The 54,524-nt window shown below is 65.8% G+C and carries 56 protein-coding genes and 3 tRNA genes (1 of these 59 running past the window's edge); 34 read left to right on the forward strand and 25 right to left on the reverse strand.

Going from position 1 to position 54,524, the window contains the following annotated elements:
- Positions 1–144 precede the first annotated feature (144 nt).
- A tRNA-Leu gene (locus tag DN412_RS19925) sits at positions 145–231 on the reverse strand.
- A gap of 209 nt (positions 232–440) precedes the next feature.
- On the opposite strand from DN412_RS19925, the gene DN412_RS19930 reads away from it, so the two are divergent.
- From DN412_RS19930 to DN412_RS19940, 3 genes are all read left to right on the forward strand, one after another.
- Complete coding sequence (locus DN412_RS19930) at positions 441–770, forward strand: hypothetical protein (protein WP_115213177.1); 330 nt, start codon at positions 441–443, stop codon at positions 768–770.
- A 271-nt stretch (positions 771–1,041) separates the two neighbouring features.
- Positions 1,042–1,299 carry a hypothetical protein gene (locus DN412_RS19935; protein ID WP_115213178.1) on the forward strand — a complete coding sequence of 86 codons (258 nt, stop codon included), beginning with the start codon at positions 1,042–1,044 and terminating at the stop codon, positions 1,297–1,299.
- Positions 1,300–1,458: 159 nt separating this feature from the next.
- On the forward strand, positions 1,459–1,866 hold the full coding sequence (locus DN412_RS19940; RefSeq protein ID WP_115213239.1) for a heme-binding protein: 408 nt from the start codon (positions 1,459–1,461) through the stop codon (positions 1,864–1,866).
- Positions 1,867–2,158: 292 nt separating this feature from the next.
- On the opposite strand, the gene DN412_RS19945 is transcribed toward DN412_RS19940, so the two are convergent.
- The 4 genes from DN412_RS19945 to DN412_RS19960 form a co-directional block, all read right to left on the reverse strand.
- Entirely contained in the window at positions 2,159–2,488 is a 330-nt protein-coding gene (locus DN412_RS19945; RefSeq protein ID WP_115213179.1) for a hemin uptake protein HemP, read from the reverse strand.
- Between the two features lie 218 nt (positions 2,489–2,706).
- Complete coding sequence (locus DN412_RS19950; RefSeq protein ID WP_115213180.1) at positions 2,707–3,120, reverse strand: ExbD/TolR family protein; 414 nt, start codon at positions 3,118–3,120, stop codon at positions 2,707–2,709.
- A gap of 21 nt (positions 3,121–3,141) precedes the next feature.
- Positions 3,142–3,870 carry a MotA/TolQ/ExbB proton channel family protein gene (locus DN412_RS19955; RefSeq protein WP_115213181.1) on the reverse strand — a complete coding sequence of 243 codons (729 nt, stop codon included), beginning with the start codon at positions 3,868–3,870 and terminating at the stop codon, positions 3,142–3,144.
- A 71-nt stretch (positions 3,871–3,941) separates the two neighbouring features.
- The gene (locus DN412_RS19960) at positions 3,942–4,601 is read right to left on the reverse strand and encodes an energy transducer TonB (protein ID WP_115213182.1); all 660 of its coding nucleotides are present in this window, start codon (positions 4,599–4,601) and stop codon (positions 3,942–3,944) included.
- A 481-nt stretch (positions 4,602–5,082) separates the two neighbouring features.
- Here DN412_RS19960 and DN412_RS19965 point away from each other — a divergent pair, with 481 nt between their 5' ends.
- Complete coding sequence (locus DN412_RS19965) at positions 5,083–7,383, forward strand: AAA family ATPase (protein WP_115213183.1); 2,301 nt, start codon at positions 5,083–5,085, stop codon at positions 7,381–7,383.
- 13 nt (positions 7,384–7,396) lie between these two features.
- Here the strand turns inward: DN412_RS19965 and murI are convergent, their stop codons facing one another.
- The 3 genes from murI to DN412_RS19980 all read right to left on the reverse strand — a co-directional run bounded on the left by murI (position 7,397) and on the right by DN412_RS19980 (position 11,089).
- On the reverse strand, positions 7,397–8,206 hold the full coding sequence (gene murI, locus DN412_RS19970; RefSeq protein WP_115213240.1) for a glutamate racemase: 810 nt from the start codon (positions 8,204–8,206) through the stop codon (positions 7,397–7,399).
- A 103-nt stretch (positions 8,207–8,309) separates the two neighbouring features.
- On the reverse strand, positions 8,310–9,833 hold the full coding sequence (locus DN412_RS19975) for a fumarate hydratase (protein WP_115213241.1): 1,524 nt from the start codon (positions 9,831–9,833) through the stop codon (positions 8,310–8,312).
- A 296-nt stretch (positions 9,834–10,129) separates the two neighbouring features.
- Entirely contained in the window at positions 10,130–11,089 is a 960-nt protein-coding gene (locus DN412_RS19980; RefSeq protein ID WP_115213184.1) for a DMT family transporter, read from the reverse strand.
- A 286-nt stretch (positions 11,090–11,375) separates the two neighbouring features.
- Between DN412_RS19980 and acs the strand changes: the two genes are divergently transcribed.
- The 4 genes from acs (at position 11,376) to DN412_RS20000 (ending at position 16,514) form a co-directional block, all read left to right on the forward strand.
- Positions 11,376–13,358, forward strand: coding sequence for an acetate--CoA ligase (gene acs, locus DN412_RS19985; RefSeq protein ID WP_115213185.1), 1,983 nt, complete (start codon positions 11,376–11,378; stop codon positions 13,356–13,358).
- 101 nt (positions 13,359–13,459) lie between these two features.
- Positions 13,460–15,511 (forward strand): VC_2705 family sodium/solute symporter, encoded by a 2,052-nt coding sequence (locus tag DN412_RS19990; RefSeq protein WP_115213186.1) that lies wholly within the window; start codon positions 13,460–13,462, stop codon positions 15,509–15,511.
- A gap of 82 nt (positions 15,512–15,593) precedes the next feature.
- A tRNA-Ser gene (locus tag DN412_RS19995) sits at positions 15,594–15,684 on the forward strand.
- 278 nt (positions 15,685–15,962) lie between these two features.
- A complete protein-coding gene (locus DN412_RS20000; protein ID WP_244222715.1) occupies positions 15,963–16,514 on the forward strand; it encodes a BON domain-containing protein in 552 nt (183 codons plus the stop codon).
- A gap of 217 nt (positions 16,515–16,731) precedes the next feature.
- Here DN412_RS20000 and DN412_RS20005 read toward each other — a convergent pair whose 3' ends face one another.
- Positions 16,732–17,106 carry a DUF4124 domain-containing protein gene (locus tag DN412_RS20005; RefSeq protein WP_115213187.1) on the reverse strand — a complete coding sequence of 125 codons (375 nt, stop codon included), beginning with the start codon at positions 17,104–17,106 and terminating at the stop codon, positions 16,732–16,734.
- A 268-nt stretch (positions 17,107–17,374) separates the two neighbouring features.
- Between DN412_RS20005 and DN412_RS20010 the strand changes: the two genes are divergently transcribed.
- The 3 genes from DN412_RS20010 to DN412_RS20020 all read left to right on the forward strand — a co-directional run bounded on the left by DN412_RS20010 (position 17,375) and on the right by DN412_RS20020 (position 19,057).
- Complete coding sequence (locus DN412_RS20010) at positions 17,375–17,692, forward strand: PXPV repeat protein (protein WP_115213188.1); 318 nt, start codon at positions 17,375–17,377, stop codon at positions 17,690–17,692.
- 178 nt (positions 17,693–17,870) lie between these two features.
- Positions 17,871–18,719 (forward strand): D-amino acid aminotransferase, encoded by an 849-nt coding sequence (locus tag DN412_RS20015; protein ID WP_115213189.1) that lies wholly within the window; start codon positions 17,871–17,873, stop codon positions 18,717–18,719.
- A gap of 62 nt (positions 18,720–18,781) precedes the next feature.
- The gene (locus DN412_RS20020) at positions 18,782–19,057 is read left to right on the forward strand and encodes a hypothetical protein (RefSeq protein ID WP_078197061.1); all 276 of its coding nucleotides are present in this window, start codon (positions 18,782–18,784) and stop codon (positions 19,055–19,057) included.
- 57 nt (positions 19,058–19,114) lie between these two features.
- On the opposite strand, the gene dgcN is transcribed toward DN412_RS20020, so the two are convergent.
- Both dgcN and yfiR read right to left on the reverse strand, forming a co-directional pair.
- Positions 19,115–20,380, reverse strand: a complete 1,266-nt coding sequence (dgcN, locus tag DN412_RS20025) for a diguanylate cyclase DgcN/YfiN (RefSeq protein ID WP_115213190.1) — start codon at positions 20,378–20,380, stop codon at positions 19,115–19,117.
- Positions 20,377–20,979, reverse strand: a complete 603-nt coding sequence (gene yfiR / locus DN412_RS20030) for a regulatory sequestration protein YfiR (protein ID WP_115213191.1) — start codon at positions 20,977–20,979, stop codon at positions 20,377–20,379. Before yfiR ends, dgcN begins: the two co-directional genes overlap by 4 nt.
- Before the next feature lie 314 nt (positions 20,980–21,293).
- Between yfiR and DN412_RS20035 the strand changes: the two genes are divergently transcribed.
- The 6 genes from DN412_RS20035 (at position 21,294) to DN412_RS20060 (ending at position 23,756) form a co-directional block, all read left to right on the forward strand.
- Entirely contained in the window at positions 21,294–21,755 is a 462-nt protein-coding gene (locus DN412_RS20035) for a CopD family protein (protein WP_167471108.1), read from the forward strand.
- Positions 21,756–21,814: 59 nt separating this feature from the next.
- Positions 21,815–22,219 carry a lysozyme inhibitor LprI family protein gene (locus tag DN412_RS20040; protein ID WP_115213193.1) on the forward strand — a complete coding sequence of 135 codons (405 nt, stop codon included), beginning with the start codon at positions 21,815–21,817 and terminating at the stop codon, positions 22,217–22,219.
- A 67-nt stretch (positions 22,220–22,286) separates the two neighbouring features.
- Entirely contained in the window at positions 22,287–22,490 is a 204-nt protein-coding gene (locus DN412_RS20045) for a hypothetical protein (RefSeq protein WP_010814357.1), read from the forward strand.
- Positions 22,491–22,623: 133 nt separating this feature from the next.
- Positions 22,624–23,031, forward strand: a complete 408-nt coding sequence (locus DN412_RS20050) for a YXWGXW repeat-containing protein (RefSeq protein WP_115213194.1) — start codon at positions 22,624–22,626, stop codon at positions 23,029–23,031.
- A 114-nt stretch (positions 23,032–23,145) separates the two neighbouring features.
- The gene (locus DN412_RS20055) at positions 23,146–23,370 is read left to right on the forward strand and encodes a hypothetical protein (RefSeq protein ID WP_115213195.1); all 225 of its coding nucleotides are present in this window, start codon (positions 23,146–23,148) and stop codon (positions 23,368–23,370) included.
- A 95-nt stretch (positions 23,371–23,465) separates the two neighbouring features.
- Positions 23,466–23,756, forward strand: coding sequence for a hypothetical protein (locus DN412_RS20060; RefSeq protein WP_167471109.1), 291 nt, complete (start codon positions 23,466–23,468; stop codon positions 23,754–23,756).
- Positions 23,757–23,801: 45 nt separating this feature from the next.
- On the opposite strand, the gene DN412_RS20065 is transcribed toward DN412_RS20060, so the two are convergent.
- The 4 genes from DN412_RS20065 to glpK all read right to left on the reverse strand — a co-directional run bounded on the left by DN412_RS20065 (position 23,802) and on the right by glpK (position 27,904).
- Positions 23,802–24,182 (reverse strand): hypothetical protein, encoded by a 381-nt coding sequence (locus DN412_RS20065; RefSeq protein ID WP_078197053.1) that lies wholly within the window; start codon positions 24,180–24,182, stop codon positions 23,802–23,804.
- Between the two features lie 91 nt (positions 24,183–24,273).
- Complete coding sequence (locus DN412_RS20070; RefSeq protein ID WP_115213196.1) at positions 24,274–24,651, reverse strand: MliC family protein; 378 nt, start codon at positions 24,649–24,651, stop codon at positions 24,274–24,276.
- A 28-nt stretch (positions 24,652–24,679) separates the two neighbouring features.
- Positions 24,680–26,296 (reverse strand): glycerol-3-phosphate dehydrogenase/oxidase, encoded by a 1,617-nt coding sequence (locus DN412_RS20075; protein WP_115213197.1) that lies wholly within the window; start codon positions 26,294–26,296, stop codon positions 24,680–24,682.
- Between the two features lie 36 nt (positions 26,297–26,332).
- The gene (glpK, locus tag DN412_RS20080) at positions 26,333–27,904 is read right to left on the reverse strand and encodes a glycerol kinase GlpK (protein WP_115213243.1); all 1,572 of its coding nucleotides are present in this window, start codon (positions 27,902–27,904) and stop codon (positions 26,333–26,335) included.
- A 56-nt stretch (positions 27,905–27,960) separates the two neighbouring features.
- Here glpK and DN412_RS20085 point away from each other — a divergent pair, with 56 nt between their 5' ends.
- Entirely contained in the window at positions 27,961–28,860 is a 900-nt protein-coding gene (locus DN412_RS20085) for an NUDIX hydrolase (protein WP_115213244.1), read from the forward strand.
- A 90-nt stretch (positions 28,861–28,950) separates the two neighbouring features.
- Positions 28,951–29,817, forward strand: coding sequence for a formyltetrahydrofolate deformylase (gene purU, locus DN412_RS20090; RefSeq protein WP_115213198.1), 867 nt, complete (start codon positions 28,951–28,953; stop codon positions 29,815–29,817).
- A 151-nt stretch (positions 29,818–29,968) separates the two neighbouring features.
- On the opposite strand, the gene DN412_RS20095 is transcribed toward purU, so the two are convergent.
- Positions 29,969–30,739, reverse strand: a complete 771-nt coding sequence (locus DN412_RS20095) for a DeoR/GlpR family DNA-binding transcription regulator (protein WP_115213199.1) — start codon at positions 30,737–30,739, stop codon at positions 29,969–29,971.
- 157 nt (positions 30,740–30,896) lie between these two features.
- Between DN412_RS20095 and DN412_RS20100 the strand changes: the two genes are divergently transcribed.
- From DN412_RS20100 to DN412_RS20125, 6 genes are all read left to right on the forward strand, one after another.
- Positions 30,897–32,033: an ABC transporter ATP-binding protein gene (locus tag DN412_RS20100; protein ID WP_115213200.1), complete on the forward strand. Its 1,137-nt coding sequence runs from the start codon at positions 30,897–30,899 to the stop codon at positions 32,031–32,033.
- A gap of 1 nt (position 32,034) precedes the next feature.
- On the forward strand, positions 32,035–33,141 hold the full coding sequence (locus tag DN412_RS20105) for an ABC transporter ATP-binding protein (RefSeq protein ID WP_115213201.1): 1,107 nt from the start codon (positions 32,035–32,037) through the stop codon (positions 33,139–33,141).
- Entirely contained in the window at positions 33,138–34,022 is an 885-nt protein-coding gene (locus tag DN412_RS20110; protein WP_078197045.1) for a carbohydrate ABC transporter permease, read from the forward strand. Before DN412_RS20105 ends, DN412_RS20110 begins: the two co-directional genes overlap by 4 nt.
- A gap of 1 nt (position 34,023) precedes the next feature.
- The gene (locus tag DN412_RS20115) at positions 34,024–34,881 is read left to right on the forward strand and encodes a carbohydrate ABC transporter permease (protein ID WP_115213245.1); all 858 of its coding nucleotides are present in this window, start codon (positions 34,024–34,026) and stop codon (positions 34,879–34,881) included.
- Positions 34,882–34,925: 44 nt separating this feature from the next.
- Positions 34,926–35,234, forward strand: coding sequence for a DUF2160 domain-containing protein (locus tag DN412_RS20120; RefSeq protein ID WP_115213202.1), 309 nt, complete (start codon positions 34,926–34,928; stop codon positions 35,232–35,234).
- A gap of 115 nt (positions 35,235–35,349) precedes the next feature.
- On the forward strand, positions 35,350–37,077 hold the full coding sequence (locus DN412_RS20125) for an ABC transporter substrate-binding protein (RefSeq protein WP_115213246.1): 1,728 nt from the start codon (positions 35,350–35,352) through the stop codon (positions 37,075–37,077).
- Positions 37,078–37,180: 103 nt separating this feature from the next.
- Here DN412_RS20125 and DN412_RS20130 read toward each other — a convergent pair whose 3' ends face one another.
- Positions 37,181–39,193, reverse strand: coding sequence for a sensor domain-containing diguanylate cyclase (locus tag DN412_RS20130; protein WP_244222711.1), 2,013 nt, complete (start codon positions 39,191–39,193; stop codon positions 37,181–37,183).
- 333 nt (positions 39,194–39,526) lie between these two features.
- Positions 39,527–40,009 (reverse strand): hypothetical protein, encoded by a 483-nt coding sequence (locus tag DN412_RS20135; protein WP_244222712.1) that lies wholly within the window; start codon positions 40,007–40,009, stop codon positions 39,527–39,529.
- Between the two features lie 341 nt (positions 40,010–40,350).
- Between DN412_RS20135 and DN412_RS20140 the strand changes: the two genes are divergently transcribed.
- The 3 genes from DN412_RS20140 (at position 40,351) to DN412_RS20150 (ending at position 42,874) form a co-directional block, all read left to right on the forward strand.
- Positions 40,351–41,364: a zinc-dependent alcohol dehydrogenase family protein gene (locus DN412_RS20140; RefSeq protein WP_115213204.1), complete on the forward strand. Its 1,014-nt coding sequence runs from the start codon at positions 40,351–40,353 to the stop codon at positions 41,362–41,364.
- Between the two features lie 40 nt (positions 41,365–41,404).
- Positions 41,405–41,995 carry a TetR/AcrR family transcriptional regulator gene (locus tag DN412_RS20145; protein WP_244222713.1) on the forward strand — a complete coding sequence of 197 codons (591 nt, stop codon included), beginning with the start codon at positions 41,405–41,407 and terminating at the stop codon, positions 41,993–41,995.
- Positions 41,996–42,061: 66 nt separating this feature from the next.
- On the forward strand, positions 42,062–42,874 hold the full coding sequence (locus DN412_RS20150; RefSeq protein WP_115213205.1) for a YciI family protein: 813 nt from the start codon (positions 42,062–42,064) through the stop codon (positions 42,872–42,874).
- A 91-nt stretch (positions 42,875–42,965) separates the two neighbouring features.
- On the opposite strand, the gene DN412_RS20155 is transcribed toward DN412_RS20150, so the two are convergent.
- Both DN412_RS20155 and DN412_RS20160 read right to left on the reverse strand, forming a co-directional pair.
- Positions 42,966–44,153: an adenylate/guanylate cyclase domain-containing protein gene (locus tag DN412_RS20155; RefSeq protein WP_115213206.1), complete on the reverse strand. Its 1,188-nt coding sequence runs from the start codon at positions 44,151–44,153 to the stop codon at positions 42,966–42,968.
- Between the two features lie 18 nt (positions 44,154–44,171).
- On the reverse strand, positions 44,172–45,239 hold the full coding sequence (locus tag DN412_RS20160) for an ATP-binding response regulator (RefSeq protein ID WP_425267430.1): 1,068 nt from the start codon (positions 45,237–45,239) through the stop codon (positions 44,172–44,174).
- On the opposite strand from DN412_RS20160, the gene DN412_RS20165 reads away from it, so the two are divergent.
- The 4 genes from DN412_RS20165 to DN412_RS43445 all read left to right on the forward strand — a co-directional run bounded on the left by DN412_RS20165 (position 45,238) and on the right by DN412_RS43445 (position 49,055).
- The gene (locus DN412_RS20165) at positions 45,238–46,710 is read left to right on the forward strand and encodes an NAD(P)(+) transhydrogenase (Re/Si-specific) subunit beta (protein WP_115213207.1); all 1,473 of its coding nucleotides are present in this window, start codon (positions 45,238–45,240) and stop codon (positions 46,708–46,710) included. The two genes, DN412_RS20160 and DN412_RS20165, sit on opposite strands and share 2 nt — an antisense overlap.
- Positions 46,711–46,830: 120 nt before the next feature.
- Positions 46,831–47,862, forward strand: coding sequence for a phosphotransferase family protein (locus DN412_RS20170; protein WP_115213208.1), 1,032 nt, complete (start codon positions 46,831–46,833; stop codon positions 47,860–47,862).
- A gap of 76 nt (positions 47,863–47,938) precedes the next feature.
- Positions 47,939–48,703 carry an SDR family oxidoreductase gene (locus DN412_RS20175; RefSeq protein ID WP_115213209.1) on the forward strand — a complete coding sequence of 255 codons (765 nt, stop codon included), beginning with the start codon at positions 47,939–47,941 and terminating at the stop codon, positions 48,701–48,703.
- A gap of 196 nt (positions 48,704–48,899) precedes the next feature.
- Positions 48,900–49,055 (forward strand): hypothetical protein, encoded by a 156-nt coding sequence (locus tag DN412_RS43445; RefSeq protein ID WP_161564017.1) that lies wholly within the window; start codon positions 48,900–48,902, stop codon positions 49,053–49,055.
- A gap of 111 nt (positions 49,056–49,166) precedes the next feature.
- On the opposite strand, the gene DN412_RS20180 is transcribed toward DN412_RS43445, so the two are convergent.
- The 5 genes from DN412_RS20180 to DN412_RS20200 all read right to left on the reverse strand — a co-directional run bounded on the left by DN412_RS20180 (position 49,167) and on the right by DN412_RS20200 (position 51,961).
- Positions 49,167–49,535 carry a hypothetical protein gene (locus DN412_RS20180; RefSeq protein ID WP_115213210.1) on the reverse strand — a complete coding sequence of 123 codons (369 nt, stop codon included), beginning with the start codon at positions 49,533–49,535 and terminating at the stop codon, positions 49,167–49,169.
- Between the two features lie 154 nt (positions 49,536–49,689).
- Positions 49,690–49,764: transfer RNA gene (locus tag DN412_RS20185), tRNA-Val, on the reverse strand.
- Between the two features lie 88 nt (positions 49,765–49,852).
- Positions 49,853–50,593, reverse strand: coding sequence for a DNA polymerase III subunit epsilon (gene dnaQ, locus DN412_RS20190; protein WP_208647624.1), 741 nt, complete (start codon positions 50,591–50,593; stop codon positions 49,853–49,855).
- Positions 50,594–50,651: 58 nt separating this feature from the next.
- Positions 50,652–51,089 carry a ribonuclease HI gene (gene rnhA, locus DN412_RS20195; RefSeq protein ID WP_115213211.1) on the reverse strand — a complete coding sequence of 146 codons (438 nt, stop codon included), beginning with the start codon at positions 51,087–51,089 and terminating at the stop codon, positions 50,652–50,654.
- Positions 51,090–51,160: 71 nt separating this feature from the next.
- Positions 51,161–51,961 carry a methyltransferase domain-containing protein gene (locus tag DN412_RS20200; protein ID WP_078197013.1) on the reverse strand — a complete coding sequence of 267 codons (801 nt, stop codon included), beginning with the start codon at positions 51,959–51,961 and terminating at the stop codon, positions 51,161–51,163.
- Positions 51,962–51,973: 12 nt separating this feature from the next.
- Between DN412_RS20200 and gloB the strand changes: the two genes are divergently transcribed.
- Together gloB and DN412_RS20210 are read left to right on the forward strand one after the other, a co-directional pair.
- The gene (gene gloB, locus DN412_RS20205; RefSeq protein ID WP_115213212.1) at positions 51,974–52,774 is read left to right on the forward strand and encodes a hydroxyacylglutathione hydrolase; all 801 of its coding nucleotides are present in this window, start codon (positions 51,974–51,976) and stop codon (positions 52,772–52,774) included.
- A 141-nt stretch (positions 52,775–52,915) separates the two neighbouring features.
- Positions 52,916–54,524, forward strand: the 5' portion of a protein-coding gene (locus DN412_RS20210) for a transglycosylase SLT domain-containing protein (protein ID WP_115213213.1). 77 nt of this gene lie beyond the right edge of the window; only the first 1,609 of its 1,686 coding nucleotides appear in the window; its start codon is at positions 52,916–52,918; its stop codon lies beyond the right edge, outside the window.

Consider the following 54,524-nt stretch of genomic DNA (forward strand, 5'->3'; position numbering starts at 1 on the left):
GCGCAGCATCGCCGCGCTACGGCGCCGCGCGACTGCCCTCGGCTTCCAGATCCATCCCGTGGGGACAGCTTCATGATAATGGCACCCTCACGGTAGCCGTCTTCAATTCGTTTCTCTGGAGGCTGAAGGGGCGGACATGCGCCCTGGTGCGGCCGACGGGACTCGAACCCGTAAGCCTGGAAAGGCGGCAGATTTTAAGTCTGCTGAGTCTACCAATTTCTCCACGGCCGCACGGCAAGCCCGGTATTGTGGTGGCTTCGCATCCCGGATGCAAGCGCGCAGCGGGAGAGGGTGCCGGCAAGTGGCGCAATCCGGGGCCGCACTGCGTAGAAGTGACGGCATTGTTACGGCTGGTAACAATGTCGTGTGCGCGGTTGCACCTGGAAATTTCCGAACCTCTACAATACCAATTAAGAGAAATCTCACATTGAGAGGCGGATATGAAACGTTGGTGGCTCGCAGCATTCGGTATCGCGGCCGGGTTGGCGTCTGGGGCAGCAATGGCCCATGTAAGCGTCGGCGTGGCGGTCGGCGTGCCGGGCGTGGTGATTGGCGCGCCGGCCTACTATCCGCCCGCTCCGGTCTACTATGGCCCGCCGCCCGTGGTCGTTGCCCCGGCGCCGGTCTACTATGCCCCGCGTCCGGTCTATTACGGTCCGGGCTACTATGGCCCGCCGCGCTATTACGGTGGCTACCGTGGCGGCTACTATGGCCCGCCGGGATACCGTCATGGCCATGGTCATGGTCACGGCCGTTGGCGCGACGACTGATGGCGCGTACCAAGCAAGCTTTTTGAAAGAGAAGGGGCCCTCCAGGGCCCCTTCTCTTTTTCTTGCGGCACTGCGACATGAAGACCACAGGGCAGTTCCAGCAAATTTACGTCTTTCTGATCGCCGTCAAAATATTTGAACGGACTGCTCAAAGGATCACCTCTATCGATATAAGGGTTTTCCCCTAAACTAGGCCCATGACATCGTGATGACGCCTGCTTCGTGGCCTCCGCGGTGCCTGGACCAACCAAGAAGCAAGGGGAATCCCATCATGAAGATCAAGCAAGCCGTTGTTGCCGCCGCCGCGCTGGCGGTGCTGGGCACTGTGTCCAACGCCTCGTTCGCCGCAGTCGGCAAGGTCGACCCGTATCTGGACGGCGCCAAGATCGGCGCAGTCGATCCGTACACCGACGGTGCCAGGGTGGGCAAGCCGGATCCGTTCACCGATGGCGCCCGCGTCAGCAAGGCCGACCCGTACACCGACGGCGCCAAGCTGGGCAAGCCCGATCCGTTCACCGACGGCGCCTGATCCCGGAACCGTGCCCGCATGACAAATGGCCCGCCTCGCGCGGGCCATTTTGCTGTGGGGCGCACCCCGGCACAGGTCGCGGCGGTGCGCCTGCCTGACGATGGCGGGGGTGCGGCGCTATACTTCGGCCTCAACCAAATGAATGACCAGGAGAGTGGCATGCAGCAAAAGACGGTTCTGACGGCAGACGACGTGAAGAAGGTCATGGCCGCAGCGGAAACCGAGGCGAAGAACCATCACTGGGCCGTGTCCATCGTCGTGGTCGACGACGGCGGCCATATGCTGGCCATGCAGCGCCTCGACGGTGCCGCACCGATCTCGGCCTATATCGCCAGTGAGAAGGCCCGTACCTCGGCGCTGGGCCGCCGTGAGTCGAAGATCTATGAAGACATGATCAACAACGGCCGCCAATCGTTCATGACGGCGCCCCTGCTGCAAGGCATGCTGGAGGGCGGCGTGCCCATCGTCTGCAATGAGCAGGTGGTTGGTGCCGTGGGCGTGTCGGGCGTGAAGTCGACCGAAGACGCGCAGATCGCGCGTGCCGGCATCGCCGCGCTGGGCCTGTAAGGCCATTGGCCTACCAATGCGCCGGCGCTTGGGCTGACCATCGCGCCGGCGCATGAAAAAGCCCCGCAGGCATGGCCTGCGGGGCGGCATAAAAGAGGGCATGGCTGGGTGCGGTCGGCCTGGCGTGGGGTCTGAATCCCGCCCGCGAACACTACCTAGCTACTACCCAACACCTCGTTCCGAGGTGGTCCCCACAAAAGTCTTTACTGCCACCTGTGTGGCGCCCGCGCGCGGCGCGGGTCTCGATCGTTTCCCTTTGGCTTCCGCCTCGCGGCAGCGCCGCGGGGCCGCGTCATTTCGTCAGGATCAGCTTGCCGTAGCGCGTCACGCGCAGCGTGTAGACCTCGCCGTTATGCAGGATCGGCAGGGTATTGGCGCCGCGCATGATGGCATCCAGCGCCACCGGCTCGCCGGCCGGCGCCGACGACAGGCTGTCGCGCACCAGCGCCTCCAGGCGGGCGGGCAGCGCCGCCACGGCGGACTTCACGGAAGCGATGGCCGACGGCGCGGCCTTCGCGCCGGCCTCACGGCGCGGTTGCGCGGCCACCTCGACGCGGCGCAGTGACAGCCGGCGGCGGGTGACTTCGCGCGGTTGCGACAGCGGCAGGGTAAGTGTGCTCATCATCTGGCTCCGTTCTGCAATAAGGGAGGGCAATCAGGGGAGGGCGCGCCGCTCGTGGCGCAGTCGATGGAATGATATTAAATGAGAATTGTTATCATTACAATAGCCTTCGACTAAGATTCGGACAACGGCTATGAACTGGCTGGAAGGGCACGCGGAACGACAAAGGGCACCCTGAGTTGCCCTTTGTCGTTCCGCAAGCGCCTGGCGGCGCCCGCTTAGTGCCTGGGTTCGGTGATAAAGCCGATCTTGCCCAGGCCGCCGTGCTGCGCGGCGGCCATGACCTCGGCCACGCGCTCGTAGCGCACCTCGCGGTCGGCGCGCAGGTGCAGCTCAGGCTGCGGCTGCTGCTGCGCGGCCAGCGCGATATTGCTTTCCAGCTTCGCCTGGTCCACCTCCACCTGGTTCCAGAAGACCTTGCCGCTGGCGTCGATCGAGACGTTGATGCTCTGCGGCTTCGGGTCGTTCGGGGTGTTGGTGGCGCGCGGCAGGTCGATCTTCACCGCGTGGTTGATCACGGGGATGGTGATGATGAAGATGATCAGCAGCACCAGCATGACGTCGACCAGCGGCGTCATGTTGATCTCGCTCATCACCTCGTCGTCGTCGCCGTCGAGAGTACCGAATGCCATGATGACTTCCTTGCTAGCGGTTTAGCGCTGTGCCGCGGCCAGGCGCACGGTGCCGTCCTCGGTGCGGGCGCCGCTGGGGCGCACGCGCGCGCCGGTGACGAAGTAGGCGTGCAGGTCGTGGGCAAAGCGGTTGAGCTTCGAGATCACCGACTTGTTGCCGCGGGTGAGGGCGTTATAGCCCAGCACCGCGGGAATTGCCACGGCCAGGCCGAAGGCGGTCATGATCAGCGCCTCGCCCACGGGGCCGGCAACCTTGTCGATGGTCGGCACGCCCGAGGCGCCGATGCCGATCAGCGCGTGGTAGATGCCCCACACGGTGCCGAACAGGCCGACGAACGGTGCGGTCGAGCCCACCGAGGCCAGCACTGCCAGGCCCGACTGCATATGCGCCACCGAGTCATCGATGGAGCTCTTGAGCGAACGGGTCAGCCAGTCGGAGATGTCCATCACGTCGTGCAGTTGCGGCTGGCTGGCGCGATGGTGCTGGGCCGCTTCCTTGCCGGCAACGGCCAGCGTGCGGAACGGGTTGGCATCGCTGGCGCCCAGGGTTTCGAGGGCGTGGTCGAAGTCGTCCGAGTGCCAGAAACGCTTTTCCGCGCCATGCGCCATCTTCTTCAGGCGCACCAGATCCCACGCCTTGGTAAGGATCACGATCCATGAGGAGAGCGACATGATCAGCAGAATGATCGCGGTCGCACGCATGACGAAGTCGCCTTGCGTCCAGAGGTGGGAGAGTCCGAGGTCCTGCATGTGTTGGTTCCTGGTGAGTTCGCTTGGTTTAGGTCAGATCAGTCAGATAGATCAGAGATCGGAAATCGGGGTCAGTTCAGTTCGAAGCCGATCGGCTGCTGCGCCGTGACGGCAACGGCACGGCCGTTGTCCAGGTATGGTTTGCAGCGCATGCCCTGCACGGCTTCCACCGCGGCCTGGTCCAGCCGCGACGATCCGCTCGACGACACCACGGCAGTCTTCACGACCTTGCCGCCCTCGTCGGTGGTCAGGCGCACCACGGCCTTGCCGGTCTCGCCCATGCGGCGCGACTGGGCAGGATACTTCGGTTGCGGCGGCGTGCACTGGATTTCGCCGATGCCGACGGCGCGCGGCGCGGCGGATACTGGTGCCGGGGCGGGTTCAGGGGCCGGTGCCGGGGGTGCGGGCGGCGCGGGCGGGGCCTCGGGCGCATTCGGCGTCGGCGGCAGGCTGGCCACCGGCTGCGGGGTCGGCCTGGGCTGCGGCGGGGTCGGCTTGGGCGTGGTCACCTTCACCTGCTTGGGCGGGGTTTCCTGCTTGGGCTGGGATTTGGGCGGCGCCGGCGGGGCTTCCTGCCTGGGAGGCTCCAGTGGAATGATGCGCGCGATGATCTCGGGCGCGATCACGGCCTCGGTGAGCTTGCGGCCCAGGCCGCTCTGGATCAGGTAGAGCAGGCCGACGTGGAACAGCAGTACGGCGAGCGTAATCTTGAAGAAGCGTTGGTCGAACATGTGTCAACAACAAAAGTCTGCCGGCGGCGGCACCGCAGCGGCTGTGCGCGTCACTTGCGATAGAACAGGATCAGCGAGATGCCGCAACCGACCAGCAGGCTAAGCAGCAATTCCATGATAAACGCTCCTTCAACTCGGTTGCCGTGGGAGCGCCACTCTGGGGCAGCGTGTCAGCTGCTTAGTATAAACGATAATGATTCTTATTTGTTGTGATTTGTGCGTCGCAACTGGAATTTTCCGCCCTGGCACGTTATACCGGCAAGTCCAGACAGTAGTTACGGAGGTCAGACAGTGGTGCGCGCGCATTGGCGCCCTGGCACCTTGCTGCGCTTCGGTGCCCCAGGCCACAGTCGCTGGCGCCCGTTGCGCACGGGCATGCGCGAATGGCATCAAAGCGCGCTAGCATAGGAAGAAACAGCAGACGTGGCGGTGCGCCGGTCGCGGCCCCGCCATCGCGCATAGCGCATTCAGGGACCCGTCCATGGACTTCACACGTTTTGCTGAAGATGACCGATCGACGATTCTGCGCTCCATGCCTGGCACGTCGTCCAGTTCAGCGCTGGACTGGATGTGCGCCCAGTTTGCCCTGCGCGTGGTCTGCGCACTGGGCCCGCGCTTCAACCTGCGCAGCAATATCAACGACGTCCTGACCGTCAGCGCGCAGGAAATGGTGTGGCCGTACGGCGTGGTGCTGCGCGTGCAGCGCTTCCTGGCCGCGCGCTGCGCCGACATGCCTGCGTGGAAGGGCACCGGCCGCCTGAGCCCGGAAGAATTCCTTGACCGCCACGGCCAGTGGAACAGCGCCTTCGACGAAAGCGCGCTGTTCTATTACCTGGACGAGTACGTCAAGCACCACGCCAAGGACATGTTCGCCGTGTTCGATGCCTCGGCCGCTGCCATCGCCCAGCGCCTGGAAGGCGAGCGCGTGCTGCTGGTGCGCAATATCGACATGCTCAGCCATGTACTGGACCTGCCCGAGCACGAGCGCAAGCTGCTGCTGTATGCGGCGCTGGCCAAGTACAAGCGCGACCTGCGCGCGGTGATGGTGGACTGCAAGGTGGCGCACAGCCAGGAGGCATTCCAGATCCTGGCCGGGCTGACCGGCGCCGGTGCGGCCGACGTGGCCGCTTCGCTGCGGCCAGGCTCACGGCTGGAGACCCTGAACCTGATCGAGCAGCCGCTGCCGGAAAACAGCGTGACCGACCTGGGCGACCTGATGCGGCTCTCGGACCGGCTGCTGCACGTGCTGCTTGGCAACTATGCCAACGAGGCCGAGATGATGGCGGTGTTCACGCGCCCGGCCGCGCCGCCCACGCTGACCACTGCCGACTATCCGCATGTCGAGACCGATGCCCGCTACCTTTGCGCGCTGCTGGCCAATGCCACGCGCCAGCATGCCAGCGGCGTCAATGTGCTGATCTACGGCCCGCCCGGCACCGGCAAGACCGAGTTCGCGCGGCTGCTGGCGCGCGAGGCCGGCTGCGAGCTGTATGAGGTGGATTGTTTGGACCGCGACGGCAACAGCCTGTCGGGCAAGGACCGCTACCGCTCGCTGCAGGTGTCGCAGGCCTTCCTGCGCGGGCGCGCCCATACCGCGCTGCTGTTCGACGAGGTAGAAGACGTCTTCCCCGGCAGCGCGCGCGAGCTGATGAGCCTGTTCGGCCAGGAAGATACGCGCGCCTCGGTCAACGGCAAGGCCTGGGTCAACCAGACGCTTGAGCAGAACCCGGTGCCGGTGATCTGGATCTCGAATTCGATCCGGCAGATCGACCCGGCCTACCTGCGCCGCTTCCAGTTCCACCTTGAGCTGAAAATCCCGCCGCCGCTGGTGCGCGAGAACATCATCCGCAAGCACCTGGGCGGCCTGGATGTCAGCGACGCCTTCATCACCGGCCTGGCCGGGCGCAAGACGCTGACGCCGGCACAGGTGCAGTCGGCCGCGCGCTTTGTCGAACTGGCACGGCCCGACGTGGAAGAACCGGTGGAAGCGCTGATCCTGCGCCAGCTGGAACACGCCGACCGCGCCATGGGGCTGCGCCCCGAGGCCGAGGCGCGGCCGGTGGTCACGCACTACCGGCTGGAGAACCTGCACCTGGAAACCCGCTACGAGGTGGTCAAGATGGTCGACGCGCTGCGCGTGCGCCAGCGCGGCACGCTGTGCTTCTATGGTCCGCCCGGCACCGGCAAGACCGCGCTGGCCGAGCATATGGCGGCCGAGCTGGACCTGCCGCTGATGATCCGCCGCGCCTCGGACCTGATGAGCAAGTATGTGGGCGAGACCGAGCAGCAGATCGCCGCCATGTTCGCGCGCGCCGAAGAGGACGGCGCGGTGCTGCTGCTGGACGAGGCCGACAGCTTCATGCAGAGCCGCCAGCAGGCGGTGCGCAACTATGAGATCTCCGAGGTCAACGAGATGCTGCAGGGCATGGAGCGCTTCAACGGCATCTTTATCTGCACCACCAACCTGTTCGACCGCATCGACGAGGCCGCGCTGCGGCGTTTCTCGTTCAAGATCCGCTTCCTGGCGCTCAAGCCCTCGCAGCGCGTGGCAATGTTTGTCGACGAGGCGCTCGACGGCGACGCCGCCGGCCTGACCGACAGCATGCGCCGTGAGCTCGATACGATGGATTGCCTGACGCCGGGCGACTTTGCCACGGTCAAGCGCCAGTGCGTGCTGCTGGGCGAGGCGCTGACGCCCGATGAATTCCTGGCGCAGCTGCGCCAGGAGCATGCGATCAAGCCCGAGGTGCGCGAGCACCGGCCGCTGGGCTTCCTGCAGTAGGGGAAGGCGCCGGTCAGAGCGCCGGCGCCGGCTCGATCACCACCGTTTCCGTATCCGCGTCCACCTGCAGCAGCGAGGCTGCCATCGCGCGCAGGTGCGTGGCGTCCTTGGTGGAGGCAAAGCGGTCGTGCGTCGTGGCATCGGGCGCGGCGGCCAGCTTGTGCTCGGCCAGCTTGCGCGCCAGCTGGCGCGCGATGGCGCTGCCGGTGTCGACCAGCGCAAGCTGGTCGCCAACCATCGCCCGGATGGTGCCGGAGAGAAAAGGGTAGTGGGTGCAGCCCAGCACCAGTGTGTCGGCGCCGGCTTCCAGCATCGGGGTCAGGTAGGCGTCCAGGCGCTGGCGCACGGCCGGGCCATCGGTCTCACCCTGTTCGATCAAGGACACCAGGCCCAGGCCCGCCTCGCACAGGAAGCGGCTTTCGCCTTCCAGCGATGCCAGCAGCCGCGCGAACTTGGCGCTCTTGAGGGTATTGGCGGTGGCCAGCACGCCCACGACCTTGCTGCGGCTGGCGGCGGCGGCGGGCTTCAGGCCCGGCTCGACGCCGATGATCGGCACCGTCAGCCGCTCGCGCAGCGTCTGCACCGCATGCATGGTGGCGGTATTGCAGGCGATCACCAGCGCCTTGCAACCCTGGCCGAGCAGCCATTCGCAGGCCTGCAGCGTGCGCGCCTCGACAAACGCCTCGGGCTTCTCGCCATAGGGCGCGTATTTTGAATCCGCCAGGTACAGCAGCGATTCATGGGGCAGCTGCGCGCGGATCTCGCGCAGCACGGACAGGCCGCCAAGGCCGGAATCGAAGACGCCGATGGGTGCGGGGTTCACGAGGATGCGGGGATGCGAGGGCGACAAGAACAAGGGCAGAAAAAAACCGGGTCGTAGCCCGGTTTTTTCGAGCGCGACGGCAGATTCTACCGTCTTGCCGGCTTTACAGCGCGGCGACCGGGATCTTGCCGATCTTGGCCTGCCATTCGGCGGGGCCGGTCTTGTGCACCGAGGTGCCTTCGCTGTCCACGGCGACGGTCACGGGCATGTCCTTGACGTCGAACTCGTAGATGGCTTCCATGCCCAGGTCTTCGAAGCCGACCACCCTGGCTTCCTTGATCGCCTTGGCCACCAGGTAGGCGGCGCCGCCCACGGCCATCAGGTAGGCCGACTTGTGCTTCTTGATCGCCTCGATCGCCACCGGGCCGCGCTCGGCCTTGCCGATCATCGAGATCAGGCCGGTTTCGGCCAGCATCATCTCGGTGAACTTGTCCATGCGCGTGGCGGTGGTGGGGCCGGCCGGGCCGACCGCCTCGTCGCGCACCGGATCGACCGGGCCGACGTAGTAGATCACGCGGTTCTTGAAGTCCACCGGCAGCCTCTCGCCCTTGGCCAGCATGTCGGCGATGCGCTTGTGCGCGGCGTCGCGGCCGGTCAGCATCTTGCCGTTGAGCAGCAGGGTCTGGCCCGGCTTCCACGAGGCCACTTCTTCCGGCGTCAGCGTGTTCAGGTCGACGCGCTTGGAGGTCTCGGTGTTCGGTGCCCACTCCACCTGCGGCCATTGCGACAGGTCAGGCGCTTCCAGCCTGGCCGGGCCGCTGCCGTCCAGGGTGAAGTGCACGTGGCGGGTGGCGGCGCAGTTGGGGATCATCGCGACCGGCTTGGATGCGGCGTGCGTCGGGCTGGCCATGATCTTGACGTCCAGCACGGTGGCCAGGCCGCCCAGGCCCTGGGCGCCGATGCCCAGCGCGTTGACCTTCTCGTAAAGCTCGACGCGCAGTTCCTCGACCCAGTCCTTCGGGCCGCGGGCGATGATGTCCTGGATGTCGATGGACTCCATCAGCGATTCCTTGGCCATCACCATCGCCTTTTCGGCGGTGCCGCCGATGCCGATGCCCAGCATGCCCGGCGGGCACCAGCCGGCGCCCATGGTCGGCACGGTCTTGAGCACCCAGTCGACGATCGAGTCGGACGGGTTCAGCATGACGAACTTGGACTTGTTCTCCGAGCCGCCGCCCTTGGCCGCGACCTGGATGTCGACGGTATTGCCCGGCACCACTTCGTAGTGGATCACGGCCGGGGTGTTGTCCTTGGTGTTCTTGCGGGCGCCTTCGGGCGGGCTGACGATCGAGGCGCGCAGCACGTTGTCGGGGTGCGTGTAGCCGCGGCGCACACCTTCGTTGATCATGTCGGTCAGGCCCATGGTGGCGCCGTCCCAGCGCACGTCCATCCCCACCTTGACGAAGATCGTGACGATGCCGGTGTCCTGGCAGATCGGGCGCTTGCCCTCGGCGCACATGCGGCTGTTGGTCAGGATCTGCGCAATCGCGTCCTTGGCCGCCGGGCTCTGCTCCAGCTCATAGGCGCGGCCCAGGCTGGTGATGTAGTCCATCGGGTGGTAGTAGCTGATGTACTGCAGGGAGTCGGCGACGCTCTGGATGAGGTCTTCTTGCTTGATGACAGTCATTTTGTGGGGGAGGGCAGCGGTGAAACACAGCCTGAAATCATACACTGAGCCGGGGCGCTCTGCCCGGTTGCATACATCCGTCCACAACCGATAATGTGCAGCAAGCGGTGCCTTGGCCGGGGTGGCCGGCCTGAAAGCAAAAACCGCGGCACATGGCCGCGGTTTTGCAAGGACAAAACGCCTGTATTTCTTGATGTGATTCTGGCTTCCCGTGGGGCCGGCCGGGTGCGACACCATCCGGTCCACCCAGGCCATGGCGATAGCCGACAGCAGGAACGCCAGGTGGATCGCCACACTCATCCAGCCGCGCCGCCGTCCGCACCGGCGGGTTTGCTGCGCCAGGCGGCGCGCGCCAGCCGCCCCGGCCAGCTGGCCAGCACGATCCCGGCCAGCACGCACACCAGCGCTACCCCATGCGGCCAGCCCGGCTGCTCGCCCAGGAAGACGATGCCATAGGTGGCAGCCGCCACTGGCAGCACCGAGGTGAACACCCCTGCCAGCTGCGCCGGCACATGGCGGATGCCCTTCATCCACAGCCAGAACGAGAACACGCTGGCCGACAGCGCGTACCACAGCACCATCAGCCAGGTCTGCGCCGGCACCGCAGCGGCATCGAAGCTCAGCAGCGGGACCAGCCCCAGCGGCAGCATCAGCAGCCCGCCGATCAGGTGCGTATAGGCGCAGATCTCGATCGCGGCCAGCGTCTGCGTGAGCCGGCGCGACAGGATCACGTAGATCGATTCGCACACCACCGCGCCCATGATCATCAGGTTGCCCAGCCATGCCTGGCTGCCATTGCCCGCGCCGTGGGAATCGCCCCGGGCGATGTTGAGCACCGCGATGCCGGTCATCGCCAGCAGCACCGACAGCACCGTGCGCCGCGACAGCCGTTCGCGCAGCAGCAGCCACGACAGGATTGCCACCGTCGCGGGGATGGTGCTGGTGATCACGCCGGCGGCCATGGCGCTGGTCAGCCGCACGCCATTGAGCATCAGCAGCGTAAACAGGAAGGTGCCGAAGAACGCCTGCAGGAACAGGTTCAGCCATTCCCCGCGCGAGACCCGGCGCATGCGCGCGGGCCGGTACCAGGGCGCCAGGCAGACGATGGCAATGACAAAGCGCAGCAGCGCGAACAGCAGCACCGGCACATGCGCGATGATCGATTTGCCGAGCCCCACATTGCTGCCGACCAGCGCCATGGAGGCGATCAGGAAAAGGGCGTAGACGGGTGCGAAAGCAGGCGCATTGGCGGGCACGGGATACTTGCCTTGGTGGTCCGGCGGGCGGGCCGGCGGTCGGCGCGGCAGCCTCTGTGCCGGTCGAAGGCGGCAAGGGAGAGCGCCGCGTTCGGGTATCGGGTCCGCGGCCATTATAGCTGTGCTAGCCTAATGGAGAAGGCTGCACATTCGCGCCGGGCGGCGCGGCTGCCCCGTTGCGCTGCAGCATGCGGGGGAGCTGTGTTCCCCGCCGACCGTCAGGTTTAAGTAAGCCGTCGGGCGTACCTTGGCAGCCAAAGCCAGTTCAAAGTCAGGAGACAAGTCCATGTCCACCATCGAATCGGTGATGCAAGAGCATCGCGTGTTCAACCCGCCCGAGGCCTTCGCCAGTCAGGCCGCGATCCCCAGCATGGAGGCCTACCGCGCCCTGTGCGACGAAGCCGAGCGCGACTACGAAGGCTTCTGGGCCCGCCACGCACGCGAGCTGCTGCACTGGAACAAGCCCTTCACCAAGGTGCTGGACGAGAGCAACGCGCCGTTCTACAAGTGGTTCGAGGACGGCGAGCTCAATGCCTCCTACAACTGCCTGGACCGCAACCTGCAAAACGGCAACGCCGACAAGGTCGCCATCGTGTTCGAGGCCGATGACGGCACCGTGACCCGCGTCACCTACCGCGAACTGCACGGCAAGGTGTGCCGCTTCGCCAACGGCCTGAAGTCGCTCGGCATCAGGAAGGGCGACCGCGTGGTGATCTACATGCCGATGTCGGTCGAAGGCGTGGTCGCGATGCAGGCCTGCGCGCGCCTGGGCGCCACGCACTCGGTGGTGTTCGGCGGGTTCTCGGCCAAGTCGCTGCAGGAGCGGCTGGTGGACGTGGGCGCGGTGGCGCTGATCACCGCCGACGAGCAGATGCGCGGCGGCAAGGCGCTGCCGCTGAAGGCGATTGCCGACGACGCGCTCGCGCTGGGCGGCTGCGAGGCCGTCAGGAACGTGATCGTCTACCGCCGCACCGGTGGCAAGGTCGCCTGGACCGAAGGCCGCGACCGCTGGATGGAAGACGTCAGTGCCAACCAGCCGGACACCTGCGAGGCCGAGCCGGTCAGTGCCGAGCATCCGCTGTTCGTGCTCTACACCTCCGGCTCCACCGGCAAGCCCAAGGGCGTGCAGCACTGCACCGGCGGCTACCTGCTGTGGGCGCTGATGACGATGAAGTGGAGCTTCGACATCAAGCCCGACGACCTGTTCTGGTGTACCGCCGACATCGGCTGGGTCACCGGCCACACCTATATCGCCTACGGCCCGCTGGCCGCCGGCGCCACCCAGGTGGTGTTCGAAGGCGTGCCGACCTACCCGAACGCCGGCCGCTTCTGGGACATGATCGCGCGCCACAAGGTCAGCATCTTCTATACCGCGCCGACGGCGATCCGCTCGCTGATCAAGGCCGCCGAGGCCGACGAGAAGATCCACCCCAGGCAATACGACCTGTCCAGCCTGCGCCTGCTGGGCACCGTGGGCGAGCCGATCAATCCGGAAGCCTGGATGTGGTACTACAAGAACATCGGCAACGAGAACTGCCCGATCGTCGACACCTTCTGGCAGACCGAGACCGGCGGCCACATGATCACGCCGCTGCCGGGCGCCACGCCGCTGGTGCCGGGCTCGTGCACGCTGCCGCTGCCGGGCATCATGGCCGCCATCGTCGACGAGACCGGTCATGACGTGCCCAACGGCAACGGCGGCATCCTGGTGGTCAAGCGCCCGTGGCCGGCCATGATCCGCACCATCTGGGGCGATCCGGAGCGCTTCAAGAAGAGCTATTTCCCCGAAGAGCTCGGCGGCACGCTCTACCTGGCCGGCGACGGTTCGATCCGCGACAAGGACACCGGCTACTTCACCATCATGGGCCGCATCGACGACGTGCTGAACGTCTCGGGCCACCGCATGGGCACGATGGAAATCGAGTCGGCGCTGGTCGCCAACCCGCTGGTGGCCGAAGCCGCCGTGGTGGGCCGTCCCGACGACATGACCGGCGAAGCCATCTGCGCCTTCGTCGTGCTCAAGCGCTCGCGCCCCGATGGCGACGAGGCCGTCAAGATCGCCACCGAGCTGCGCAACTGGGTCGGCAAGGAGATCGGCCCGATCGCCAAGCCCAAGGACATCCGCTTTGGCGACAACCTGCCCAAGACGCGCTCGGGCAAGATCATGCGCCGCCTGCTGCGGTCGCTGGCCAAGGGGGAGGAGATCACGCAGGACACTTCGACGCTGGAGAACCCGGCCATCCTGGAGCAGCTCAAGCAGGCGCAGTGACCCTGTAGCGCAGGCCTGACCGCAACCCTGAACCCGCCGCCGCGTTCCCGCGCGCCGGCGGGTTTGTTACGATAGCTCCCCACCGACCACGGACCGTCCCCATGCCTGAAGCCCAGTCGCGCTTTCGCCGACGGTTGCTGCTGTACTACGGCCTGTTCACGCTGGGGTTGTTCGGCTTCGTCGGCATGATGGGGCTGCTGGAGCAGTCCAATGCCGATGGGCTGTGGCTGGGCTACGTCTTCCTGTTTGTCACCATCGCGATCTATGCCTGCATCGGGCTGATCTGCCGCACCTCGGACCTCAGCGAGTATTACGTCGCGTCGCGGCGCGTGCCGGCCATGTTCAACGGCATGGCGATCGCCGCCGACTGGATGAGCGCGGCGTCCTTTATCGGCCTGGCCGGCATCCTGTTTTCGTCCGGCTACGAAGGGCTGGCCTATGTGATGGGCTGGACGGGCGGCTACTGTCTGGTGGCCTTCCTGCTGGCGCCGTACCTGCGCAAGTACGGCGGCTACACCATCCCGGATTTTCTCGCCGCGCGGTATGGCAACGGCAAGCCTGGCGGAAACCTGCCGGTGCGTGCGATCGCGGTGCTGGCGGCCTCGCTCTGCTCCTTCGTTTACCTGGTCGCGCAGATCCAGGGCGTGGGGCTGGTGGTGACGCGCTTTATCGGCGTGGAGTTTGCCGTCGGGATCTTCTTCGGGCTGGCGGGCATCCTGGTCTGCTCGTTCCTGGGCGGCATGCGCGCGGTCACGTGGACGCAGGTGGCGCAGTACATCATGATGATCGTGGCTTTCCTGGTCACGGTATCGATGATTGCCTGGAAGCATCACCAGGAACCGCTGCCGCAGCTCAGCTACGGCACGCTGCTGTCGCAGCTCGACACGCGCGAAAAGCAGCTGGAGCGCGAGCCCGCCGAGCAGGCCGTGCGCGAGTATTACCGGCAGCAGGCCATCCTGCTGCAGGAGCGCATCGCCCGGCTGCCCGATTCCTTCGCGCAGGAGCGCGACGCGCTCGACGCGCGCCTGCAGGACCTGCGCACGCGCAACGCCCCGCTGCGCGAGATCAAGTCGCTGGAGCGGGAGCGGCTGGAATTCCCGCGCGACGCCGCGGCCGCGCAGCAGCAATGGAACCAGCAGCGCGAAGATGCGCTGGCCCGCAGCCGCAATTCGATGTCGTCCACCGAACCCTATCCCGCGGCATCCGAGCAGGAGCGCAAGACCAAGCGGCTCAATTTCGTCTTGCTGGTGTTCTGCCTGATGGTAGGCACGGCCAGCTTGCCGCACATCCTGACGCGGCTCTACACCACGCCGTCGGTCAAGGAAACGCGCAACTCCGTCGCCTGGGCCGTGTTCTGCATCGCCTTGCTGTACGTGTCAGCGCCCACGCTGGCAGCGCTGGTGAAATACGAGTTCTTCCAGCACCTGGTCGGCACCCCCTACGCTGAATTGCCGCAGTGGGTGGTGCAGTGGCGCAAGGTCGATCCACCGGTGTTCAGCATCCGCGATGTCAATGGCGACGGCATCGTGCAATGGGCAGAGATCCTGCTGCAGCCCGACATGATCGTGCTGGCCGCCCCGGAAATCGCTGGCCTGCCATACGTGATCTCCGGCCTGATCGCCGCCGGCGCCCTGGCCGCGGCGCTGTCCACCGCCGACGGCCTGCTGCTGACCATCGCCAACGCGCTCTCGCACGACGTCTTCTATCACATGGTCGACCGCCAGGCGAGCCACCAGCGCCGCGTCACCACTGCCAAGATCGTGCTGCTGGCCGTCGCGCTTTTCGCCTCTTACGTCACATCGCTGCGCCCGGGCAACATCCTCTTCTTGGTCGGCGCCGCCTTCTCGCTGGCCGCCTCCAGCTTCTTCCCAGTACTGGTCCTCGGCATCTTCTGGCGCCGCACCACCGCCGCCGGCGCCGTCGCCGGCATGGCCGCCGGACTGGGCGTGGCGGTCTACTACATCATCGTCAACTACCCGTTCTTCACCCGCATGACCGGCATCTTCGGCAACCGCTGGTTCGGCGTCGACCCCATCGCCTCCGGCGCCTTCGGTGTGCCGGCGGGCTTCGCCGTGGCCATCCTCGTCAGCCTGCTGACGCCACACAATGCGCCGGTGATCGACCGGCTGGTGAGCTACCTGCGCAAGGGGTAGGGCGGGGGCTGTTGCGTAAGGCGCGATACGGCGACGAAGCACTGGATTCGCCAGACAACTCTGCTATAATCTCGGACTTCCCGGAGAGATGGATGAGTGGTTTAAGTCGCACGCCTGGAAAGCGTGTATAGGTTAATAGCCTATCGGGGGTTCGAATCCCCCTCTCTCCGCCACGTATACAGTAATGCCTTGCGAGTTAGCGGCAGCTAACGGCAGGGTCATAAAGCGCCATGAGGGTCATTCCCCGTGGCGCTTTTTGTTTGCCTGAAGCGCCTCGATAAGCTTTCGCCAAGCACTGCCCGTGAGTGCGCGTGCCATTCTTAGCCCATCATTCCGTCCATCAGCGAATGGCCGGATGGTGACGGAACATCTAGACTTCACCGGGCAAGAAACGAGCTGATCAATGGCCATCACAACGTCGATCTCTTCTCGCCGGCGCCCTGTCTCAAGGATGCAATGGGGCATGCTTTGCGCGCTGCTGCTAACGCCGGGCACCCATGCCGAGGACGACCTGCAGAATCGCGGTCATGACCCGTTTTTCCAGGTCTCATCCGCGATTCCTGACTGCCCCGAGCCCGCCGGCCCACGTGTGAATGAAGCTGAGTGGAAGCGCGACTCGCATCATCGCATCGAGCACGGCAACCACTGCTGGCTGGAAGGGCGCTGCCGCCTGCCGAATGCCTTCGCTTACGATGAGGAGATTGCCGACAGCACGCGCCGCCGGCTGCAATGGCTGACGGCCAGCTTGCCTGCGTGGCGGCAGAGTACCTTGTGGGTGACGGTGTGGCAACGCTGGATACTAATCCAGGGCTGCGTGGCGCCGGGCTTTCCTGTCGCGCCGTTTATGGCTGCGTTGCGCGAGGTTCCTGATGTCGAGCGCGTCGTTGACGAAACCACTGCACATCCGGAGCGGGGGGTGCCTTATGCGTTGTTCCGCAAAGACCTGTCACGGCATGGCAGCACGAAAGCGCAAGCGGGCGAGGGTTCCGTGCAGGGCAAGTGACCAGGCCAGGCATGCGAGCGGTCCTGCGGCGCTGACGCCTGGGGGGCTAAAAGAAAAGCCCTCGGCCAGGGTAGGCGAGGGCTGAAATGGTATGGGGCGAGTCGCGGAACCGCCCCTGATGAATGGTCGTATAGGGATAGCGATCGTGCATCCCTCTAAATAGAAGTGTCGCTGCAATGCGACGGACGAAGCAGCGGCTCTCGTCTCTATTTCCGCTCTATTCGCATCGGTGTTTCGATACCTGAGCGCCGGTCGACCGTACGGCCTCGGCAGCCCGCTGAATCTCGGTCGGGTCCTTCCGCAACATGGCGCGCTCCGACCAGGCCAGGTTGCTTTGATACTGCTGCCGCAGCGAAGGGCAGATGATGCCGCTGGCAAGCCGCTCTGCAGAGCGCTGATCCCCTATGACAATCGGCTGTGCCCGGTACTCAGCGTTCTGCTGGCCGATTGTCTTCCGGGACAGTTCCGTCGTTGCACTCTCAGGGCAGGGCTGGTCCTGGAGCGTCACCCTTCCATTGGTTGCACGGCATTGGTAGATGGTCTGGCCAACGGCATTGGTGGCAATGAACGCCAGAAGCAGAAATCTCAGCATAGGATCCTCCCGCAGGGATTTTCTTGGTTTGGCCAGCTGGCTACTTCCCTGCGTAGGAGGGATGCGCTGTCGTGGTCCAATTTCCTCAGGCAGGTCGGGACAGACAGTACCGGTCGCCAGGATTACAAAGCCTTACAAGACTCTCAAGTGCCGGGGTCAACCGTCACAACCTCCCCCCGTTACACGAGGTAACCAGCTTTAGGTTCTGGTCATACCAATCAGGGCGATAACGCCCTAAGGTATTGGCACCAATCGACGGAACAGCATCATGCAAAAGATCCTGGCAGTTTGTGCAATCGCAGGGGCAGCCCTGCTTGCGTCTGGCGCCGCGCAGGCAAGAGTAGACGTAGGAATTGGCATCGGTATTCCTGGTGTCGTCGTCGCTGCGCCTCCGCCCCCCGTGTACTACGAGCCGGCGCCTGTCTACGTGGCTCCGCGCCCGGTAGTCGTGGCGCCTGGCTACTACGATGACTGGCAAGGACGCGCATGGCGTGAGCAACAGTGGCGTGAGCAGCGATGGCGGGAGCACGAGTGGCGGGAGCGCCATCGCAAGTGGCACCGCGGTCATGATGACGACGATGATTGATGCTGGCGCTATCGGACAATGAAAAGCCCTCGGCCAGGGTTGGCGAGGGCTCGAAGTTGCAGCGGGCGAGTGGTGGACCGGTAGCCTTACTGGCCAGCCTCATGCACAAATTGCATGACCCTGCTCGCGCTCGCGTGAAAGAATCAGGCATCTCTTTCGATTCTGTCGCAGCAGCCCCATGTCCGACCCCATCGTCTACCTCAACGGCACCCTGACCCCTCTCTCCGAAGCCCGCATCCCCGTCCTCGACCGCGGCTTCATCTTCGGCGACGGCATCTACGAAGTCATTCCTTATTACAACGGCAAGCCGTTCCGTGGCGCCCAGCACCTGGCCCGCCTGCACCGCAGCCTGGAAGGCATCGGCATTCCCGATCCGCATAGCGCTGCGCAGTGGCAGGAACGGGTTGGCGAAGTGGTCCAGGCCAACGGCCTGTCGGATCAGCTGGTCTATATCCAGGTGACGCGTGGCGTGGCCAGGCGCATGCATGCGTTTCCGAAGGAAGTCGTGCCGACGGTGCTGATCATGACCAATCCGATGGCGCTGCCGTCGGCGCAGATGCTTGAGCAGGGCGTGGCGTGCGTGACGATGGAGGACCGGCGCTGGCTGAATTGCCAGATCAAGTCGACGTCGCTGCTTGGCAACGTGCTGGCGGCGCAGCATGCGGTGGAGCACGGGGTGACCGAGGCCATCCAGTTCCGGGATGGCTGGCTGACCGAGGCGTCGGCGTCCAATGTGTGGGTGGTGCGCGATGGCCGGGTATTGGCGCCGCCCAAGGACAACCTGATCCTGGAAGGGATCCGCTACGGGTTCATGGAAGAGATCTGCGCCGCGATGGAGATTCCGCTGGAGTCGCGCCGGATTGCGAAGGAAGAGGTGTTTGCGGCCGATGAGGTGCTGCTGTCGTCCGCCAGCAAGGAGTTGCTGCCGGTGGTGAGCGTCGATGGCCGCACGATCGGCAAGGGCGTGCCGGGGCCGGTCTTCGCGCGGCTCTACGCGGCTTACCAGGCTGCCAAGGCGGCCCTTTGAGTCCTCTTTAAGCTCATCCGCGTGCGTGCTAGGATGCCCTGGGAATCAGCCAGGAGACTGTCATGCCCAAGCGCGAGCGCGGTCGGCGTGCCTTGCAGGACGAGGTAAGCCGGCGCATCCAGCAAATCTATGAAATCGGCGAAGACGGCGCCAAGATCCGGGTGCCGGCGCCGGTGCCGCATCCGCGCGATGCCCGCGGGCGCAACTGGGACATGACCGGCTTCGGCAATGTGTATGGTTACGAGGCCAGCGTGCGCGCGGCGGTCGACAAGGTGCGCGACGAGTTCGACCTGAACGATGCCGTGGAGAACCGCGCGCCCAATCCCTTCGGGGACTGAATGGGCGGTCTCGATCGACGGCGCGGCTTTTCGGCCACCGGGCGGGTCTTCGGGTTCTCACTGCGCGACGTCCAGGCGTGGCTCGGCGCTTTGCCAGATGCCGCCGGAGTGCCGCTTGGCACCGTACATGGCCGCGTCGGCGGCGTGCAGCAGTGCCTGGCTGCCTTGCGCGTGGACAGGGAAGACGGCCAGGCCGATGCTGAGCGAGGCCTGCACCGTGTTGCCGTCGGGCAGGTCGATGGGGGCGGCCATGGCCTGCAGGATATGTTCGGCGACATGGATGGCATCGCGCGGCGCGCGCAGCGCCGCGACCAGCACCGCGAACTCGTCGCCGCCGATGCGCGCCACGGTGTCGCTGGCGCGCAGGCTGGCGCGGATGCGCTGGGCCACGGCTACCAGCACCGCGTCGCCGGCCGCATGGCCGTGCCGGTCGTTGATGTGCTTGAAATCGTCGCTGTCCAGGTACAGCACCGCTGCGTGCTCGCCATTGGCTGCGGCGTGGCGCACGGCGTGCTCCAGCGCCTCGACGAAGGCGGCGCGGTTCAGCAGTCCGGTCAGCGCATCGTGGTTAGCGCGATGGGCGAGCGAGCGGTTCTCGTGCTGCAGCTGGTTCTGCCAGGTCTGCAGTTCGTCGAGCAGGCCGTTGAAGTCCTCGCTGAGCGCATTGAGCTCGGCGATGCAGGCCGGCGGCGTGCGCTGCGCGAAGTCGCGCTGGGAACGCACCGCATGTGCCACGCGCATCAGGTTGCGCAATGGCTCGACGATCTGCACCAGCAGCCGGCTGGCCAGGTAGTGGGCGCCGACGGCGGTCAGCAGCAGGCAGCCCAGCAGACCCAGCGCGCCCTGCAGCAGGAAGTGCAGCAGGTTGCGAGGGTCGCCGCAGACGCGCAGCATGCCTACCTGCTGCGTCTGGTGCAGGATCGGTTGCTCGACGGCATCCATGGCGAGCCATTCGCCCAGCGCGTGGCGCAGGCCGGTCAGCGGGGTCTGGCCGGGGCGCTGCCATTCGGCCAGGACGTGGTGGTCGAGGTCGTAGACGGTGGCGCGCGCGATGTCCTCGGACGCCGCGATCGCGGCCAGCGTTTCCGTGGTGGCCGCCTGGTCGCGGAATACGACCGGCGCCTCCAGCGTGTAGGCGATGGAGCGGGCCAGCAGCCGCGCGTTGTGCTCGGCGTAGACGCGCAGCGCCGTCACGCCGATCGCGGTCAGCGACAGCCCGGCGGTGCATACGGCGATCAGCGCGACGCCCAGGTGGATGCGTCGCAGCACGTTGTACAGGGTGGGGCGCGCGCCATTGCCGCGCACCGGCTCGCGCGCGTTCATGACGGCGCTCCCTTGCGTCGGCCCAGTTGCAGCACGCCGGGGTGCACGTGCACGCCGCTGCGGGCAAGGGTATCGAGGTTGACGCGGAACGAGACCTGGTTGTCGCGGATGTTCAGGCAGAACATGCTGCCGACCTCGCACTCGAAGTCTTCCTCGGCGATCACCAGCACCGGTCGGCCGGTCAGCTCGCTCGACAGGCGCTTGCGGCGCGGTTCGTTCATGCTGCCGACGTACAGCGCATCGCACGCCGGATGCAGCATGTCGGCCAGCACGTCGACCTGGCGGGTCTGCACGGTCCGTCCGTTGGTGAGCGTGCCGCCTTCCATCAGCCGTGAGGCATAGCGGCTGGCGTTGTCCACGCACAGCCGCACGGGGTCGCGCTCCACCGGCCAGCGCGCATAGCCCAGCAGGCTGAGCACCACGCGCGCGACCAGGTCGGTGCGCTGCGCAGCGGGTTGCGCGGTCACTACCGGCGGCAGCATGGCTGGCAGCACCGCCAGCGTCACGGCGAGCAGCAGGGCCGTCAGGCCACGGCGCAGCAGCGGGCGTTGCCGGACAGGGGCTGCATTCGAAGGGGGGCTGGCTGGGGCAGGAGCCATGTTCTGGGGTGAATGGGGCGGGGCGGCCGGGTGCGGTGTTGGGGTCTGCCTGGCCGCGGGCATTGTCTGGGTGCGGCTTACTGGCGGTCAAGCGTTCGGAACGGGCGTTGATCGGCCTGAAACGGGCGGCATAAGCAGGAATCCGTGGAGCCCAGCGAGTGGCGCGGCTTGATACGGAATGTTTATCGGTTCCGCATCGATTTCCTGAAGGTCGCAGAAACGGTGTTGCAAGCGTGAAGCGCTTCGCCGTGGCGCACACAACACTTAGAATGGGGCCATCGTCCCCAACACGCGCCTCGCCGCCGCCTGCCGCCATGACCTCCGACCCGCTTTTCCGCTTCCTGCATGTAGCCGGCGTCGCCGTCTGGGTGGGCGGCATGTTTTTCGCCTACCTGTGCCTGCGGCCGGTGGCCGGCAGCGTGCTCGAGCCACCTTCGCGGCTACGTCTGTGGCGGGGCGTATTTGCCCGGTTCTTCCCGTGGGTGTGGGCAGCGGTGATCGCGATCCTGCTGAGCGGCGCGGCGATGATGGCCGCGGTGGGCATGGCTGGTGCCCCACGCAACTGGCATCTGATGCTGGGGATCGGTCTCGTCATGACCCTGATATTCTGCTACGTGTGGTTCGGGCCGTATCGCGTGCTGGACCAGGCCGTGCAGGCCCAGGACTGGCCGGCCGCCGGTGCCGCGCTGAACCGCATCCGGCAGGCCGTGGGGACCAACCTGGTGCTCGGGCTGGTCAATATCGCCGTGGCCACGCTGGGACGCTGGCTGGCCTGAGCGGGGCACACGTCCCGCCATGGCCCCGCACGCATTGTCACTGCCAAGGGAGAGCCGTTATGCGCGTCATCGCATGTCTTGCCGTCCTGGGTCTTGCCGTGGCGGCCGCACCGGCCCGCGCCGCGGAAAACGATGGCCTGAGCGCCGAATACGAGCGTTGCATGGCCAGGGCTGTGTCGACCGCCGACATGCTCAACTGCGCCGCAGCGGAATCGCGGGTCCAGGACTCAGCGCTGAACGGCGCCTACCAGGCCCTGTTGCGGCGGCTGGAGGCGCCCCGCACCGGCCAGCTGCGGGTGGCGCAGCGGGTCTGGCTTGAATTTCGCCAGGCCAATTGCGCCTATGTGGCCAATCCGGCCGGCGGCACGGCCGCGCGCGTGGCCGGGTCGACCTGCATGCTGCAGATGACGGCCGCACGGGTGCGCGAACTGCATGCCTTTGCCTCCGAGGCTGCCGCCCGGTGAGTTGGCGGGGCTTGTGCTAGAGTTCTCAGACACCAGTGCTGCGGCACGTCTCACCAGGAGATGGATCATGGCAAGTGAATCGCGGAACAACCTGAAGGCTTTCGTGCAGACCGCACCCCAGGCGGGGCGCTATGTGTGGGTCATCGCGCTGGTGGATTTCGGCGCGCAGCAGATCCGGCGCGCGATCGTCTCCGACGACACCTTCACCACCTCGGATGCCGCACGGGTTGCCGGCGAGGCCCAGCTCAAGGCGATGGCCGAGGATCACTAGCGCCGCGCGCGCACAAGCGCAAGCGTGTGTTGCGTACCGGCATCTCTATGATCGTCCGATACCCATTCTTACAATTCCCGGGGATCAGGGAGCGCTAGACTGTGGGCATGTTCCTCCACAAGAAAGGACTCCCATGACTGATCGCACGCTCCGCCCGGCCAGGGCCCTCCTGCTGGCGGCCCTGCTGGGTTCGGGCCTGACCTTCAGTGCGGCATCGATGGCACAGGTGTCGGTCAATATTGCCATCGGCGTTCCGCCGCCTGCCCCGGTCTACGAAGTCGTGCCCGCGCCGCGCGCTGGCTATGTCTGGGCACCGGGTTATTGGGACTGGGATGACCACTACCACAAGCACGCGTGGAAGAAGGGCCGCTGGGAACGCGAACGCCCGGGCTATATCTATGAGTCGCCGCGCTGGATCCAGTCGCGCGACGGCTGGGTGCTGGTGCCGGGGCGCTGGGACCAGGGCGGGTACAAGGACAAAGGCCACAAGGACAAGGGCTACCACTGCCCTCCCGGCCACGCCAAGAAGGGCGAGTGCTGATGTGCCCGCCGCCCGGCGCCACGCGGTGACGCCGGGCGGCCCTGCCATGCTACGATCCCCGCCATGACAACCGCGCCCGCGCGGCGCATTGGCAGCGGATACCCGGAGGTAGTGATGGCAAAGCACGTCTTCACGCGCGAGCAGTATCTCGACATCCTCAATGACAGCCTGCGCAAGCATCCCGGCTGGCAGCCCGGCATGGCCTTTGTGTTCCTGCCGCCCGGGGCCGATGCCAGCCAGGCCACGGCAGTGGGCTGCACCGGCCCAATGGACGCCATCCCGGTCTATGCCGAGATCCAGCGGGTGGCTGCCGAACTGATCGAAGTCAGCAACGAATAGGACACCGGATAGCGTAACGGCGCGGGGCGCTAGCCGCCTGACGGCCGGTGGCCGCCGCAGGTGCGTACAATACCGGCCTCTACAGACTTTCGGATATTGCCGTGAAGAAAACGGACCTGGAAAAGAACAAGGGCCTGAAAATCGCCAACAGCCTGAAGCTGGCTGCGGCGGGGCGGGGCGGCATGCCTGGCGGCGCGGCGCGCCCGGACCGGCGCGAGCAGCGCCGGCTGGACCAGGAGCAGGGTCTGGTGCCCTTTGCGTGCAAGCTGGATGGCACGCTGGTGAAGCGCCTGCAGGCGCTTGCCGTCGATCACCCGGGTGGCATGACCGGGCTGCTCAATGAACTGCTGACCGGCGCATTGCCGCCGGAACAAGGCCAGGCCTGAGTGATTCCGCGGCGGCTCCGGCCGCCGCTGGCCTGACGCCCTGGCTCAGTCTTCTTCCTCGTCATCAAGGAATTCGCGGCGCAGCATCCAGTTGGCGATGGCTTCGTCGCAGACGCGCTTGAATTTCTGCTTGTCCGGCATCTTGTCGAACAACTGGAAATTGACCAGCGCCATGCCGGCATCGGTGATGTAGAACATCCGGCTCGGATCGTCTTCATGGACAATGCGGCCATCGATGGCGTCTTCCTCGCTTTCCGCCGGCATGTCCTCTAGCTCGACCACGCGGCAGGTGAAGCGCGGGCTGCGGGTGTGGGTCAGATACTCGAACTCGTCGTGCATGACCTCGCCGCCTTTGCCTGCGATAACGGCGAAGCCCCAGATAAAGCGGGGCATCGGCAGATCGGACAGATCTTCAATCTCGTCCATGGTGTTCTCCCTGATTCAATCCCCGCATTATCGCCCGGAACGCCGCTGTCTCAAATGGTGACGTGGCGTAACGGCGCCATTTGCGTCTCGCTCAGGGCTTTGCGTGGCAGTTGGCCAGTGCCGGCGCAGCGTTTTCGGCCTGCATCAGGTCGCGCAGGGTGCCTTCCTCGCCCTTGGTCCACCATTCGTAGCGGCCACCGACATAGCGCGCGCCCGAGGCCGACACGGTGCTGATCGCCAGCACCGGCTTGCCTTCAAGGCGGAAGACCGCCGCCTGGTTGTCCGGGCTGTTGAAATAGCGCACGGACAGCGTTTTGCCGCCGTCGCACTGGTAGCGCACGGTGCGCACGTCCGGGAACCGAACGCCGTCGATGCCCGGGGCGTGGGCGGCGTTGGCCGCGGTGCAGGCGCCGAGGGTTGCCAGCAGGGCCACGGTGCGGGCGCAGGACAGGAGCGGGCGAGTGGTCATGGGATTGCCTTGGTCGATCGGTAGTGTGTCAGCCGAGCATGTACCCGGCGGCGAGCGTGCGGAAGCTTTCGACTTCGCGCGCCTGCCAGGCTTCGTCCTCGCCGAGTTCTTCGGCCAGGATCGCGGCCACGGCCGGGGCGGCGCCGACGGCCGCCCGGGCGTCCAGGAACAGCGCGCGGTTGCGGCGGGCCAGCACGTCCTCGACCCGGCGGGCAAGTTCATGCCGGGCGGCGAAGCGCACGTGGGCCTCGGTCAGGCCCGATGCCGGCGCCAGCACGCGGTCGTGGCCAGGCAGCGCGCGCAGCATTTCCAGCTCATTGCCGTAGTAGCGGTCCGGTGAGCCGGAATCCGTCGGCGGCAGCTCGGCGGGCAAGCCCACGGCGCCGTGCAGCGGCAACTCCGCGGTCACGCACGGGGCCGCGCGCACCATCTGGCGCTGGATCGCAGTCTCGATCACGTCTTCGGCCATCTTGCGGTAGGTGGTCCACTTGCCGCCGGTGACGGTGATCAGCCCGGCCCTGGACACCAGGATGGTATGTTCGCGCGACAGCGACGCGGTGGAGGCCTCGCCGGTGGCGCGCACCAGCGGCCGCAGGCCGGCCCAGACGCTGGTGACGTCGGCACGGGTCGGGTCTTTGGCCAGGTAGCGCGACGCGGTTTCCAGGATGAAATCGACGTCGTCGGCACCGGCGTCGGGCTCCAGCGGCAGGTCGCGGCGCGGCGTGTCGGTGGTGCCGACGATGGTGTGGCCGTTCCAGGGCACCACGAACAGCACCCGGCCGTCGTCGGTCTTGGGGATCAGGATGGCGCGCTCGCCCGGCAGGAAGCTGCGCGGCAGCGTCAGGTGCACGCCCTGGCTGGGCGCGACCATGGCGCGGGCGTGGCCGTCTTCCATCTGGCGGATTGCATCGACCCACACGCCGGTGGCATTGATCACGCAGTCCGCGCGCAGCCGGAAGCTGGCGTCTCCGAGCGCATCCTGCACCGTCACGCCGCTGATCACGCCGCCTTGCTGGCTTAAGCCCGTCACGCGCATATAGTTGATCGCGGTGCCGCCCACGTCGAACAGCGTGCGCATCAGCGCCACCGCCAGCCGCGCATCGTCGAACTGGCCGTCGAAATACAGGTTGCCGCCGCGCAGCGGACGCCCGCCGACATGCTCCGCCAGGTTGGGCGCCGCGGCCAGCACTTCGCGGTGGTTCAGCCAGCGGCTGCCGGCCAGGTTCAGGTTGCCGGCCAGCATGTCATAGACCTTCAGGCCGATGCCGTAGAAGGGCTGGTCGAACATCTGGTAGGCCGGCACCACGAAGCCCAGCGGCCACACCAGGTGTGGCGCGTTGCGCGCGAGCAGGCCGCGCTCGTGCAGGGCCTCGCGCACCAGGCTGATATTGCCCTGGGCCAGGTAGCGCACGCCGCCATGCACCAGCTTGGTGGCCTTGCTGGAAGTGCCCTTGGCAAAGTCCGCGGCTTCGACCAGCAGCGTGCGGTAGCCGCGCGAGGCGGCATCGACCGCCGTGCCCAGGCCGGTGGCGCCGCCGCCGATGACGATCACGTCCCAGCGCGGCTCGCGCTCAAGCGTGGCGAGCAGGGCGGCGCGCTTAGGTGGCTGGACCGGGGGCTGGATCGGGGTGGGAATTCTTTGCATGACGCTTTTTCGGGTTTGTGCTGATCGGGCCGGCGCTCAGGCGTGGCTGCCGTTGGCTTCGTCCTCGCGCGCCCAGTCGCGCGCCCGGTCGACAGCGCGGTGCCAGCGCGCCAGCCGGTGACCGCGCTCGTCGGCCGACAGGTTTGGCTCGAAGCGCCGCTCCATCTGCCATTGCTGCGCGATCTGAGCCGGATCGCTCCAGTAGCCGGTGGCCAGCCCCGCCAAGTAAGCGGCGCCCAGCGCGGTGGTTTCGGTCACACGCGGGCGTACCACCGGGGTGCCGAGCAGGTCGGCCTGCATCTGCATCAGCAGGTCGCTGCGCGAGGCGCCGCCGTCCACGCGCAGCTCGGCCAGCGAGATGCCGGCGTCCTTCTGCATGGCTTCCAGCACATCGACGCTCTGCAGCGCGATCGACTCCAGCGCCGCGCGCGCGATCTGCGGCCGGCCCGTGCCGCGCGTCATGCCGACCAGCGTGCCGCGCGCAAAGGCATCCCAGTGCGGTGCGCCCAGCCCGGTAAAGGCGGGCACCAGCACCGCGCCGCCGGTGTCGTCGCACTGGCGCGCCAGCGGCTCGACCTCGGGCGCGCTGTTGATGATCTTCAGGCCGTCGCGCAGCCACTGGATGGTGGCGCCGCCCATGAATACGCCGCCCTCCAGGCAGTACTGGGTCTTGCCGCCGAACTGCCAGCCGATCGTGGTCAGCAGCCGGTTGCGCGAGGCGACCGGCTGCGAACCGGTATTCATCAGCAGGAAGCAGCCGGTGCCGTAGGTGTTCTTGGCCATGCCCGGCGACAGGCAGGCCTGGCCGAAGGTTGCGGCCTGCTGGTCGCCGGCAATGCCGGCAATGGGGATCTGCATGCCGAAGAGCCGCGCCGACGTGCGCGCCACCTCGCCGCTGGACGCCACCACCTCGGGCAGCAGCGCGTGCGGGATGTCGAGCAGGGCCAGCAGCGCGTCGTCCCACTCGAAGCTGTGGATATTGAACAGCATCGTGCGCGAGGCATTTGACACATCGGTGACATGGCGCGCGCCGTCGGTCAGCTGCCAGATCAGCCAGCTGTCGATGGTGCCGAAGGCCAGCTCGCCGCGCTGGGCCCGTTCGCGCGCGCCTTCGATATTGTCGAGCATCCAGCGCAGCTTGGTGCCGGAGAAATAGGCGTCCACGACCAAGCCGGTCTTCTCGCGGAACAGCTCGCCGTGGCCGGCGGCCTGCAGCGCCTCGCACATGGGCGCGGTGCGGCGGTCCTGCCAGACCAGCGCGCGGCCGACCGGCTCGCCGGTCTTGCGGTCCCACAGCGCGGTGGTCTCGCGCTGGTTGGTGATGCCGATGGCGCGCACCTGCGAGGCCGAGATGCCGGCATCGGCCAGCACCGCGTGCGCCACCGCCAGCTGCGATTGCCAGATCTCGTAGGGATCGTGCTCGACATGGCCGGGATGTGGGTAATATTGGCGGAACTCGCGCTGCGCGAGCTGCACCACGCTGCCGGCATGGTCGAACAGGATGGCCCGCGAGCTGCTGGTGCCCTGGTCGAGCGCCAGCACATACTGCGGCTCGGTGGGAAGCTGGGACGAGGCAGGGCGTTGGGCCTGCGCGGCTGGCTGGTTCATGCGTTCGATCCTGAAAATGACAAAGCGCGCCGGCAAGGCCGGCGCATGGATTGCTGATGGCTGAAATATCTTCCTTGCCGGCTGCGCAGGCCGCCGACAACCCCGCTGGCACCCCTCTGGCGCAGATCGCCGCCTCGCTGGCGGCGCGCAGCGGCTTCGATGCTGCCGCCAAGTTGCGCCTGATGACGGCCGGCCGGCAGGTCGGCTGGCTGCCGCACAGCCATGCGGCAATCCTGCGTGGCATGGGCGCCGTGCTCGGGCCTGACGACCGGCTGGCCGATGGCACCGCTGCCGTGGAACTGCTGCCCGGGCGCCATGACTTCGCCGCGCGCAGCGCCGCGCTGCAGGCACTGGCCCGCCGGCTGGCCGATGCCGGCCACGTGCGCGGCTGGCGCGATGAACTGTTTGCGGTGACCCACGCGCTGGACGCGCCCGCGGTTGCGGTGGTGGAGCGCGCGGCGGCGCGCTTTCTCGGGCTGCTGACCTTTGCCTCGCACATGAACGGGATTGTCGATGGCAATGTCGATGGCGCGCCCGCCCTGTGGATCTCGCGGCGCAGCCCGGCCAAGGCCGTCGACCCCGGCATGTGGGACAACCTGGTGGCCGGCGGCATGCCGCACGGCAGCGATCCGCTGGCGACGCTGGTGCGCGAGTGCGAGGAAGAGTCCGGCATCCCGGCCGAACTGGCACAGGGCGTACAGCCGCATGGCGTGATCGAGGTGCTGCGCGACCTGCCCGAAGGCGTGCAGTGGGAACAGGTCTATGTCTACGACCTGCTGCTGCCGCCCGGCTTCACGCCGCATAACCAGGACGGCGAGGTCAGCGAGCACCGGCGCGTCGGCGTGCCGGCATTGCTTGCTATCATGTCGGCCGGCGCCATGACGGTCGATGCGACAATGGTGACGCTGGATGCCCTTGGACGGCGTGGCTGGCTCGATGTCGGCCATCGCGTCTGAGTCCCCGCCTGTTTCCATGCTGACCGAGCCGACCTTGCCGACCTGGCTTCCCCGGCCCTGAGCCGCGCCACTCCGACAGAACCACACACCATGAGCAACACCGGTTTCATCCTGACTCTCTCGTGCCCCGACCAGCCGGGCATCGTCCATGCCGTTTCGGGCCTGCTGTTCCAGCACGGCTGCAATATCGTCGATTCCGACCAGTACGGTGACGAGTACGCCGGCCGCTTCTTCATGCGCGTGCATTTCACGCCGGCCGCCGGCGGCCCGGACCTGGACACGCTGAAGGCCGCGTTCGCGCCGGTGGGCGACCAGTTCGGCATGCAGTGGGAGCTGAACGACGCCACGGTCAAGCCGCGCGTGATGATCATGGTGTCCAAGATCGGCCACTGCCTGAACGACCTGCTGTTCCGCGCCAAGGTTGGCGGCCTGCCGGTCGAGATCGCGGCCATCGTCTCGAACCACCGCGACTTCTACCAGCTGGCGGCCTCGTATGACGTGCCGTTCTTCCACCTGCCGCTGATGAACGCCTCGGCCGAGCAGAAGGCCGCGCAGGAAGCGCGCGTCTTCGATGTGGTGCAGGAGCAGAAGATCGACCTGGTGGTGCTGGCGCGCTACATGCAGGTGCTGTCCAACGACCTGTGCCGCAAGCTGGCCGGCCGCGCGATCAATATCCACCATTCGTTCCTGCCCAGCTTCAAGGGCGCCAAGCCGTACTACCAGGCGCATGACCGCGGCGTGAAGCTGATCGGCGCCACCGCGCACTACGTCACCGCCGACCTGGACGAAGGCCCGATCATCGAGCAGGAGATCGAGCGCGTGGACCACAGCATGGACCCGGAGCAACTGACCGCCGTCGGCCGCGACGTGGAATGCGTGGCGCTGGCGCGCGCGGTCAAGTGGCATGCCGAACACCGCATCCTGCTGAACGGCCACAAGACCGTGGTGTTCAAGTAATTCTCTGCCCAACCCTCGGTTTTCTCTCCTCTCCCGCTTGCGGGAGAGGGGCCGGGGGAGAGGGCAGGCCTGTCGCACCAGCGAGGCGCCAGGCGTCATCCCCAGCTCCGCCTCCGCCAGCGCGGCAGCCTCAAGCCGGCCCACGCCGCGCTCAATCCCGCTCCGCCACCACACACTTCACCCCACTGTCGGCCAGGATCTGGTCGAACGGCGCCGCCAGCGGCGCATCGGTAAAGAGTCGGTCGACCTGCGACACATGCGCCAGCTCCACCATCGCCTGGCGGTTGAACTTGCTGGTGTCCGCCGCCAGCCATACCTCGCGTGAATGCTCGATGATGGTCCGCGCCACCTTGACCTCGCGGAAGTCATAGTCGCGCAGCGTGCCGTCGGTCTCGATGCCCGAGATGCCGATCAGTCCGATATCCACCTTGAACTGGCGGATGAACTCCACCGTGGCCTCGCCCACGATGCCACGGTCGCGCGAGCGCAGCACGCCGCCGGCGACAATGACCTCGCAATCGGGGTTGTCGGCCAGGATATTGGCCACGTTCAGGTTATTGGTGATCACGCGCAGGCCGCGGTGGTGCATCAGCTCGCGCGCGATTTCTTCCACGGTGGTGCCGATGTTCAGGATCAGCGAACAGCCTTCGGGCACCGCGGCCGCCACGGCGCGCGCGATGCGCGCCTTGCCCTCGGCATTGAGCACCTGCCGCTGCCGGTAGGCGATGTTCTCGGTGGTGGAACCTTCCACCCGCACCCCGCCATGGAAGCGCGCCAGCATGCCGTTCTCGGCCAGCAGGTTGACGTCGCGGCGTACCGTCTGGAGCGTGACGCCGAACTTGCGCGCAAGTTTGTCGATGGAGGCAAAGCCCTGGGTGCGGACTTCTTCTAGCAGGGCCGTCTGGCGGGGATTCAGAGTCATGCCGGGATTCTAGTTCAAACAGAAACGAAAACAAATGATGCAGTGCACTATTGTTTTATGTTCGTTTTGTTGCTAAAACGAGCGTAAAGCCAAGACTTGTGCGCCTGCATCACAGTGGAAGCTGTGCTGCGGGAAGCATATCGAACATGGAGACCGGATGCAGCTACGTTTGGAAGGCGTCGCACAGCAGGCAGGTTCGCAGGCGTATCTCTATCCGATGACGCTGGCTCCGGTTCCCGGCGCGGTGACCATCCTGCTGGGCGCCACGCAGGCGGGCAAGACGTCGCTGATGCGGGTGATGGCGGGGCTGGACCGGCCCAGTGCCGGCCGCGTGCTGGTCGACGGCCACGACGTGACCGGCATGCCGGTGCGCGAGCGCAATGTGTCGATGGTCTACCAGCAGTTCATCAACTACCCGTCGCTCAGGGTCTTCGACAACATCGCCTCGCCGCTGAAGCTGCGGCGCAAGGCCCCGGCCGCCGAAATTGCCGCGCGCGTGCGCGAGCTGGCGGCGCGGTTGCATATCGACCACCTGCTGGACCGCTATCCGTCGGAACTCTCCGGGGGGCAGCAGCAGCGCGTGGCCCTGGCGCGCGCGCTGGCCAAGGAGGCGCCGCTGATGCTGCTGGACGAGCCCCTGGTCAACCTCGACTACAAGCTGCGCGAGGAACTGCGCGAAGAACTGGCCCAGCTGTTCGCGCACGGCGACGCCACCGTGATCTATGCCACCACCGAGCCCGGCGAAGCGCTGCTGCTGGGCGGGCATACCGCGGTGCTGGATGCGGGCGAGCTGCTGCAGTACGGTCCGACCCCACAGGTCTTCCACTATCCCGATTCGCTGCGCGTGGCGCGCGCGTTCAACGATCCGCCGATGAACCTGGTCGAGGGCAGGCTGCAGGGCGGCCGGGTCACGCTGGCCGGGGAGATCTCGGTGCCGGTGCACGGCGCGGGCGGGCACGACGACCCGGTCACGATGGGCGTGCGCGCGTCGGCACTGCGCCTGGCCGCTGAGCCGGGCGCGGTGGCGGTGGCGGTGCCGGGGCGCGTGGCGCTGGCCGAGCTGTCCGGCTCCGACACCTTTGTCCACGCCGATACGCCGGTGGGTAACCTGGTGGCGCAGTTCGCCGGCGTGCTCGACCTGCAGCTGGGCGAGCCGGTGTCGCTCCACCTGCTGCCCGAGCACATCTACCTGTTCGACGCCGACGGCCGCCGCATCCACGCGCCGCGCCGGCCGGGCGGGCTGGCGTCGGACGTGCCGGGCGGCACGGTCGCGGCTGCAGGGGCAGGGGGCTGAGATGGCGCGCATCGACCTGGACCTGGCGCACTCCTATGTGCCAACTCCGCGTACGGATGAAGACTACGCGCTGCTGCCGCTGCGCTTCACCTTTGAAGACGGTGGCGCCTATGCGCTGCTGGGCCCGTCCGGCTGCGGCAAGACCACGCTGCTGAACTGCATTTCCGGGTTGCTGCGGCCCTCGCACGGCACCATCGCCTTCGATGGCCGCGACGTCACTGCGGCCACGCCGCAGGCGCGTAATATCGCCCAGGTGTTCCAGTTCCCGGTGATCTACGACACCATGACCGTCGGCGAAAACCTGGCTTTCCCGCTGCGCAACCGCGGCGTGCCGCAAGCCCAGGTGCGCGAGCGGGTCGGGCGCGTGGCAGAGCTGCTGGACCTGTTGGCGACGCTCGACCGCCGCGCCAGCGGCCTTGCCGCCGACGCCAAGCAGAAGATCTCGCTGGGGCGCGGGCTGGTGCGCCAGGACGTGTCGGCGATCCTCTTCGACGAGCCGCTGACGGTGATCGACCCACAGCTCAAATGGCAGCTGCGGCGCAAGCTCAAGGAAATCCACCACGAATTCCGCCTGACGCTGATCTACGTGACGCACGACCAGACCGAGGCACTGACCTTTGCCGACCAGGTGGTGGTGATGTCGCGCGGCAAGGCGGTGCAGGTGGGGCCGGCCGATGCGCTGTTCGAGCGGCCCGCGCATACCTTCGTCGGGCACTTCATCGGCTCGCCGGGCATGAACTTCCTGCCCGGCCAGTGGCGCGACGGGGCGATCGAGCTGGCCGGGCGCCGCTACATGCCGGAATTGCCGCCGTCGGTCGAGGCGGCGTTGCGCGAGGCCGGCAGCTTCCGCATCGGCGTGCGGCCCGAATACCTGCGCCTGGCGCCTGAGCGCGATAGGCAAGCGGTGCCGGTGCGGGTGGAGCGCGCGCAGGACATCGGCACTTACTGGTTGCTGACCAGCGGCGTGCAGGAAGCGGGCGCACTGGCCGGCACGCTGCGCGCCCGGCTGGGTGTCGAAGCGGCCGGCCTGCGCGCGGGGGACACGGCGTGGCTGTCGGTGTTCAACCGGCATACCTGCTACTACGTCAACGAGGAACTGGTGTCATGAAGCCCGTCAACCAGAAAGCCTGGCTGCTGGTGTTGCCGGTGGTGGCGTGCGTGGCGTTCTCCGCCATCCTGCCGCTGATGACCATCGTCAACTACTCGGTGCAGGACATCATCTCGCCCGAGCGGCGCGTGTTCGTCGGCACCGAATGGTTCCGCACCGTGCTGCGCGACGGCGAGCTGCACGACGCGCTGCTGCGCCAGCTCGGCTTTTCGCTGGCGGTGCTGCTGGTGGAGATCCCGCTCGGCATCCTGCTGGCCTTGTCGATGCCGGCAAAGGGCTGGAAGGCGTCGGCGGTGCTGGTGACCATCGCGCTGTCGCTGCTGATCCCGTGGAACGTGGTCGGCACCATCTGGCAGATCTTCGGGCGCACCGATATCGGCCTGCTGGGCGCCGCGCTGGCGGCGATGGGCTTCGACTACAACTACACCGGCAGCGCCTTCGATGCCTGGGTCACGGTGCTGGTGATGGATGTCTGGCACTGGACGCCGCTGGTGGCGCTGCTGTGCTACGCCGGACTGCGCGCCATCCCCGACGCTTACTACCAGGCCGCGCAGATCGATGGCGCCTCGCGCCTGGCGGTGTTCCGCTATATCCAGCTGCCCAAGCTGCGCGGCGTGCTGATGATCGCGGTGCTGCTGCGCTTCATGGACAGCTTCATGATCTATACCGAGCCGTTCGTGCTGACCGGCGGCGGTCCCGGCAACGCCACCACGTTCCTGTCGCAGTACCTGACGCAAAAGGCCGTGGGCCAGTTCGACCTGGGCCCGGCGGCGGCGTTCTCCATCGTCTATTTCCTGATCATCCTGCTCATGTGTTTCATCCTCTACAACTGGATGCAGCGCGCGGGCACCGCCGGCAGCGAGGACATGCCCCATGGCTGAGATGGCTTCCGTGATCCCTTCTGTGGTCCCTGCCGTGATCCCTGCGCAGGCCAACCGCGCCACCTGGTGGCGCGCCGGCTTCCTGCTGGTCTACCTGCTGTTTGCCATCGTGCCGATCTACTGGATGGTGAACATGTCGTTCAAGACTAACGAGGAGATCGTCTCCACGCTGTCGCTGTGGCCGGCCGAATTCACGCTGGAGCACTACAAGACCATCTTCACCGATCCGTCGTGGTATTCGGGCTACGTCAACTCGATGATCTACGTGGCGATGAATACGGTGATCTCGATCAGCGTGGCGCTGCCGGCAGCCTATGCCTTTTCGCGCTACCAGTTCATCGGCGACAAGCATGTGTTCTTCTGGCTGCTGACCAACCGCATGACGCCACCGGCGGTGTTCCTGCTGCCGTTCTTCCAGCTCTACAGCACCATAGGGCTGATGGACACGCACCTGGGCGTGGCGCTGGCGCACCTGGTCTTCAACGTGCCGCTTGCGGTGTGGATCCTGGAGGGTTTCATGTCAGGCGTGCCGCGCGAGATCGACGAGACCGCCTATGTGGATGGCTACTCGTTCCCGCGCTTCTTCCTGACCATCTTCCTGCCGCTGATCAAGGCCGGCGTGGGCGTGGCGGCGTTCTTCTGCTTCATGTTCAGCTGGGTCGAGCTGCTGCTGGCGCGCACGCTGACCTCGGTCAACGCCAAGCCCATCGTGGCCACCATGACGCGCACGGTATCGGCCTCGGGCATGGACTGGGGCGTGCTGGCCGCGGCCGGCGTGCTGACCATCGTCCCCGGCGGCATCGTGATCTGGTTCGTGCGGCACTACATCGCGAAGGGCTTCGCGATGGGCCGCGTGTAGTCCCTGCCTTGTCATTCCTGAAGCCAACGCAAGGAGATGGCGCAATGCTGAGCTGGATGGTGTGGACCACACCGGTGGCGGTGTTCTTTGCTTGCATCGTGGTCATGCTGATCGGCATGACGATCCTGGAAGTCCGTTCGCCGTCGGTGCTGCGCAAGGGCTTCCTGCCGATCGCCACCACGCGCGGCGACCGGCTGTTTATCGGGCTGATGTGCGCGGCCTGGGTCAACCTGGCGTGGCTGGGGCTGGGCGAGAAGATGACGGCGTGGCTGTCGCTGCCGGAAGAGCCTTCGGTGTGGATCAGCTTCGTGGTGTCCATGCTGGTGCTGGCGCTGGTCATGCGCAAAGGCTAGCGATACCGGGCAAGCGGACATGAACGGGACTTGCGGCTTATCCCTGCCCCGGGGCCGCCATCCAGACGACAAGCCGGGGAGGGGAACTCTTGAGGAGACACCGATGGAAGTGCACGTGAAGTTGGGGATGTCAGCCCTTGCCTGCGCGGCTGCGCTGGCTTGTGGGTCCGCCTGGGCGGGCGAAGCGGAAGCGAAGAAGTGGATCGACAATGAGTTCCAGCCCTCGTCGCTGGCCAAGGACAAGCAGGCGGCGGAAATGAAATGGTTTATCGATGCCGCGGCCAGGCTCAAGGCCAAGGGTGTCACGCAGATCAGCGTCGTGTCGGAGACCATCACCACGCACGAGTACGAGTCCAAGACCCTGGCCAAAGCGTTCGAGGAGATCACCGGCATCAAGGTCAAGCACGACCTGATCCAGGAAGGCGACGTGGTGGAGAAGCTGCAGACCTCGATGCAGTCGGGCAAGTCGATCTATGACGGCTGGATCTCCGACTCGGACCTGATCGGCACGCACTACCGCTATGGCTCGATCCTGCCGCTGACCGATTACATGAGCGGTGCGGGCAAGGAATGGACCAACCCCGGGCTGGATGTGAAGGACTTTATCGGCACCAAGTTCACCACCGCGCCGGACGGCAAGCTGTACCAGCTGCCCGACCAGCAGTTTGCCAACCTGTACTGGTTCCGCGCCGACTGGTTCGCGCGCAAGGACCTGCAGGACAAGTTCAAGGCCAAGTACGGCTATGACCTGGGCGTGCCGACCAACTGGTCGGCCTACGAGGACATCGCCAATTTCTTCACCAATGACGTGAAGGAGCTCGACGGCAAGAAGGTCTACGGCCATATGGACTACGGCAAGAAGGACCCGTCGCTGGGCTGGCGCTTCACCGACGCCTGGCTGTCGATGGCCGGCACCGCCGACAAGGGCCTGCCCAACGGCATGCCGGTGGACGAGTGGGGCATCCGCGTGGCCGAGGACAAGTGCACCCCGGTGGGCGCCTCGGTGTCGCGCGGCGGCGCCACCAACAGCCCCGCGGCGGTCTACGCGCTGACCAAGTATATCGACTGGATGAAGAAGTACGCGCCGCCGCAGGCCATGGGCATGACGTTCTCCGAGGCCGGTCCGGTCCCCGCGCAGGGCCAGGTGGCCCAGCAGGTCTTCTGGTACACCGCCTTCACCGCGGACATGACCAAGAAGGGCCTGCCGGTGGTCAATACCGACGGCTCGCCCAAGTGGCGCATGGCACCGTCGCCCTACGGCCCGTACTGGAAGCAGGGCATGCAGAATGGCTACCAGGACGTGGGCTCGTGGACCTTCTTCAAGAACACCGATCCCGACAAGCTGGCGGCCGCCTGGCTGTACGCACAGTTCGTGACCTCCAAGACGGTGTCGCTGAAGAAGTCCCTGACCGGGCTGACCTTTATCCGCGACAGCGACATCCACCACGACTACCTGACCAAGAACGCGGCCAAGTACGGCGGGCTGATCGAGTTCTACCGCAGCCCCGCGCGCGTGGCCTGGACGCCGACTGGCACCAACGTGCCTGACTATCCGAAGCTGGCCCAGCTGTGGTGGAAGAACGTGGCCACCGCGGTGACCGGCGAGAAGACGCCGCAAGCCGCCATGGACACGCTGGCCGAGGAAATGGACCAGGTCATGGCGCGGCTGCAGCGCGCCGGCATGAGCAACTGCGCGCCCAAGCTCAACCCGAAGGGCGATCCGGCCAAGTGGCTGTCGAGCGAACACGCGCCGTGGAAGAAGCTGGGCGACGAAAAGCCGAAGGGCGAGACCATTCCCTACGACAAGCTGCTGCAGGCGTGGAAGGAAGGCAAGGTGCGCTGAGGCGCCGAGGCGTTGATGCTGCCGGTGACGGTTGAATGCCGCCGGTTTGCTCCCTCTCCCGCTGCGGGAGAGGGAGCACCCAAGCGGTCGTCCGAGTCCGCTACTAGCTCTCTTGCGTTGTCAGGTCGGTTGCTTCGGGGTTCGGCTCTGCCGTGACCCCCGCCTGCACCGCATAACGCGCCTTCCCATGGCGCTTGGCCTCATACAGCGCCATGTCCGCATGCATGAACAGCTCGCTGATCGTCATGGCATGGCGCGCGTCATGGATGGCCGAGCCGACGCTGGCCGATGCCGCCACCGTGTGGCCGTCGATCACAAAGGGCATCCGCGCGGCCTGCACGATGGTGTTGGCGACCGATGCCATGGCATTGCGATCGGCGACGCCATCCAGGATCACCGCAAATTCGTCGCCGCCGATGCGCGCGACCGCATCGCCCTTGCGCACGCAGGCGCGCAGCCGCTGCGCGAAGGCCACCAGCAGCTGGTCGCCCACCGGATGGCCAAAGTTGTCGTTGACGGCCTTGAAATCGTCCAGGTCCACCAGCAGCAGCGCCAGCGGTCTCCCGCCGGCGCTGGCGCGCGCCATGGATTCGGCCAGGCGCCGGTCGAACCCCTTGCGGTTGAGCAGGCCGGTGAGGTAGTCGGAGATGGTCTGGGCTTCCAGGCTGCGCAGCTTCTCGCGCTCATGCGTGACGTTGCGCCCGAACATGTGCAGGCCGATGACGGTGTCCTGGGTATCGTTCCAGGCCGGCTGGTAGGTCATTTCGATGCATTCGGTGCCGTCCGGGCTTTCGCGCGTAAAGGTCACCGCCCGCCCGGCGCGGGCTTGCTCCAGGTAGGGCTGGCAGGTCAGGTATTCCTGCGTGCCCCACAGCTCGCGCAGCGACAGTCCCACGATCTGCTGCGCCGGCACGCCGTAGCGTTGTGCATAGGCCTGGTTGACGAAGACATAGCGCTGGTGCATGTCGATGAACGAGACGAAGTCCGGCACATGGTTGGCGATGGCCTCGATACGTTTCTCGCTTGCGGCGGCGCGGTCCTTGGCCGCCTTCAGGGCGGCTTCGCGCTCCGACAACTGCGCCACGACCTCGGCGAAGGTCACGGCCAGCTCGCCGATCTCGTCGGCGCGGCCGACGGGCAGGTCCGCCACCGCGGCCGGATTGGTGCCGATCTGGCGCACCGCGCGGTGCAGCCGCTGCAGCGGCTCGAGCAGCCGCCGCATGATCAGCCACATCAGCGCGGCGGCAACCAGCATGGTGAGGGTGCCGACGATGAGGGTCCGGCGGCGCACCGTGACCAGTGGCGCATAGGCTTCGGCGGCGGGCAGGACCGCCACGACTTCCCAGCCGTTGGATTCCAGCAGGTAGCGCGCCACCACCGGCTGCGTCGGTGTCAGGACTTCCAGCAGGGAGGGGGGGCGGTCAGCACCGCAGGCTTCGCCGATGGCGCGTGCGGGGCTTAGCACGCGGGCCACGTCAGAATGCATCGCATAGCGGGGGTTGCTGCCGGCGGAAACCAGGCAGAAGGTGCCGGTGGTTCCCACGCGGCTGTGCGCAAGCTCGCGCAGGAAGTTGCTGTCGGCCAGGTTCAGTACGCCCCCGACCACGCCGCGCAGTTCGCCCCCTGGCCCCAGCATCGGCACTGCCAGCACCACGCCGGGGGCGTTGGTCTGCTTGCCCTGGACCAGGTCCGACACCGCGAACGCCTGGCCGCGCAGGATATCGTGGAAATAGTCGCGGTCATCCAGGCGCAGGCGTACGCCATCCGGCACGGCGGTGCTGAACACCAGCTGCCCGTCGGGCGCGGCCAGGAAGACGGCGTTGAAGGTTTCGGGTATTTCCACCAGGCTCTCTGCGGCCCGGCGCAAGTCGGCCGGCTTCGCCGCAAGCATGGGGGAGAACTGGCGTGCCACCCGGCGCAAGACGGCGGTCCGGCTCTGCAGTTTTTCATCGAGCTCCTCGGCCACCATCTTGACCAGCGTGTCCTGCTGGGTCTGCAGCAGGGTCTTCAGGCCGTCGTAGGCATAGTACTGGGCGTAAAGCGCGCGCAGCACGATGATCAGGGTCACCACACCCGCCGTGGCGAACGCCATCCGATACTTCAAAGAGTGCTGCATGATTGACTTCTTTCTTGTGCGCACTGACCCGTTGTTCCCGTCCCTCGGCACTGGGCGGTCGGTCCCCGATGTCCAGTGGCGTGTTTGGAAGGTTAGCAGATGTCAAGGGGTATTTCGCAACTGTTTGCAACCAAAAGAGTGCGTGGCCAGCAAAATGTGCATTCCTGTCTGCTCAAGCGTCGGACAGGGAGCCGAGGGCTTCACATGGATGGATTTGCCGGTTCCGATCAGGATGCTGGCACGCTGTCGTCGCCGATGCAGGCGGCCGGGGCCCGTAACCCGCGACCGGCCAGGTACGCACGCGCAGCACCGTGTGGTCGCGCGGGCGCAGCGTCAGTTCCAGTGCGGTCGGTACGCCCGCCGCGTGATCTGGGCAATGAAGCGGGCGCTGTCCGCCGCGGCAACACCACCCGCGGCGAATCGCGTGCCACAGCGTATCGCCAGCCGCAGGATATGCAGCGGCACGAACCGGATTGGCTCGTGCATGTCCGCCAGCGCGGCGAGCGTGAAATACAGTGGCTGCCGGGCCAGTGCGATAAAGCGCCCGCGCAGCCGCGCGAGCGTTGCCGCGGGCGCCCCCAGTCCTTCCCCCTCGGCGCCGCTGCGCGTCATGCCGCGCACGCGCGGCTGCCACAGCGTGCCGGCGACCAGCAGCGGCGCACGCGCCGCGCCACCGTCATCCAGGCAGGCATCGAGTGCCACGACCTGGCCCGCGAGGTCATAGGTGGACGCCACCGAGGCAAAGCTGCGGTGGTAGCCGATGATGCAATCCATGTCTTCTTCATAGACCGGCCGCGCATCGCGTGGCACGCGCACGGAGCGCATCTCAAACCAGCCGGCACTGACCGGATTGCGCCCGGTCCAGGGCAGGGCGGATTCTGTGTCATTGGGGGTTGGGAGGCTGGAGGATGGCAAGGCGCGCGCCGATGCGGTTCGGAGCAATCAAGGTACCCGGCGGGCAGTTCGCGGGAAATGAGACGAGCCTTGTCGCCGGCTACGGGAAGGTTTCGACTCTTGGCTTACAAAGCCTCTCGCAATCCAACTTGACAATCGGTAGTTCGATGCATAACCTTGATTGCAGCCGCAATCAAGGTTGGAAGACCTTGCAAGGCTTAGCACCGTACTTGCAAGCGCAACTCAAGCGGAGGAGAAGGCACATGAAGGCTCTGGTCATCGAACACAACGGCGAACCGTCAGCCGTAGTCCACTGGCGTGATTTGCCCGAACCCATGCCTGGGCCAACGGAAGTCCGCGTGAGGATGCTGCTGGCGCCCGTGCACCCGTCCGACTTGCACATCATCCGGGGACGTTTCGCCCCTCAGCGTCAGCCAAAACTGCCCGCTTCGCCCGGATCCGAGGGCGTCGGAATCATCGACGCCGTGGGCAGCGGCGTGCCGCGCGCGCGGGTCGGAGAGCGCGTCGTTTTGCTGGATGTGCCCGGGACCTGGCGAGAGCAAGTCATCAGTCCGGCCGACCGCGCGATCGCGGTACCGGCGGCGGTCTCCGACGAGGATGCCGCACAGGCGCTGATCAACCCGATGACGGCATGGGCAATGACCATGGTGGAGCACCAGCTTGGACGCGGCGACTGGCTTGTCCAGAGCGCGGCCGGCTCGACGGTCGGTCGCTTCGTGTTGCAGATCGCGAAAGCGCAGGGATTCCGCACCATCAACCTGGTACGCCGTGAAGAGCAGGTCGCCGAGATCCGGGAACTCGGCGGCGACATCGTGCTGTGCACCGCGGACGAAAGCTGGCCAGAGCAGCTGAAGAAGGCCACCGGCGGCAATGGCATCGTGAGGGCGATCGACTGCGTTGCCGGCCGCACCGGCGCCACGCTTGCGCGTCAGTTGGCCCAGAACGGACGCCTGCTCGTCTATGGAGCCCTGTCGTCGCACCGCCAGTCCGACCCGGCAGCGTTCGAGATGCCGGTTTTTGCCCCGGCGCTGGTCTACTCAAGTGCCGAGGTGCGTGGCTGGTTCATCTACTCATGGCTCGGACGCCAGGAGGTGAGTGAAGGCGGCCGGATGTTGCGCAGTCTGCTCGATCTTATTGCCGAGGGCCGCTTGAAGCCGCCGGCGGCGCGCCGCTACCACGTTGATGATGCACTCGAAGCCTTCACGGCCGCGGAGCACGCCGGACACGACGCCAAACCGCTGCTGGCGTTCTCATAGGGCTGCGCTTCGCCCCGAGTCCCCGTTTCTGGAGAAGACCATGGTGTATGTAAAACGCGAGCAATCCGATGAAAACCGCGCAGCGCTGCTGGCTACGGCCAGCCGGCTGTTTCGCGAACGGGGCATCGATGGCGTGGGCGTCGCTGAAATCGCGCGTGAAGCCGGGCTGACGCACGGGGCGCTGTACGCACACTTCCGCTCCAAGGACGATCTGGCGACGGAAGCCTTTACGCAGGCCCTGGCGATGAGCCGCGAAGCGTTCCGGGGCGAGGGAACGCGCCGCAAGCGCAGCGTGTCGGGGTATCTCGACTATCTGCTTTCGCCGCTCAACCGCGACGAACCGGGCATGAGTTGCCCAATGACGGCGTCGGCGAGTGAAATCGGGCGGCACGGAAAGGATATCAGTGCGCGCTTTGCCAAAGGGTTTCAGGAGAAGGCGAGCGCGTTCGAGGCCGTCATGGACGAAGCTATTCCCGAGGCTGAACGGCGCCGCCTGGGGCTGGCCATCGTCGCCGCGGAAATCGGAGCAATGGCCGCCGCCCGGGCCGTCGCCAAAAGCGACCCTTCGTTGTCCGATGAAATATTGAAGGCGGTGCGTGCCATGCTGGTGAAAGCATCGACGGGGCAGTAAAGGCAGCAGTCTGCATTGACGAACGCTAAGCAACCATTGACGGTACTCCAAGCTCAAGGAAACATCGTGTCACAAGATCTGTCGCGCCGCCGCTTCCTCGTATCCGCCGCCGCAGGCATCGCAAGCCTCGCGCTTGCCGACATGCCCTCGGCGACGGCAGCATCCCCGCTTCCCACGTTGTCTGAAGTCCTCGCAGGAGATCCAGGCTCAATGACAATCGTGAACTACGCGACGTATGTTACGGACCGGGGCAGGGTGGACGCGTCCCGAGCCGAGCATCAGGTTTACGCGGATGCGCTTCGCGAGCACGACCGGCTAGTGATGGGCGGTCCCCTGCTCGGCGATGACGGACGGGCCCGCGGCGTCCTGCTCGTTTATGAGGTGGCGTCCAAACAGCAAGCCGAGACCCTGGTACGAAGCGATCCATTCGTTCAGCAAGGAGCAATTGCGAACTATCGTCTGGCCGAGTGGAACGTGCTCGACAGGAACATAGCGTTGCTCGCTGCCGAGCTCGTCCCGGAGGATCGGCGTGCTCCGCCCAAGGAGCCTCGTACATCTGGCGCTACGCCCGTCGCATCGGACGCGCATGGCACGCGGCTCTACGTCAGTTACGTGAAATACGTCTCCGACTCGGCGCGTGTCGAGCGGGTGAGGGCGGCCCATCAATCGTATGCAGAGGCGATCAAGGCGAACGGCGGGCTGATCATGGCGGGTCCTTTTGCCGATGACTCGGGCGCATTGTTCATTTATCGGGCGCAGTCGAAAGATGAAGCGATGGCGCTGGTACAAAAGGACCCGTATCACGCTGAGGGTGTGTTCGAATCGTACGCACTTTCGGAGTGGCGGCTGTTCGGTTTGAATGCGGATTTGATCAACTAGAGTCGTTGAAGCGCATGCTACCCGGCACCGCCTGCGTGCGCGGGCAGCTGAAGAAGCTAGGCCGACGCTTGTGGCAATGAAGAAAGGGCCCTCAGACCTCCGCCGGCCAGGTTCTTCCAACCAGAAGCCATGTATGCAGTTCACCGACGCCCTTTGCTGCAATCAGACCGCGCTCTTCGAGCAGGAATGGTTCTCCAAGTTGCTGGCGCGTGGCATCAGTTACCTGAACGCGCCCGACTACGCCTTGCGACTCCATCCGGCTGGCGATATTGACGGTATCGCCCCACAAGTCGTAGATGAATTTTCTCCTCCCGATCACGCCGGCTACGACAGCTCCGCTGTGGATGCCCACTCGCAATTGCAGGTTGTAGCCGCGTCGCTGATTGAACTGGTCCAGTGACTCGAGCATGTCCAATGCCATATGTGCGGCCCGAGCGGCGTGATCGGCCGCAGGGACAGGCAGGCCTGCAGCCGCCATGTAAGCGTCGCCGATGGTCTTGATTTTCTCGAGTCCCCGGCTGTCGGCGATATTGTCAAAGTCGGCAAATATCTCGTTCAGTACCGCCACCAGCCGTTCGGGGTCCATGCTGGGAGAAAAACGGCTGAACTGCACGAGGTCTGCAAACAACACCGACACTTCCTGGAACTTGTCGGCGATGATTTCCGGCGGGGCGGCGGCGATGAGATCGGAGCGCAGCTTCAAACGCTCGGCTATGGGGGAGGGCAGCACATTGAGGAGTAGCCGCTCGGTTACCTGCTGCTCGCAAACGAGCTTCTCATAAAGGCGCCTGAGTTCATGACGCTGGTGAACGATCGTCTCTCGGCTCGCTTCCAGTTCACGCACCTTCCGCTCAAGTTCCTTGCCGTATTTCAATGATTCCCCGTGCAGCAGACGCACTTCCAGCATATTGCGAACCCGCATCAGCACCTCCGCCAGATCAAACGGCTTGCTGACGAAGTCTTTCGCACCGGCTCGCAGTGCGCGCAATTTGTGATCCGGCTGGGCGGTGATGACAATCACCGGAAGATAGCTGTCTGTCTCGACTGCCTTGAGGCGTTCCATGACCTCGAACCCGTCCATGCCGGGCATTTGCAGATCAAGCAGGATCAGGTCATAGTGGTTCTTGCTGTGAAGCGCCAACACCGCGCGAGGATCGACGGTTGAGTCGATGCGAACATAACCGGCACCGCCTAGCATCTGTTCGAGCAGCAGGACGTTGGCCTCCAGATCGTCTACGACCAGGATTGTTGCTGCCAAGATGTTCGATGCGTCGATCATGGCAAGCGCCTGGCTTCATCAGTCCTGGGCAGTCCCGCCTCGCGGCTGCTCCAGGGCGGCATCCAGTGAGTCCATAAACTCATTGAGCCTGATCGGCTTGGTCAGATACCGGAAGAACCCTGCCTTCATGCCCTTCTCAATGTCGCGCGGCATTGCATTGGCGCTGAGGGCGATCACTGGTATGTGCGTTGTCATCGGGTTCTCACGCAGGCGTCGCAGTGCCTCGATGCCGTTGATGTCGGGCAGATGGATATCCATCACGATCAGATCCGGCAGGGAAGTGCGCGCCAGTTCGACGCCGAGCGTCCCGGTGACCGCGGTCAGCAGCCGCACATCGGCCCGGCGCGCGATGAGCTGCTCAACGAGCTTCACATTGGCGGGGTTGTCTTCGACATACAACAGGGTATGTACCGAAGAGGCGGCCTCCGTTTGCGCCTTGACAGACGTCGCTGGCGCTGCGCCCTCGCCAGTCATTTCCGGAGGCCGTGCAACGGGCAGTTCGACCCAGAATACGCTGCCCACGCCAGGCGTGCTTTCGGCGCCGATGGCACCTCCCATCAGCTCGACCAGCCGCTTGGCCACGACGAGGCCGATGCCCGTGCCCTCCACGGGGCCGCCCTCATGTCCAAGGCGGTTGAACGGCTGGAACAGTTGCGGCAGCCGTTCCGGTGCCAGGCCTGCGCCGGTGTCGCGCACGCTGACGCGAACGCGATCCCCCGTCGTCACCTGCACATCGACCGTACCTTGTTCCCGGTTGTATTTGATGGCATTGGAACGCAGGTTGAGCAGGATCTGCTTCAGTCGGGTCCTGTCAGCGCGGACGAAACACGTGGAGTCGGGCAGGGGAAAGCGCATGCGAACCTCACGCCGCAGTGCTTGCTGCTCAAGCATCGCGTGACATTCGTGCAGGGCTTCAACGAGCGATACCGGCTCAGGGGACAGTGACGCCTGCCCGGCCTCGATCTTGGCGAGGTCAAGCACCTCATTGATCAGTTCCAGCAAATGCCAGCCTGCCTTCAGGATCTGGTCGATGCTGGCTTGCTGCGAGGGAGGGGGCGGCGGTGAGTCCGAGGCGGCGGACGTCATGAGCGGGCTTGTCAGCATGAATCTGGTAACGCTGCTGTACCTGGTGGCCTCAGTGTGCTTCATCCAGGCACTCAAGGGACTGTCCCATCCGGCCACGGCGCGGCGCGGTAATGCCTTCGGCATGACGGGCATGGCCATTGCGATGCTCACCACCTTTGCGTTGATCGCACGGCTCAAGGAGACATTGCTCGCGGCCGGCGCGGCGCAGGCATCGGTGGCTTCCGGGCTGGCGCTGATCCTCGCAGCATTGGTGGTGGGCGGTGGTCTTGGTGCTTACGTTGCCCGCAAGGTGGAAATGACCAAGATGCCGGAACTGGTGGCGGCGATGCACTCGCTCATCGGTCTGGCGGCGGTGTTCATTGCGGTGGCCGCCGTGGCGGAACCCTCCGCTTTCGGCATTGCACCGGCTGGTTCGCATGAAATCCCGCTGGGCAACCGTATCGAGCTGTTCATCGGCAGCTTTGTCGGTGCCATCACCTTCTCGGGCTCGGTGATTGCCTTCGGCAAGCTATCGGGCAAGTACAAGTTCCGACTGTTCCAGGGGGCACCGGTGCAGTTCGCCGGGCAGCATTGGCTCAACCTGCTGATGGCGGTGGCCATGATCGGCTTGGGCGTGGCGTTCTTCCTGTCGCAAGCCTGGCTACCCTTCATTCTCATGCTCACGATTGCCTTCGTGCTTGGCGTGCTGATCATCATCCCGATCGGCGGCGCCGACATGCCAGTGGTGGTGTCGATGCTGAACTCGTACTCTGGCTGGGCGGCGGCCGGTATCGGCTTCTCGCTGAATAACCCGATGCTGATCATCGCGGGTTCGCTCGTGGGGTCGTCCGGTGCGATCCTCTCGTACATCATGTGCCGCGCGATGAACCGGTCGTTCTTCAACGTGATCCTGGGCGGTTTTGGTGGCGAGGGCGCATCCGCCACGCCAGGCGGCGCACAGCAGCAGCGCCCGGTGAAGGCCGGGTCGGCCGACGATGCAGCGTTCGTGATGAGCAATGCCGAGAGCGTGATCATCGTGCCGGGCTATGGTCTGGCGGTGGCACGCGCCCAGCATGCGCTCAAGGAGCTGACCGAGCAGCTGTCGGAGAGGGGTGTGACGGTCAAGTATGCGATCCACCCGGTGGCGGGCCGCATGCCGGGCCACATGAACGTGCTGCTGGCGGAAGCCGAGGTGCCCTACGACCAGGTCTTCGAAATGGAAGATATCAACGGTGAATTCGGTCAGGCCGACGTGGTGCTTGTGCTGGGTGCCAACGACGTGGTCAACCCGGCGGCCAAGACCGATCCCAAGTCCCCCATCGCCGGCATGCCGATCCTCGAGGCTTACAGGGCCAAGACCGTGATTGTCAACAAGCGCTCGATGAACGCCGGCTATGCCGGACTGGACAACGACCTGTTCTACATGGACAAGACCATGATGGTCTTCGGCGATGCCAAGAAAGTGGTCGAGGACATGGTCAAGGCGGTCTGAAGCCTGTGTCAGGCTGCCGTGAAGTGTTCCACCTGGCCAAGTTCAACAGCATCTCGCATCTGGACGCACCGGAGCGGCGCGACTTCCAGACCTACGGCTAACTTCCGAACGATTCTCACCATGACACAAGACGCGCAGCACCTCGATCTCTCCAGGCTGGCGCAGTATCTGCAAGACCACGTGCCCGGCTTCGAAGGCCCCGTCAATGCCGAGAAATTCTCCGGCGGCCAGTCGAACCCGACCTTTCTCCTGCAGACCCCAACGGCGCGTTACGTGTTGCGGCGACAGCCGCCGGGCGATCTGCTGAAATCCGCCCACGCCGTAGATCGCGAATTTCGCGTCCTCTGCGCGCTGCATGGCACAGCCGTGCCGGTGGCCAAGCCGTACCACCTGTGTGAGGACCGCGATGTGATCGGCAGCATGTTCTACGTCATGCGTTATGAGGAGGGACGCATCTTCTGGAGCCCGACCCTGGGCGAAGTGCCCCAGGCGGACCGCGCCGCATGCTACGACGCGATGGTGCGCACCATGGCTGCGCTGCACGATGTTGACGTGGCGGCGGTCGGGCTGGCCGACTACGGCAAGCCGGGCAACTACTTCGAGCGCCAGATTGGCGTCTGGACCAAGCAGTACCGGCTGGCGGAAACGCAACGCATCGACGCGATGGAAACGCTTATCGCGTGGCTGCCCGCATCCTGCCCCGCCGATACGGGCGCGCCGGTACTGGTGCATGGAGACTTCCGGCTCGACAACATGATGTTCGATCCGCACGAATACCGGGTCAAAGCCGTGCTGGACTGGGAACTTTCGACACTCGGCAATCCGCTGGCGGATCTCGCGTATTTCTGCATGTGCCTGCGGTTGCAGTCGAGTCCGCATATTCCGGGCCTGGCGGGGCAGAACCGTAAAGCGCTTGGGATTCCTGAAGAAGCCGAAATGGTGGCGCGCTACTGCGAGCTGCGAGGCCTTGCGCCAATCGAGAACTGGCTCTTCTACCTTGCGTTCAGTTTCTTCCGCCTGGCGGCCATCGCGCAGGGCGTCAAGAAGCGCGCGCTCAACGGCAACGCATCAAACACACAGGCGGGCAAGGCTGGCGATATGGCTGGGTTGCTGGCGGAACAGGCCGTGCTACTGATCAACACCTGCGGCTGAGGCTGCGGCGGGAATAACGGCCCATGCAAGCCGTCATCGACTTTCAACGACAGACATCCCCCCTGAGGAGCGAGACATGAGTACCAATCTGTTCGACCTGACCGGCAAGATCGCCATGGTGACGGGCGCAAGCCGCGGCATTGGCGAGGAGATCGCCAGGCTGCTCGCTGAGCAAGGCGCCTACGTCATCGTATCCAGCCGCAAAATCGACGATTGCCAGGCGGTTGTCAACGCCATCCGCGAGGCCGGCGGCAAGGCTGAGGCGCTGGCGTGCCACGTCGGCCGCATGGAAGATATCGAAGCCGCCTTTGCACATATCCGCAACACGCACGGCCGGCTCGACATTCTCATCAACAACGCCGCCGCCAATCCGTACTTCGGACACATCCTGGACACAAGCCTCGAGGCCTACAGCAAAACCGTGGAAGTGAATATCCGCGGATACTTCTTCATGTCGGTCGAGGCCGGCAAGCTGATGCGGGCGCAGGGCGGCGGCACGATCGTCAACACCGCCTCGGTCAACGCACTGCAGCCCGGCGACAAGCAGGGCATCTATTCCATCACCAAGGCTGCCGTAGCACACATGACCCGCGCTTTCGCCAAGGAGTGCGGGCCGTACGGCATTCGCGTGAACGCACTGCTCCCAGGCCTGACCAAGACCAAGTTTGCGGGCGCGCTCTTCGAGGACAAAGCAATCTACGACCGCTGGATCAGCGAGATCCCGCTGCGCCGCCACGCAGAGCCGCGCGAAATGGCCGGTACGGTGCTCTATCTGGTGTCCGATGCAGCCAGCTTCACTAACGGTGAATGCGTCGTCGTCGATGGCGGCATGACCATCTGAGGCTGGAACCAGTGCCTGTCCGTGAGGCGACCAGCGGTCGCACGGAGAGCGCGGTGCCGCACAGAGTGGCCGCATCCTGGTGTGCCAATGTTTCTATAAAGAAACGTGACGGGTCCAGATAAATTACAACGCCGCTGCTCGCTGCAGCTATGCCGGGGGAACTCGGACCCAAGTCGGCATATAGCGAGGAGGCATCGTGAGCGAAGTCAAGATGGGCATACTGTCCCTGGCCCTGCTGGGGGGAGCCCTTTATGCATTGGCAAGCACGTTGGGCATGAATTCGAGCATTGCCGATATGGCGGGGCAACTCGTGCAGCTAGGTTCGGATCTGCTGCACCGGCTATGGCTCTAAGGAACCCCATGCGAGGCGCGCCAGGCAAGATTACCCGCGGCCGTGGCAGTCCGACGCTGAAGCTGAGGCCAGGGACAGGTGGGAGCGTCATAATCGCCTGGCGCCATCGTCTCAGCGTTTCCAGACAATCGGCGCGGTGGCGGAGCAATCGGTTACCTTGCCGAACCAGTTCCTGCTGGTGTTCAGCTTGAAGCGTTGGTTGTCCACGGGTTCGATCTGCCTGTGCCTTCGGTCGGCCAGGCTGTTGGCCACATTGATAGCGGCTGTCTTGCACTCGGCCGCCGCGGTACCGGGCAGCATCGTGAATCGCTGGTAACGGTAGTTGACCGTGAGCGTGAAGCCGTCCGGCACGTATTCCACCGTGTACTCCGTCGCCATGTCGTACGTGGACATCTGGCGGCCGGAATAGGGCGGCGCAGTGGTGGTGCAGGCAGCAAACACCACGCAGGCCATCACCGCCGGGATCTTCAGGTATTTCACAGTGCGATCTCCATTCGTGCCCACCCTGAATACGTACCCTCAAGAAGAGTGGATACCGGTGGCAAACCGTGGCAAACGCTGGGCAACAAAAAACCCAGAAGGCCTTACGCCGTCTGGGTTCCTTGGCAACGTAGGCAGTTGCTAGCCATTTGTCTGGTGGGTGGTACAGGGATTGAACCTGTGACCCCTGCCGTGTGAAGGCAGTGCTCTACCGCTGAGCTAACCACCCCTTACTGCGCCGTCGTTGCCGTCGTGTAGCGGAGAAATGAGATTATGCAGAGGTTCTTGTATCTTGTAAAGCCCTTTTTTGATTTTTGTCAGGCGGCCAGGCTTCCGGGCTCCGCCGCGGGGGCTTCCTGCCACACGGTCTTGCCGCCGCTGGCCTTGTCCAGCCCCTTGAGCAGGTCGAGGTGGGCCAGCTGTTCCTCTTCCGTGGCGCGCAGCACAGGCAGGGCGAGGCGCGACAGGTCGGCCGCGGCAACCGCGCCGCCGTGGCTTGTGCTGCTGTCGTGCATGTCGATCACCAGCGAATCCTGGCCGCGCGTCATGGCCAGGTAGACCTCGGCCAGCAACTCGGCATCCAGCAGTGCGCCGTGCAGCGTGCGGTGGGCGTTGCTGATGCCCAGGCGGTCGCACAGGGCGTCGAGCGAGTTGCGCTTGCCGGGGAACATCTGGCGGGCTTCGCGCAGGGTATCGATCACATTACCTGCATGCTGGCGGAACGGCGGCAGGCCCAGCCGCTGGAATTCCATGTCGAGGAAGCCCAGGTCGAACGGCGCGTTGTGGATGATCAGTTCGGCCTCCTGGACGAACTCGCGGATGTCGTCGGCGACTTCGGCAAAGCGGGGCTTGTCGGCCAGGAATTCGACCGTGATACCGTGGACGGCGATCGCGCCCTCGTCGATATCGCGTTCCGGATTGACGTAGAAGTGCAGGTGGCGCCCCGTCAGGCGGCGGTTCATCAACTCGACGCAGCCGATTTCAATCAGGCGGTCGCCGGTGGCGGCATTCAGGCCGGTGGTTTCGGTATCGAGAACGATTTGTCGCATGGCGGGCATTCTAGCGGAGCGGCGGGCGCCTTCCGCGGTTGTTGTGGCTGGTTGTGACGAATCCAGGTCAGCGGCCGATCGATTCGACGCCGCGGTTGGCCAGCGCGTCGGCGCGCTCATTGCCGGGGTGGCCGTTGTGGCCGCGCACCCAGTGCCACGAGACCTGGTGCGGCTGCGCCAGGGTGTCCAGTTCCTGCCACAGGTCGGCGTTCTTGACGGGCTTCTTGTCGGCGGTCTTCCAGCCGCGGGCTTTCCAGCCGGGCAGCCATTCGCTGATGCCCTTCTGCACGTACTGCGAGTCGGTGTAGACGCGCACGACGCAGGGCCGCTTGAGCGCGCGCAGCGCTTCGATCACGGCGGTCATTTCCATGCGGTTGTTGGTGGTGTTCGGCTCGCCGCCGAACAGTTCTTTTTCGCTGGTGCCGGCGATGAGCACCGCGCCCCAGCCGCCGCGGCCGGGATTGCCCTTGCAGGCGCCGTCGGAATAGATCGTGACTTCTTGCATGTGATTCCGTGGTGGCCACCCGCGTGGCGGGTGGCGCATTGAAGGTGTCAGGGGAAGCGCGCCGGACCGCGTCAGCGCTCTTCGCCGGGGGTCTTGCCGTGCGTGCCGGTGGGGGTGGCCACGGGCGACGATACCGGGGCCAGCGCCGGTTTGCTCTTCCAGGCCGGTCCGACCAGGCGGATATTGCGTACGCGCTTGATCGCCGAGATCATATAGACCGCACCGAAGATCGGCCACCAGCGGTCGCCGGCCTTTTCCATGAAGGCGGCGCGCTGCAGCCAGCGGTCGGTGCGGTAGGGCGGGCAGTAGCAGCCGAAGCGGCCGCGGATGATATCGAAGCCCAGCAGCTTGAGCCAGTCCTTGATGCGCACGAAGCCGATCTGCTGCGCGTCCGTGGGCAGGAAGGGCGTGGCGCCAAGCCGGTTCATGCCCTGGCGCGCGCCCCACAGGCTCATCGGGTTGAAGCAGGTGACCACCACGCGGCCTTCGGGCATCAGCACCCGCGAGACCTCGCGCAGCACTTCGTGCGGGTCTTCGGCGAATTCCAGGATGTGGGGCAGGGTGACCAGGTCGATGCTCTGGGTATCGAACGGCAGTTCGTCGAAGCGGCACAGCAGCTGGCGGGCGTCCGGATGTGCCGCACGCGGCCCGTGCGGTCCGCTGGACGGGTCCAGCGCCAGCGCCGAGAACGGCATCCGGTTCTCGCGCAGGGTGTCGATAAAGGGCAGGCCCATCTGGACGGCGTGGTAGCCGAAGATGTCGGTCACGATCCGGTCGTATTGCTGCGCCTCCCAGCGCAGCATGTACTCACCGGGAGGCGAGGCCAGCCAGTCTTCCCAGCTTACAATTGGATGTTTGGGACGATTGGACATAGGAGCATGCGCATGTTGAAGGTTGAGCCGATCCCGGCGTTCCAGGATAACTATATCTGGGCCATCCACGACGGGCATTGCGCCGCCGTGGTCGATCCTGGCGAGGCCGCGCCGGTGGAACGCTTCCTGGCGCAAAGCGGTCTGGCTCTGGGCGCTATTGTAATCACCCATCACCACGGCGATCACCAGGGTGGCGTGGCCGAGTTGCTGGCGGCGCACCCGCGCACGCCTGCGGGCGAGCCGATGCCGGTGCTGGGGCCGGCCGGCGAGCGTATCGGTGCGCGCACCCAGGCGCTGCGCGAGGGCGATGTGGCGACCCTCAAGGCGCCGGCGGTGACCCTGCGCGTGCTGGACGTGCCGGGGCACACGGCCGGCCATATCGCCTACGTGGGCGACCTGGGCGAAGCCGGCCCGGCGGTCTTCTGCGGCGATACCCTGTTCGCCAGCGGCTGCGGGCGGCTGTTCGAAGGCACGCCGGCGCAGATGCTGGATTCGCTCGACAAGCTGGCGGCGCTGCCGGGCGATACCCGCGTCTATTGCGCGCACGAGTACACGCACAGCAATGTGCGCTTCGCGCGCGCGGTCGAGCCGGGCAATGCCGCGCTGGCGGCGTGGGAGCAGCGCGTCGAGGCGCTGCGCGCGGCGGACCAGCCGACGCTGCCGACCACCATTGCCCACGAGCGCGAGGTCAATCCCTTCCTGCGCTCGCGCGAGCCGGCGGTGCGTGCGGCCGTGTCCGCCCAGGGCGGCGCCACCGCGGGCGACGCGCAGGCGTTCGGCGCGCTGCGCGGCTGGAAGGACAATTTCCGCTAGGCTCGCCAGGGCTGCAATGCCTTGCGCCACAAGGCATTGCAGCGGCCCGCCGGATACGGGATATGTGGAAAATCTGATTGACGCGATACGCGGTTTTTTTTAGCATCACGCATCCTTTTAGCGTCACGATTTGAGAACTTAATGAAAATTGGTCGATTACTGGCGGTGGTCGCGTGCGCCGCGCTGCTTGCAGCGTGCGCCAGCACCCCCACGCCGCCTGATGGCGCCAACGGCGCCGCGACCGCCCAGACTGACAAGCGCCAGGATCCGCTTAACTCGCTCAGCGACAAGTCGGCGCTTTCTTCCTCTTCCGGGATCAATGCCGGCCAGGGTGGCCTGGACTGGCTGCGCGGTCCGTCCAATGACATCTGGGACCGCATCCGGCGCGGCTTTGCCATGCAGGACCTGGAGGGCACGCTGGTCGATGACCGCACCCAGTGGTATGCGCAGCGGCCGGAATATATGGAACGGATGGTCGGGCGCTCAAGCCGCTACCTGTATCACATCGTAGAGGAGCTGGAGCGGCGCAAGATGCCAACTGAGCTGGCGCTGCTGCCGTTCGTCGAGAGCGCATTCAACCCGCAGGCGCAGTCCACCGCCAAGGCGGCCGGGATGTGGCAGTTCATCCCGAGCACGGGCAAGTCGTACAACCTGAAGCAGAACATGTTCCGCGACGAGCGTCGCGACGTGCTGGCCTCGACCGACGCCGCGCTGGATTACCTGGCGCGGCTTTATGACATGTTCGGCGACTGGCAGCTGGCGCTGGCGGCGTACAACTGGGGCGAGGGCGCGGTGTCGCGCGCGATCGCGCGCAACCAGGCGCGCGGGCTGCCGACCGACTACGCCAGCCTGCCCATGCCCAACGAGACGCGCTACTACGTGCCGAAACTGCAGGCGGTCAAGAACATCATCGCCAACCCGGCGGCGTACGGCGTCAAGCTGCCCGAGATCCCGGACCACCCGTACTTTGTCACGGTGACTACGTCGCGCGATATCGACGTGAACCTGGCGGCCAAGCTGGCGGACATGTCGGTGGAGGAGTTCAAGGCGCTCAACCCGTCGTTCAACCGGCCGGTGATCCTGGGCGCGTCGAACCCGCAGATCCTGCTGCCGTTCGATAACGCCGAGCGCTTCCAGTACAACCTGAACACCTACCGTGGCGGGTTGTCGAGCTGGTCCGCGGTGACGGTGGACAGCCGCGAGCGTGTTGAATCACTGGCGGCGCGGCTGAACGTCGATGCCGATACGCTGCGCGAGATCAACAGCATCCCGAGGGGCATGCGCCTGAAGGCCGGCTCGACCGTGATGATCCCGCGTTCGGGCCACCACGACCAGGACATCAGCGCGACCCTGGCCGACAGCGCCATGCTGGCGATGGAGCCCGACGTGCCGGATGCGCGCCGGGTGGTGGTGCGCGCCAGCCGGCGCGACACCGTGGCCTCGGTGGCGCGCCGCTATGGCGTCTCGGCGGGGCAGGTGCAGTCGTGGAACAAGCTCTCCGGCACCAAGCTGGTCGCCGGGCAGAGCCTGGTGCTGATGGTGCCGGTGCGCGGCGCCGGTGCGGTGCGGGCGGCACGGGCCGAGCAAGCTGACCGGGCCGAGCGCGCGGAACTTGCCGAACGCCCCGAGCATGGCGGCAAGGGCGGCAAGGGCGGCATCGTCCGGCTTTCCGCCAAGGGCAAGGCGGAGCCGCGCAAGCGCGTTGTCGTCGAAGCCTCGCCGCGGCACACCACCAAGTCGGCGCCGGCGC

The sequence above is a fragment of the Cupriavidus lacunae genome (assembly GCF_003353055.1).
Lineage (GTDB): Bacteria > Pseudomonadota > Gammaproteobacteria > Burkholderiales > Burkholderiaceae > Cupriavidus > Cupriavidus lacunae.

What these genes read in the sequence shown, in the direction of transcription:
- DN412_RS19945 (WP_115213179.1), bottom strand. Translation starts at nt 2,488, where the DNA reads ATGAGCACACTTACCCTGCCGCTGTCGCAACCGCGCGAAGTCACCCGC.
- DN412_RS20200 (WP_078197013.1), bottom strand. Translation starts at nt 51,961, where the DNA reads ATGTCCAATCGTCCCAAACATCCAATTGTAAGCTGGGAAGACTGGCTG.
- acs (WP_115213185.1), top strand. Translation starts at nt 11,376, where the DNA reads ATGTCCACCATCGAATCGGTGATGCAAGAGCATCGCGTGTTCAACCCG.
- DN412_RS20165 (WP_115213207.1), top strand. Translation starts at nt 45,238, where the DNA reads ATGAGCGGGCTTGTCAGCATGAATCTGGTAACGCTGCTGTACCTGGTG.
- DN412_RS20120 (WP_115213202.1), top strand. Translation starts at nt 34,926, where the DNA reads ATGCTGAGCTGGATGGTGTGGACCACACCGGTGGCGGTGTTCTTTGCT.
- DN412_RS20040 (WP_115213193.1), top strand. Translation starts at nt 21,815, where the DNA reads ATGCGCGTCATCGCATGTCTTGCCGTCCTGGGTCTTGCCGTGGCGGCC.
- DN412_RS20175 (WP_115213209.1), top strand. Translation starts at nt 47,939, where the DNA reads ATGAGTACCAATCTGTTCGACCTGACCGGCAAGATCGCCATGGTGACG.
- DN412_RS20105 (WP_115213201.1), top strand. Translation starts at nt 32,035, where the DNA reads ATGGCGCGCATCGACCTGGACCTGGCGCACTCCTATGTGCCAACTCCG.
- DN412_RS20130 (WP_244222711.1), bottom strand. Translation starts at nt 39,193, where the DNA reads ATGCAGCACTCTTTGAAGTATCGGATGGCGTTCGCCACGGCGGGTGTG.
- DN412_RS20005 (WP_115213187.1), bottom strand. Translation starts at nt 17,106, where the DNA reads ATGCTGAGATTTCTGCTTCTGGCGTTCATTGCCACCAATGCCGTTGGC.
- dgcN (WP_115213190.1), bottom strand. Translation starts at nt 20,380, where the DNA reads ATGAACGCGCGCGAGCCGGTGCGCGGCAATGGCGCGCGCCCCACCCTG.
- dnaQ (WP_208647624.1), bottom strand. Translation starts at nt 50,593, where the DNA reads ATGCCCGCCATGCGACAAATCGTTCTCGATACCGAAACCACCGGCCTG.
- glpK (WP_115213243.1), bottom strand. Translation starts at nt 27,904, where the DNA reads ATGAACCAGCCAGCCGCGCAGGCCCAACGCCCTGCCTCGTCCCAGCTT.
- DN412_RS19930 (WP_115213177.1), top strand. Translation starts at nt 441, where the DNA reads ATGAAACGTTGGTGGCTCGCAGCATTCGGTATCGCGGCCGGGTTGGCG.
- rnhA (WP_115213211.1), bottom strand. Translation starts at nt 51,089, where the DNA reads ATGCAAGAAGTCACGATCTATTCCGACGGCGCCTGCAAGGGCAATCCC.
- DN412_RS20155 (WP_115213206.1), bottom strand. Translation starts at nt 44,153, where the DNA reads ATGATCGACGCATCGAACATCTTGGCAGCAACAATCCTGGTCGTAGAC.
- DN412_RS20095 (WP_115213199.1), bottom strand. Translation starts at nt 30,739, where the DNA reads ATGACTCTGAATCCCCGCCAGACGGCCCTGCTAGAAGAAGTCCGCACC.
- DN412_RS20100 (WP_115213200.1), top strand. Translation starts at nt 30,897, where the DNA reads ATGCAGCTACGTTTGGAAGGCGTCGCACAGCAGGCAGGTTCGCAGGCG.
- purU (WP_115213198.1), top strand. Translation starts at nt 28,951, where the DNA reads ATGAGCAACACCGGTTTCATCCTGACTCTCTCGTGCCCCGACCAGCCG.
- DN412_RS20000 (WP_244222715.1), top strand. Translation starts at nt 15,963, where the DNA reads ATGCAATGGGGCATGCTTTGCGCGCTGCTGCTAACGCCGGGCACCCAT.
- DN412_RS19940 (WP_115213239.1), top strand. Translation starts at nt 1,459, where the DNA reads ATGCAGCAAAAGACGGTTCTGACGGCAGACGACGTGAAGAAGGTCATG.
- DN412_RS19965 (WP_115213183.1), top strand. Translation starts at nt 5,083, where the DNA reads ATGGACTTCACACGTTTTGCTGAAGATGACCGATCGACGATTCTGCGC.
- DN412_RS20010 (WP_115213188.1), top strand. Translation starts at nt 17,375, where the DNA reads ATGCAAAAGATCCTGGCAGTTTGTGCAATCGCAGGGGCAGCCCTGCTT.
- DN412_RS20035 (WP_167471108.1), top strand. Translation starts at nt 21,294, where the DNA reads ATGACCTCCGACCCGCTTTTCCGCTTCCTGCATGTAGCCGGCGTCGCC.
- DN412_RS19955 (WP_115213181.1), bottom strand. Translation starts at nt 3,870, where the DNA reads ATGCAGGACCTCGGACTCTCCCACCTCTGGACGCAAGGCGACTTCGTC.
- DN412_RS20115 (WP_115213245.1), top strand. Translation starts at nt 34,024, where the DNA reads ATGGCTTCCGTGATCCCTTCTGTGGTCCCTGCCGTGATCCCTGCGCAG.
- DN412_RS20160 (WP_425267430.1), bottom strand. Translation starts at nt 45,239, where the DNA reads ATGACGTCCGCCGCCTCGGACTCACCGCCGCCCCCTCCCTCGCAGCAA.
- DN412_RS20085 (WP_115213244.1), top strand. Translation starts at nt 27,961, where the DNA reads ATGGCTGAAATATCTTCCTTGCCGGCTGCGCAGGCCGCCGACAACCCC.
- DN412_RS19975 (WP_115213241.1), bottom strand. Translation starts at nt 9,833, where the DNA reads ATGACTGTCATCAAGCAAGAAGACCTCATCCAGAGCGTCGCCGACTCC.
- DN412_RS19990 (WP_115213186.1), top strand. Translation starts at nt 13,460, where the DNA reads ATGCCTGAAGCCCAGTCGCGCTTTCGCCGACGGTTGCTGCTGTACTAC.
- DN412_RS20070 (WP_115213196.1), bottom strand. Translation starts at nt 24,651, where the DNA reads ATGACCACTCGCCCGCTCCTGTCCTGCGCCCGCACCGTGGCCCTGCTG.
- gloB (WP_115213212.1), top strand. Translation starts at nt 51,974, where the DNA reads ATGTTGAAGGTTGAGCCGATCCCGGCGTTCCAGGATAACTATATCTGG.
- DN412_RS19935 (WP_115213178.1), top strand. Translation starts at nt 1,042, where the DNA reads ATGAAGATCAAGCAAGCCGTTGTTGCCGCCGCCGCGCTGGCGGTGCTG.
- DN412_RS20110 (WP_078197045.1), top strand. Translation starts at nt 33,138, where the DNA reads ATGAAGCCCGTCAACCAGAAAGCCTGGCTGCTGGTGTTGCCGGTGGTG.
- DN412_RS20075 (WP_115213197.1), bottom strand. Translation starts at nt 26,296, where the DNA reads ATGCAAAGAATTCCCACCCCGATCCAGCCCCCGGTCCAGCCACCTAAG.
- DN412_RS20140 (WP_115213204.1), top strand. Translation starts at nt 40,351, where the DNA reads ATGAAGGCTCTGGTCATCGAACACAACGGCGAACCGTCAGCCGTAGTC.
- DN412_RS19950 (WP_115213180.1), bottom strand. Translation starts at nt 3,120, where the DNA reads ATGGCATTCGGTACTCTCGACGGCGACGACGACGAGGTGATGAGCGAG.
- DN412_RS20020 (WP_078197061.1), top strand. Translation starts at nt 18,782, where the DNA reads ATGCCCAAGCGCGAGCGCGGTCGGCGTGCCTTGCAGGACGAGGTAAGC.
- DN412_RS20055 (WP_115213195.1), top strand. Translation starts at nt 23,146, where the DNA reads ATGGCAAAGCACGTCTTCACGCGCGAGCAGTATCTCGACATCCTCAAT.
- DN412_RS20045 (WP_010814357.1), top strand. Translation starts at nt 22,287, where the DNA reads ATGGCAAGTGAATCGCGGAACAACCTGAAGGCTTTCGTGCAGACCGCA.
- DN412_RS19960 (WP_115213182.1), bottom strand. Translation starts at nt 4,601, where the DNA reads ATGTTCGACCAACGCTTCTTCAAGATTACGCTCGCCGTACTGCTGTTC.
- yfiR (WP_115213191.1), bottom strand. Translation starts at nt 20,979, where the DNA reads ATGGCTCCTGCCCCAGCCAGCCCCCCTTCGAATGCAGCCCCTGTCCGG.
- DN412_RS20065 (WP_078197053.1), bottom strand. Translation starts at nt 24,182, where the DNA reads ATGGACGAGATTGAAGATCTGTCCGATCTGCCGATGCCCCGCTTTATC.
- DN412_RS20170 (WP_115213208.1), top strand. Translation starts at nt 46,831, where the DNA reads ATGACACAAGACGCGCAGCACCTCGATCTCTCCAGGCTGGCGCAGTAT.
- DN412_RS20050 (WP_115213194.1), top strand. Translation starts at nt 22,624, where the DNA reads ATGACTGATCGCACGCTCCGCCCGGCCAGGGCCCTCCTGCTGGCGGCC.
- DN412_RS20145 (WP_244222713.1), top strand. Translation starts at nt 41,405, where the DNA reads ATGGTGTATGTAAAACGCGAGCAATCCGATGAAAACCGCGCAGCGCTG.
- DN412_RS20015 (WP_115213189.1), top strand. Translation starts at nt 17,871, where the DNA reads ATGTCCGACCCCATCGTCTACCTCAACGGCACCCTGACCCCTCTCTCC.